The organism is Massilia sp. NBRC 108631, assembly GCF_059704565.1.
Genome location: NZ_BAAKJE010000272.1, coordinates 1 through 49,296 on the forward strand (window position 1 = coordinate 1; position 49,296 = coordinate 49,296).

A 49,296-nucleotide genomic window follows, 5' to 3' on the forward strand; every position below is an offset into this window, starting at 1 on the left:
TCGCGCAGCAGGTCGCCGTCCCACCAGGCCGCGAAATTGATGCGGCGCGGGCGTTCGCTGGATATCTGCACGCCTGCCGCGCTCATCAAACCGCCTACCGAGGCCCAGCATTCCTCTCCCAGGTGGGCAGGGTCGATGTCCATGCAGACGCCGCGTCCGACGTCAGCGCCTTTGCCGTCCAGGCTCCACAGGAGCTTGCCGCTGGCCGCGTCGTGCATCTCCACGCCGTGCTTGCCGTAGCAGCTCGGGGTTTCGTGCACCATGAAAACCTGCTGGCCGGGCAGGGCGGGGTTCAGCTTGCCCACATGGAGGGCATCGCCGTGGCACAGACCGGTGCTGTACAACATTTTTCCGCTGCTGGCGATGGTGGCCGCGCCGTAGATGATGTCATCCTGGCCGTCGTTGTCCACGTCGGCCACGGATAGCCAGTGCGCGCCCTGGTGGTTCACCTCGCCGCCCGCCACGTCGCTGTCGAACACCCAGCGGCTGCTCAGCTTCCCGCCGCGCCAGTCCCAGGCCGCGACCACGGCGCGCGTGTAGTAGCCGCGCGAGAAGATGGCGCTGGGGCGGGCGCCGTCCAGGTAGGCCACGCCGCCGAGGAAGCGGTCTACCCGGTTGCCATAGGCGTCGCCCCATGCCGCCACATCGCCGCGGCCGGGCAGGTAGGGCGCGCTGGCCATGGCCGCGCCGGTTTCGCCGTTGAACACGGTGATGAATTCGGGGCCGGACAGGATGTAGCCCCTGTCGTTGCGGTGGTCGGCTTTCGGATCGCCGATGACCGCGCCCTTGCCGTCGACAGTGCCATCGGCGGTTTTGACCATCAGTTCGGCCTTGCCGTCGCCGTCGAAGTCGTACACCAGGAACGTGGTGTAGTGCGCGCCGGCGCGGATGTTGCGTCCAAGGTCAACACGCCACAGGCGGGTGCCGTCCATCTTGTAGGCGTCGATATAGGTATGGCCGGTGTCGCCCGCTTGCGAATTGTCGCGCGCATTGGCCGGCTGCCACTTCACGATCAGCTCATAGCTGCCGTCGCCGTCCAGGTCGGCCGCCGAGCCGTCATTGATCTCGTAGCCGTAGCGCTTGCCATCCGGCGTGGCGCCGTCGGCGGGCTTCTGGACCGGGATGGTCTTGTACTGCCGCGGCCATGTGGCGCCCGCGCTGGCCGGCGCTTGCTCGGCGCCGCCAGGCAGCACCGGCCGCACCGTGTAGGCGGCTGCAGCGCTGCCTGCGGCGTCCAGGTGGTTGGTGGCATTCAGCGGCGCGGCGTTTACGCGCCGGCTGTCGCGGTAGAGATTGAAGGTCATGCCGGCCGGGTCGGTGGCCAGGGCGCGCCAGCTGACAAATACCGCGCCATTGGCGGCAATGGCGCTTACCCCGCGGTCCAGGTTTTCCAGCTGCTTGCCGGCGATTTGAACAGGACCGGCCGCCGTGGCGGCGCCGGCGTCCAGCGCCACGGCCAGCGCCGTTGCGATGCCGGCGATGCGATAGGTGTGCATAAAGGTCTTGGCTGAGCGGTCGCCCGCGAGGATTTCGAGTATCGAGAGTCGTTTCACCAGTGTCAACGGCTGACGCAATCTAATCATGTTTATGAGTGATACAAAGCGATACGTGCGCGAAACGTGAGAGCGCGCTACGCTAGCAGGCAGCTAAAATAACTATCGGAGACCGCGATGTCACGCACGCGACTGATACTTTCACTGCTGATACCGGCACTGGCCGTGGCCGGCCCGCTGCCCAAGCCGGACCGGGGCGGCGTGCCAGAGTCGAGGCTGTACGACTACGGCGTCATGGGACCGCCGGCCACGCCTGCCATCGTGGCGGCGGCCGGCGCGGCGGTGGCCACGCCGCTGCCGGCCGGCCCGTTCGAGGCGGACTGGGAGTCCATCCGCAAGCATTACCGCACTCCGGCCTGGTTCGAGGACGCCAAGTTCGGCATCTTCATGCACTGGGGCGTGTACGCCGTGCCCGCGCACCGCAACGAATGGTATGAAAAGCACATGTACGGCGCCGGACTGGCCTGGCACACGGCCAATTTCGGCGCGCCCGACCAGTTCGGCTACAAGGATTTCATCCCCATGTTCCGGCAGGAGAAGTTCGACGCGGCCCAATGGGCCGGCCTGTTCCGCCGCTCCGGCGCGCGCTTCGTGATGCCGTCCGCCCAGCATCATGACAATTTTGCGCTGTGGGACAGCAAGGTCACCCCGTTCAACGCGCTCCGCATGGGGCCGAAGCGCGACCTGATCGGCGAGCTGGCTGCCGCCGTGCGCAAGGAAGGCATGAAGTTCGGCGTGTCCAACCACGGCGTGGAGAATTTCACTTTTATCAACCCGCCGCAGGCGCTGGACGACAGGCTCAAAGCGGCGCAGGCGGACCTGTACGACCCGAAGTGGGCCGCCTTCTACAACGTGGCCGACCGCAGCCCGGCTGCCATGACGCGCTTCCTGAGCGACTGGCTGGCGCGCAACCTGGAGCTGATCGACCAGTACCAGCCGGACTTGCTGTGGTTCGACAACGGCGTCAACCTGCGCGTGCTGGATCCGCTCAAGCTGCGCGTGGCGGCCCACTATTACAACCGCGCCCGAGCCTGGAACAAGGAAGTCTCGATCGGCAGCAAGTTCGTGGCCTACGCCCCCAGCAACGACGATACGCAGCAAGTCGGCGCCATCATCGACTTCGAGAAGATCGGCGCGCGCTCGCCGCCGGACATCCGGCCCGGCCCGTGGATGGTGGACGACGCCATCGGCAGCACCTGGGGCTATACCAGCGGCATGAAGGTGGCCGGCGGCGGCGCCATCGTCGGCCGCCTGGTCGATACGGTCAGCAAGGGCGGCTTCTACCTGCTCAACCTGTCGCCCAGGGCCGACGGCGTCATTCCCGAGGAGCAGCAGCGCACCTTGCAGCAAGTGGGCGCCTGGCTGGACAACAACGGCGAGGCGATCTACGGCACCCGGCCGTGGAAACAGTTCGGGGAGGACAGCTGGCGTTTCACCAGCAAGGGCGACGCGGTGTATGCCGTCGGCCTGCCGCGCGACGGTTCGGTGGTGCTGCGCGTGCTGGGGCCGGGCGCAGGCAGGGTGCAGCGCGTGGAACAGCTGGGCCGCGACGGCGTGCTGCCGTTCCGGCAGGCCCAGGAAGGCCTGACGGTGGAAGGCATTTCCATCGCGGCCGGCGGCTTGCCGGCGGCGCTCAAGGTCACTTTCTGATGCCGGGGTGCTGCGCCGGATTCATCGCTCAGTCCGCCGCGCAGGCCTCGGGCGGCACCGCGTACAGTTCGGTGTGGCCGAATTCCACGCTGTAGTCCAGCAGCGAGACCACTTGCGGCACGATGCGCAGCACCAGCACGCTGCCCCAGCCGGGCGGATTGCCTGCCGCCTGCATGTGCTTAATCTCAGGAAACTTGTGCACCATCAGCGCGGCTACCCGCTCCAGCGCGTCGGCGCCGTTGACGATGGTGGCGGTAGCGGCCGCCGAGATGCCGCGGATGCCGTTCCAGTTGGTATAGGGCAGGTTGATGGTCAGCGATACCTTGGGACAATAGGCGATGTTGCGCGCCTTCTGGCTGTCCAACCCGACGCCGGCGTATAGCACCAGCCCTTGGTTTACATAGCTGACCGTGGTCGCCTGCGGATAGCCGTCAGGGCGTAGCGTGGCCAGCGTCAAGTCGGCGCCGGCCGACAGGATGGCCAGGATCCGGTCGCGTGCGGCGGTATGCAAATTGTCCATATTGTCCTCCCTGAGCGCATAAGCGACTGTAGCGCCGTACGGCCGTCCGGTTCTTTGATCCAGATCAAACCCGCTTGTTTTTCGCTCGCGTAGGGGATCCCCTACAGCATCTGGCCGGGATACCCGATAGCGCGCCGGGCAGGCATGGTCGATACTGTGACTCAACTTAGCCATCCCCAATTCCAGGAGTCCACTGTGAACGCCACCATTCCCATCGCCTCCGCCCTCCGCGCACCGGCCCAGCCGCGTTGCGGCCTGTGCAGCTTCAACCGCTTCTGCCTGCCGCAGGGACTGGGCGAGGACACGATGCGCCGCCTGGACCAGATCATTTCGCGTCGCCGCCGCGTGCAGCGCGACGAGCAGCTGTTCAGCATGGGCCAGTCCTTCGGCAGCCTGTACGCGGTGCGGCTGGGCCACTTCAAGACGGCCCAGGTGAACCAGCGTGGCGAGCAGCAGATCACCGGTTTCCACATGGCCGGCGACCTGCTGGGCATGGAGGCGATCGGCGCCGCCCAGCACAGCTGCAGCGCGGTGGCCCTGGAAGACAGCGAAGTGTGCGAGATTCCGTTCGCCCGGCTGCAGGAGCTGGTGGCCCAGGTGCCCGAGCTGATGCGGCAGTTCCACCGCACCATGGCGCGCGAGATCCAGCGCGAGCAGGCGGTGGCTTTATTCCTTGGCAACATGCGCGCCGAGCAGCGCCTGGCGCTGCTGCTGACCCAGCTGGGCGCGCGCTACGCCGCGCGCGGCTTCTCGCCGTCCAGCTTCCAGCTGCGCATGTCGCGCGAAGATATCGGCGGCTACCTGGGATTGACCATCGAGAGCATCAGCCGCCTGCTGGCGCGTTTCCGCAAGGCCGGCTGGATCGACCTGAACAACCGCGACCTGCGCATTCTCGACCTGCCCGGTTTGCAGGACCTGGCCGCAGGCCGCATCGAAGCCGAGTGCGTGGCGGCCTGAGCCGCCACATCGCCGGGCCGGCCGCACCCGGCGCCTGCTAGTGCGCCATCAGCACCGGCAACGTCATGTCACGCAATATGGTGGCAGTCACGCCGCCCAGCAGCATCTCGCGCAGGCGCGCGTGGCCGTAGGCCCCCATGACCAGCAGGTCGGCCCCCGTGTCGGCCGCCAGCGACAGCAGCGCGTTGCCGGCGTCGAGCGCGGTCGGCTGCGCGCTCACTTCCACCTTCACACCGTGCCGGCTCAGATACAGCGCCAGGTCGGCGCCCGGCTGTTCGCCGTGCGTTCCCCAGCGGCTTTGCGGGTTGAACACCACCACCGTCACCCGGGCAGCCAGCTTTAACAGAGGCAAGGCGGCCGTGACGGCGCGCGTGGCCTCGTCGCTGCCGTCCCACGCCACCAGCGCGTGGCTGCCGGTGTGCTCCCAGTCGCCGGCGTACGGCACCAGCAGCACCGGCCGGACCGCGTTCAGCAGCACGTACTCGGGCAGGTCATTCCAGTCGCCCGGTACCGGGTTGTCCGGATCGGTCTGGCTCAGCACCACCAGGTCCGCATAGCGCGCCTGCAGGGCCATGCCGCCGTCGAACTCGTCGCGCACCAGGCGCCGCTCGAAGGAGGGCGCGCCGGTCTGGTCGGCCAGCGTGTCGAACTGGGCCAGCGCACGCTCGGCGCTCTCGCGCATCAGGTCAACCTGTTCCGCGATCATCGGCCCGCCCATGGCTATGCTGGCCGGCATCAGGAAACGCGATACGCCCGTCATGGCGCCGCCGACCAGGTGGGCGTCGAAGGTGCGCGCCAGGGTGGCGGCAAAGCGGATGCGCTGCGGCGCATGGCGCGACAGGTCCGCATGGACCAGGATAGTGCGGTAAGTCATGGCAAACTCCTTGGGTTGGGAAACGACACGTGTCAAACGGGCTGCACGCGATAGTGCCGCTCGCTGGCCTGCTGGCAGTCCAGGCACAGCACCGCAGTGGGCTGCGCCTCCAGGCGCGCCTTGGCAACCGGCTGGCCGCATTGCTGGCACAGGCCGTAACTGCCGTCCGCCATCCGGCTCAGCGCCAGCTCAACCGCCTCCAGCTGGCGGCAGTCCTGGTGCAGCAACGCCAATTCATCCTCGCCCAGCGCGTCGGCCTGGGCCGGATCGGCCAGGGCGTTGCAGGTGGCCAGGGTGCTGGCATCTTCGCTGCCGTCCGAGTACAGCCGCGCGCGCACCGCGCCGGCCAGGGCGCCGCGCCGCTCCAGCAGCGCGCGCTGCAGGCTTGCTATCAAGTTGCTATCGATTTGTTGCATTGCATTCTCCACTCTTCCACTGGCACCACTGTAGGGGAAGCGGGCAGGGCGCGTCAGTAGCCGGTTTGATCCAGGTCAAATCGCCCCGCAATTTCGCCGCTGGCGGGGCGGGCTTTACCGGGCAGGGGTATCGATCGTATGATGGTGGCCTCTTCGACAACCGCAGGGACCTTGCGTGCAGAATCCCCCCATTGCCGACCAGAGCCTGGCCTGGCTGCTGGCGTCGGCCACCGACCCGGTCATCATCGTCGACCGCGCCGGCCTGATCGCGCTGGCCAATCCTGCGCTGGAGGCGCTTTTCGGCTATGCGCAGCAGCAGCTGCAGGGTTTGCCGGTGGAAACGCTGATCCCGGAGCGCTTTCGGCGCGGCCACGAGGCGCTGCGCGAGGGCTACAGCGCACAGCCGCATCCACGCGTGATGGGCGCCGGCGCCGCACTGTTCGGCCGCCACCGCGAAGGACGCGAATTTCCGGTCGAAGTAAGCCTGTCGCCGCTGCGCAGCCCGGACGGCCAGGACATGGTGATGGCCACGGTGCACGACGTGAGCGCGCGCAAGGCCGCCGAACGCGCGCTCGAGGAGAGCGAAGCGCGCATGCGCGCGGTGTTCGAAACGGCCGTGGACGCCATCATCACCATCGACGAGCACGGCGCGCTGGAGCGCCTGAACCCGGCCGCCGAGCGCATGTTCGGCTACCGCGAGGACGAGGTCGCCGGCCGCAACATTTCCATGCTGATGCCCGAACCGCACCGCAGCGCGCACGACGGCTACCTGGCGCACTACCTGGCCACGGGCGAGAAGCGCATCATCGGCAAGGGGCGCGAAGTGCAGGGCATGCGGCGCGACGGCAGCGTGTTCCCCATGGACTTGTCGGTGGCGGAAATGACGCTGGGCGGCAAGCGCATGTTTACCGGCCTGGTGCGCGACATCACCGAGCGCAAGCAGTCCGAGCAGAAAACCCAGCAGCTGCTGCAGGAGCTGAGCAGCGCCAACGAGGAACTGACCAATTTCGCCTACGTCGTGTCGCACGACCTGAAGGCGCCGCTGCGCGGCATCGGCTCGCTGGCCGACTGGCTGGCCACCGACTACGCCGAGCAGTTCAACGACGAAGGCAAGGAGCACATGCGCCTGCTGATCAACCGCGTGCACCGCATGGGCGCGCTGATCGACGGCATCCTGCAGTATTCGCGGGTGGGCCGGGTGCGCGAGGCGGTGTGCCCGGTGGACCTGAACCGGGTGCTGGCCGAGGTGGTCGACCTGCTGGCGCCGCCGCCCGGCATCGTCGTCGATATTGCCCCCGGCCTGCCCACCGTGGCCGGCGAGCCGACCCGGCTGCAGCAAGTGTTTCACAACCTGATTTCCAACGCCATTAAATACATGGACCGCCCGGATGGGCGCGTCAGCGTCGGCTGTGCCGACGAGGGCAGCCACTGGCGCTTCGCCGTGGCCGACAACGGCCCCGGCATCGAGCCGCGCCATTTCGACCGTATTTTCCAGCTGTTCCAGACGCTGGCCCCGCGCGACCGCGTCGAGAGCACCGGCGTCGGCCTGGCACTGGTGAAGAAAATCGTCGAGATGTACCGCGGCCGCGTCTGGGTCGAGTCCGCGCCGGGCGCGGGCGCCACTTTCTATTTCACATGGCCCAAGGATAGCCGATGAAAAATTCAAGCAAGCCCATACTGCTGATCGAGGACGACAGCGTGGACGTGATGACCGTCAAGCGCGCCCTGAAGGAGATCGGCGTGGGCAATACCGTGGTGGCGCTGGAGCACGGCGAGGCCGCGCTGGACTACCTGCGCACGCCGGGCAACGAGCGCCCCTGCATCATCCTGCTGGACCTGAACATGCCCATCATGAGCGGCATCGAGTTCCTGCGCGAGGCCAAGCGCGATCCCGCGCTGCGCCTGATCCCGGTGGTGGTGCTGACCACGTCGGCCGAACAGCAGGACAAGCTCAGCAGTTTCGAACTGGGCGTGGCCGGCTACATGGCCAAGCCGGTCGACTACCGCGCCTTCGTCGAAGTGATGCGCTCGATCGACCGCTACTGGACCGTCAGCGAGATGCCCTGACCATGGACAGCCCGTCACTGCCGGCCGCGCCGGTGCGCGTGCTGATCGTCGAGGACGACATGGTCGACCGCATGGCCTGCCGGCGCGCCTTCCGCGCCGCCGGCGCCTACCAGCTGCTGGAAGCCGAAACCGGCCAGCAGGGCCTGGCCATGGCGCTGTCCGGCGAGGCCGACTGCGTGCTGCTGGACTACAATCTGCCGGACCTGACCGGCCTGGAATTTTTGGCCGGGCTGGCGGCCAGCCGTCCCGGCGGCGACGCGCCGCCGGTGATGATGCTGACCGGCGCCGACAGCGCCACCGTGGCTGCCGAAGCCATGCGGCGCGGCGCGCGCGACTACCTGGTCAAGGACGCCGAAGGGCGCTACCTGGAACTGCTGCCGGCCGGCATAGAACGCATGCTGCGCGAGCAGCGCCTGCGCGCCGACAAGCAGCAGGCCGAGGCGCGCTTCCGCACGCTGGTCGAGCAGATCCACGCGGTCAGCTATGTGGCTGGCACCGGCCCGCGCGCGGTGCTGGAGTATGTCAGCCCGCAGATCCGCCTGCTGGGCTACACGCCCGAGGAATGGCTGGCCGACCCCGGCCTGGCGCGCGCGCGCATGCACCCGGAGGACCGCGAGCGGGCCTGGGCGCAGGTGTGCACCAGCCGGGCCGAGGCCAGCCCGCTGCGGGTGGAGTACCGGCTGCTGCCGCGCGGCGGCGGCGAACTGTGGGTGCGCGACCAGGCCGACCCGGTGCCCGGCAGCGGCGGCCCCGGACCGGGCGCGGCGGTGCTGCAGGGCCTGCTGATCGATATCAGCGCCAGCAAGGCGGCCGAACAGGCGCTGCGCCAGTCGCAGGAAGAACTGCGGCGCCTGGGCGCGCACCAGGAACGCATCAAGGAAGAGGAGCGCAAGCGCATTGCGCAGGAAATTCACGACGAGCTGGGCGGCCTGCTGACCGGCATCCGCGCCTACATCCTGGTGGCGCAGGAGCGCGCCGTGGCGGCCGGACGCGAACCGGAACCGCTGCTGGCCGACACGGCAGACCTGGTGCAGACCGCCATCGAAACGGTGCGGCGCGTGATCACCGACCTGCGGCCCAGCGTGCTGGACCAGCTGGGCGTGTGGGCCGCGCTGGAATGGTACGCCGGCCAGGTGGCGCTGCGCGCCGGCTTGCGCTGCGAGTGCAGCATCGACGCCCGGGTGGCCGAGCTGGAACTGGACGCCGAACGCAGCACCATGCTGTTCCGCGTGGTGCAGGAAGCGCTGACCAATGTGGTGCGGCACGCCGGCGCCAGCGAAGCGCGGGTCGCGGTGGCGCGCGAGCCGGCCGGCTTGCGGCTGACGGTCACGGACAACGGCAAGGGCATTGCCGCCGAGGGACTGTTGCGGCGCGAATCGTGGGGCATACTCGGCATGCACGAGCGCAGCCGCAGCTTCGGCGGTGAACTGGCCATCACCGGCGGCGAGGGCGGTACGGTGCTGACCTTGCGCCTGCCATTGCCACAGGAGGAACATCATGACTGACGCGATCCGGGTCTTGCTGGTGGACGACCACGCCATCGCCCGCAACGGCGTGCGCCTGATGCTGGGCACGGCCAGCGGCATCGCAGTGACGGGCGAAGCCGGCAATGCCGGCGAGGCCATGCAGCGCGTGGCGGAGCAGGAATTCGACGTGGCGCTGGTGGACATCACCATGCCAGGCAAAAATGGCCTGGAACTGCTGAAGGCGCTGCGCGCCGAGCGTCCCCGCATGGCGGTGCTGATGCTGAGCACCTACTCGGAAGAGATTTACGCCGTGCGCGCGCTGAAACTGGGCGCGGCGGGCTATCTGACCAAGGACGCGCCCACCGCCACGCTGGTGGAGGCGGTGCGCAAGGCGGCCGCCGGCGGCAAGCACGTCAGCCCGGCGCTGGTGGAAAAACTGGCCATGCTGGTGGGCGGCGGCGGCGCCGGCGACCACGAGGCGCTGTCGGACCGCGAGCTGGAAGTATTCAAGCTGATCGCCGCCGGGGAGGCGCTGGTGCGCATCGGCGAGCTGCTGCACCTGAGCCCGAACACCGTCACCACCTACCGCACCCGCATCCTGGACAAGATGGGCATGGCCAGCAACGCCGAGCTGACCCGCTACGCGCTCGAGCACGGCATGATCTGACCCGCCGTGCGCCCGCACACGGCTCAAACGGCGTGCATGGCCAGCCCTTCCTGCGCCGGGGCCGCCGCAATCGCGCGCAGGCCGGCCGTGTCGAGCAGTTCGATGGCGCGGTTGCTCACCGCCAGCAGGCCGTTCTGCTTGAACATCGACAGCAGGCGGCTTACGCTCTCCACCGTCAGCGCCAGGTAGGCAGCCAAGTCCTCGCGCGACATGCACAGCTGGAAGTTGGTTGCCGAGCCGCCGCGCTCGCCGTAACGCCCGCCCAGGTCGAGCAGCAAGCGCGCCAGCCGCTGCGGGGCACGCGCATTGCCGAGAAAGAGCATCTGGTCCTGGCGCTGCGCCAGGTTGGCACTGAGCAATTGCGACAGGCGCCGCGCCAGCGCCGGTTGCTGCGCCATCAGGCTTTCCAGCCCGGCATAGGGGAGGGAGCAGATCACGCTGTCCGACAGGGCCACCGCGTCGTTCGCGTAGCGGCCGTTGCCGATGGCGTCCAGTCCCATCAGGTCGCCGGGCATGGCAAAGCCCAGTACCTGTACGCCGCCATCCGGGGCCGCGCGCTGCAGCTTGAACTGGCCGCTCAGCACCGCATGCAGCTGGCCGAAGGGCGTACCGCCGACTTCCACGCGTTCGTGCCGCGCCACCGGCCGCCGCTGCGCCACGGTACGTTCGAATTCATCCAGCGCGCCGCCTGCCAGGCCAGAGGGCAGGCAGAGCGCGCGCCAGCGGCAGTTGGCACAGTTGGCGGAGGAAAGCGGGGACGGCTGATTCATTGTGGCAAGAAACCTTTCATACTTGAAGTTGCAGAGTATCAAGTATGCAAAGCTGCGCCTTTGATCCATATCAAAAAATCCTGCACTACCTTTCTTTGCTGCGCTGCAAAAATACAGCGCTTTTTTGATCTAGATCAGTCTTTTTGTTGCCCAACGTCAGTATTCTTGCGCTGATTTCCCTGAAGTAATGAGCGAGGAGCCATGAACAACACCCAATCCGCAGCCCACGGCCTGGCGGTGCATGCACTGCTGGACGCGTTACCCGACGAGATAGCCGTGCTCGGCCCGGATGGCACCATCCTGGCGGTCAACCGCGCCTGGCGCAGATTCGCTGCGCGCCACGACGCAGGCGGCGCCGAGGCAGTCGGCGCAGTCGGCAGCAACTACCTGGCCGCATGCCACCAGGGGCGCACGGCGGGGCAGGCCCACGCCGGCATCTCGGCGGTACTGGCCGGGGCCTCGGAGCGCTTCCAGATGGAGTACGCGCTGCCGACTGCGGAAGGGGAGCGCTGGTTCGGCATGTCCGTTACGCCGCTGGAGGCGGGCTGGCGGGGGGCGCTGGTGGCACACACCGACACTACCGAGCGGCGCCGGGCCGAAGCGGGCCAGCGCATCGCCGCCATCGCCTTCGATTCCCCGGAAGGCATGATGGTGACCGACGCCGACGGCATCATCCTGCAGGTCAACGCATCGTTCAGCCGCATCACCGGCTACAGCAGCGCCGAGGCGGTGGGGCGGACACCGGGCATGCTCAGCTCGGGCCGCCACGACGCCGCCTTCTATCAGGGCATGTGGGCCGCCATCGGTGCCAACGGCCGCTGGCAGGGCGAAGTCTGGAACCGCCGCAAGAATGGCGAAGTGTATCCGGAACTGCTCAACATTGCCGCGGTGCGCGACGGCAGCGGCGCCGTCACGCACTACGTGGCCTCGCTCAACGACATCACGCTGAGCAAGGCGGCCAGCGACCAGATCAAGAACCTGGCCTTCTACGACCCGCTCACGCACCTGCCCAACCGGCGCATGCTGCTGGAGCGGCTGGCGCAGGCGCTGCCCGCCGCCCACAGCAGCGGCCACCACGGCGCGCTGATGATCATTGACCTGGACGACTTCAAGACCCTCAACGAAACGCTGGGCCACAGCACCGGCGACCTGCTGCTGCAAAAGGTCGCGGCCCGGCTGCACGCTTGCCTGCGCCAGGGGGACACGGTGGCGCGCCTGGGGGGCGACGAGTTCGTGGTGCTGGTGGAAGGCTTGAGCGCGCAGCAGAGGGAGGCCGGTACGCAGTGCGAGGCGCTGGCCGGCAAGGTGCTGGCGGCGTTGAGCCGTCCTTACGGGCTGGGCCCGCACCAGTGCCACAGCACGCCCAGCATCGGCATCACGCTGTTCAGCGGCGGCGTCGAGCAGCATGCCGACGAAGTGCTGGCGCAGGCCGACATTGCCATGTACCAGGCCAAGCAGGCCGGCCGCAACGGCATCCGCTTCTTCGACCAGAGCATGCAGGACAGCATCAGCGACCGGGTGCGGCTGGAAAACGAGCTGCGCCACGCCATCGACACCCAGCAGTTTGAACTCTATTACCAGTTGCAGGTGAACCGCCTGCATCAGCCCGTGGGGGCGGAGGCGCTGATACGCTGGCGCCAGCCGGACGGCAGTACGGTCTCGCCGGCGCGCTTCATTCCGCTGGCCGAGGAAACCGGCATGATCTTGCAGCTGGGCCAGTGGGTGCTGGAAAGCGCCTGCGCCCAGCTGCGCGCGTGGCGCAGCGAGCCTGCCATGGCGGCACTGACGCTGGCTGTCAATGTCAGCGCGCGCCAGTTCCACCAGTCGGACTTCTGCGAGCAGGTCTGCTCGGCCGTGCAGCGCTACGGCATCGACCCGGGCTTGCTGAAACTGGAGCTGACCGAGGGCGTGCTGCTCGACAACACGGACGACACTATCGCCAGCATGCAGGCGCTGCGCCGCCTCGGCGTGCGCTTTTCGCTGGACGATTTCGGCACCGGCTACTCCTCGCTGCAATACCTGAAGCGGCTGCCGCTGGACCAGTTGAAGATCGACCAGTCCTTCGTGCGCGATCTGGTGAACGACGGCAATGACCAGGCCATCGTGCTCACCATTATCGCCATGGCGCGCAGCCTGAACCTGGACGTGATCGCCGAAGGCGTGGAGACGGACGGGCAGTGCGCTTTGCTTGGCCAGCTGGGCTGCCAGTCCTACCAGGGCTATCTGTTCAGCAAGCCGGTGCCGGCAGCGGCGCTGGCGCGGCTGGTGCAGGAGGGAATTCCCGGGGCGATTTGATCCACATCAAGGCTTTTGTAGCTATATGGACACTATAGTGTATCAACTTATAATAAAACCTGACAGGGATCCATGAATCAAACCATGTCCGAACAGCTGGGCGTGCTGGTCGAAGAAATGATGCCGGACGCGGAGGCGGTGCGCCGGCGCCTGGCCTTCCTCGAGTTTGGCCACACCGATGCAGTCTTGCTGCGCCAGGCCCACGATGGCCTGGAACGGCAGGCCGGCCCGGTGATCGACGCGTTCTACCGGCACCTCGGCAGCGTGCCCGAACTGGCCGGCATGCTGGCCGACAAGGTCCGTTTCGAGCGCCTGCAGCGTGCCCAGTCCAACTACTTCAGCAGCCTGTCCGGCGCCCCGGTCGATGGCGACTACGTGCGCGACCGCGTGACCGTGGGCCTGGTGCACCAGCACATCGGGCTCGAACCGCAGTGGTATATCGGCGCCTACCGCAAGTATCTGGCCTCCATCGGTGGCGTGCTGCGCGAGCAGCTTGCAGACCAGCCTGACCTGGCGTGGGAAACCTACGGCGCGCTGCTCAAGCTGGTCTTTTTCGACCTCGGCCTGGCGCTGGACACCTACATCCGTTCCGGCGAACAGGACCTGCTGCGGCTCAAGACGTATTCCGAGCAGGTGATCGACAGCATGCCGGCCGGCGTGATGGCGGTGTGCGCCAACGGTACGGTGCGCACCATGAACCAGGCCTGGTGCGCGCTGCTGGCGGTGGAGGGCCGGGACGCGGCCGGGCAGCCTTACGCGGCCTTCGTTCCGCAGCCGCAGCTCAGGGCCGGCATTGCGGCCGGCCTGGCCGACCCAGATTACCGCCAGGAGCTGGTGATCAGTGCCGGCGCCGACCACCAGCCGGCGCGCCAGCTGCGCTGCAAGCTGACGCGCGTGCCGCTGGACGGGCAGCGCATGCTGCTGCTGGTGATCGAGGATGTGACCGCGTCGATGGAGGCGCGCGCGCAGCTGCGCGCCAGCGAGGCGCGCTTCCGGGCCGCCTTCGGCCAGGCCGCCGTGGGCCTGGCGCAGCTGTCGCTGGACGGGCGCTGGCTGCGCGCCAACCTCAAGGTGCAGGGGCTGCTGGGCTATACCGAGGCCGAGCTGGCCGGCATGACGCTGTGCGACGTGCTGCCGCAGGAAGAGCGCGCGGCCGACACCGCGGCGCTGCACGGCCTGCTGGCCGGCGATAGCGACGGCTACTGCCGCGAGCTGCGCTACCGCCACAAGGCCGGCCACCTGGTGTGGGTGCAGGCGAGCTACTCGCGCATGTACACCGAACAGGACGGCATCACCCTGATCGGCGTGATCGAGGACGTGGCGCAGCGCAAGCGCTACGAGCAGGAGTTGACGCAAATGGCCAACCACGACGCGCTGACCGGCCTGGCCAACCGGGCGCTGCTGCTGGACCGGCTGACCCAGGCCGTGACCTATGCGCGCCGCGCCAGCCGCTGGGTGGCGGTGCTGTTCCTCGACCTGGACCGCTTCAAGAACATCAACGACAGCCTGGGCCACGACGCCGGCGACCAGGTGCTGGTGGAAGTGGCGGCCCGGCTCTCGGCCTGCGTGCGCAACGGCGACACCGTGGCGCGCCTGGGCGGCGACGAGTTCGTGGTGCTGCTGGCCGACGTGGCGCGCGGCGAGGAGGTGGCGGTGGTGGCGCAGAAGCTGGCCGACGCGCTGGCGCTGCCGATGTCGGTGTTCGGGCATGAGATTACGCCGGTGGCCAGCTTCGGCATCAGCCTGTATCCCAAGGACGGCGGCGACAGCCAGGCGCTCCTGAAAAACGCGGACGCGGCCATGTACAGCGCCAAGAAGCTGGGCGGCGCCCAGTTCCAGTTCTATGCGCTGGACATGAATCTGCGCACGCTGGACCGGCTCAAGCTGGAGGCGGCGCTGCGCCACGCCGTCGAGCGCGACGAGTTCGAGCTGCACTACCAGCCGCAGCTGGACCTGGCCAGCGGCGCCATCGAAGGCGTGGAGGCGCTGGTGCGCTGGCGCCGGCCCGGCCACGGCCTGGTGCCGCCGGCCGAGTTCATCCCGGTGGCGGAGGAGACCGGCCTCATCATCCCGCTGGGCGACTGGGTGCTGCGCGCCGCCTGCGCCCAGCAGGTGGCCTGGCGCGAGGCCGGCCTGGGCGACCTGCGCATGGCGGTCAACCTGTCGGCACGCCAGTTCAAGCAGCACGACCTGATGCACAGCGTGGTGCAGGCGCTGCACCAGACCGGCTGCGCGCCGGAGCGGCTGGAACTGGAAATTACGGAAAGCGTGCTGATGGAACATCCCGACGCGGCCACGCTGATCATGCAGCAGCTCAGCGACATGGGCGTGCAGCTGTCGATCGACGACTTCGGCAGCGGCTATTCCAGCCTGGCGTACCTGAAGCGCTTTCCCATCCATTCACTGAAGATAGACCGCGCCTTCGTGCACGACATCACCACCGACGACGACGACGCGGCCATCGCCAGCGCCATCATCGCGCTGGCCCACAGCATGAAGCTGACGGTGATCGCGGAAGGGGTGGAGACCGAGCAGCAGCTGGCCTTCCTGCGGCGCGCGCAGTGCGACCAGGTGCAGGGCTATTACTTCAGCCGGCCCTTGCCCGCCGCCGCCCTGGCTGGGTGGCTGGCTATGGCGCCGGCGCCGCCCGCTGCGGCAGCGCCGACAGCAGGTGGGTGATGTCGCGGCCGACGCCGCGGTAGCCGCTGAAGCGCCCGCCGCCGTCGAACATCGGCTCGCCGCTGACTTCAACGTACTGCATGGCGCCGCGCGCCGTGGTGCGGCTGCAGATCAGGTCGAGGAAGGGCTTGCGCTCGGCGATGTTGGCTTCCAGCGCGGCGCGCTCGGCGGCGTTCCAGTCGCCCACCGGCTGGCCCGGGGCCTGTTCCAGGCCCAGCATGCCGGCCGCGCCGCCCGAACTGCACGCCAGCGCGCCCTCGGCGTCCTGCTCCCAGTACCAGTCCGACGACAGCTCGGTGAAGCGCTGGAAGCGCGCCTCGCTGGCGCGCAGCTCGGCGGTGCGCTCGAGCACGGTGAACTCGAGCTGCTGGTTGTAGCGGTTCAGGCGCTGGTGCAGCAGGCGCAGTTCCAGCATGTTGCGGATGCGCGTCTGCAGCTCCACCAGTTCATAGGGCTTGCTGACGAAGTCGCGCGCGCCCGCTTGCAGCGCCCGCAGCTTGTGGTCGGGCTGGGCGGTGACGACCAGCACCGGCACATAGCTGTCCGGCTCGATGTCCTGCAGCCCGGCCATGACGCCGAAACCGTCCAGGCCCGGCATCTGCAGGTCGAGCAGGATCAGGTCATAGGAGTGTTCGAGGTGCAGCGCGCGCACCGCGAACGGATCGGTGCAGGACGTCACGCGCTGGTAGCCGGCGTTGTCCAGCATTTGCTCCAGCAGCATGACGTTGGCCTCCTGGTCGTCGACGATCAGGATGCTGGCGTTGAGTATGGCGGATGCTTCAATCATGGTGTTCTACCTTGGTGTTCAACTTGGTGTCCAACTTGGTGTCCAACTGAGTGTCCAATTTCTGGTCCTGGCTGTACTGCAGCGCGATGTCCAGCGTGTCCATGAACTCGGCCACATTGATCGGCTTGGTGAGATAGCGGAAGAACCCGGCCTGCAGGCCGCGCTCGATGTCGCGCGGGACCGCGTTGGCCGACAGCGCCACGACGGGAATGCGCGCGGTGGCCGCTTCCGTCTGCAGGATTTTCAGGCAGCCGAAGCCGCTGATGCCGGGCAGGTTGATGTCCATCAGGATCACGTCGGGCAGGCAGGTGCGGGCCAGCTGCAGGCCCAGGCTGCCGTCGATGGCAGTCAGCAGCGCCAGGTCGGTGCGGCGCGCCACCAGCTGCTCGACCAGGCTGAGGTTGGCCGGATTGTCCTCCACGTACAGCAGCGTGCGCAGCGCCGAGGACAGCGCGGGGAGTTCGGCCGGCGGCGGCACATAGGTGGCCACGTCCAGCATGGGCTCGCTGCTGGCCTGCATCTCGATCCAGAACGAGGTGCCCACGCCCGGCTCGCTGTCGACGCCGATGCGGCCGTTCATCAGTTCGATCAGCTGGCGCGTCACCACCAGGCCGATGCCGGTGCCTTCCTCGCCGCTTTCGTCCTGGCCCAGCCGGTTGAACGGCTGGAACAATTGCCCCAGCTGGGCCGGCGTCAGGCCGTGGCCGGTGTCGTCCACGCTCACGCGCACCACGCCGTCCATGCTGGCGCAGCGCACCGTGACGCTGCCGCCGTGGCGGTTGTACTTGATGGCGTTCGACAGCAGGTTGATCATCACCTGCTTGACCCGGGTACGGTCGGCGTGCACGAACAGCGCCTGGTCCGGTTCGGGGAAGTACATGGTGATGCCGCGCTTCTCGGCCAGCGGCGCTACCATGGCATGGCAGTCGTGCAGCACGTCAAGCAAGCCCATCGATTCGCGCGACATGGTGACGCGGCCCGATTCGATCATGGCCAGGTCGAGGATCTCGTTGATCAGGCGCAGCAGATACCAGCCAGCTTTCATGATCTGGTCAAGCGAGCGCTGCTGGCGCAGCGGCGGCGGCGGCTTTTCGGACGCCATCAGCTGCGCGAAACCCAGCACCGCGTTGAGCGGCGTGCGCAGTTCATGGCTCATGCTCGACAGGAATTCGGACTTGGCGCGGTTGGCCTTGTCGGCCGTGGCGCGGGCCTGCTCCAGTTCCACGTTGCTCTCCTGCAGTGCCTGCTGCTGCTCGCGCAGGCGCTGGTCGAGCAGGGACTGGACCGCCTCGGCCTGCTTGCGCGCCGTGTTGTCGGTGCCCATCAGCAGATAGCCGATGACCTGCTCGCGCCCGTCGCGCAGCGGACTCACCGAAACGAGGGCCGGCAGGCGGCTGCCGTCCTTGCGGATGTAGGTCAGCTCGTAGATGTCCTCGATGCCGCGCGTAGCCTTGAACACCAGCGCCTCGAAGCCGGGTGCGATCGCCGTGCCCAGCTCTTCGCTCAGGGAGGCGGCGCGCGCCACCAGTTCGTCGGCGTCCGAAATGCCGGCCGGTGTGATGCGGTTCACCACGTCGGCCGCCTCGTAGCCCAGCATGCGTTCGGCGCCGACGTTGAACAGCTGGATCACCCCCTGCGTGTCGGTGGCGATGCTGGAAAAATTGGCGCTGTTGAAAATGGCGTGCTGCAGCGCGTCCGCCTTGAGCAATTGCTGGCGGCCGTGCAGCACCGCGCTGCGGTTGCGCATCATCCACATGATGCGCAGGTAGACCCCGCCCAGGAACAGGGCGCCGGCCAGGGCCATGTTGCCGGCCAGGCCCAGGCTGGTGGCCGGGTCGAGGCGGCCATTGCGCGCCATGGCGAACGTGCCCAGCAGCAGCACCAGCGTGACGCCGAAGCCGCCCAGCAGCAAGCGTTCGGTCGGGGTCTTCTGTTTGGAAACCATGCTCACTCCCGGTTGTCGCGCACGTCGGACAGCAGGCGCGCGAACTCGCTCTTGACCACCTGGTAGCACTCGCACACGTCCGCCTCCAGCCCGGCACGGTCGAGCACGGTGATATGGCCGCGCCGGTAGCTGATGTAGCCGAAGTCCTGCAGGCGGCCGGCCGCCTCCGTCACGCCTTCGCGGCGCACTCCCAGCATGCCGGCGATCAGCTCCTGGGTCATGGTCAGTTCCTTGTCGCCCAGGCGGTCCAGCGTCAGCAGCAGCCAGCGGCACAGCTGCTGGTACAGCGTGTGGTGCCGGTTGCAGACCGCCGTTTGCGACATCTGCGTCAGCAGCGCCTGGGTGTAGCGCAGCAGCAGGCGCATCGCGGGGCCGGCCCGGTTGAACTCTTCCTGCAGTATGGCAGCCCGCAACCGGTAGCCGTGGCCGCCGGTCTGCACCACGGCGCGGCTGGGCGTGGAATCGCCGCCCATGAACAGTGCGATGCCCAGCACGCCCTCGTTGCCCACGCCGGCAATTTCCGACGAGCCGCCGTTCTCGAGCAGGTAGTGCAGCGAGACGATGGCGGTGGTGGGAAAATAGACGTGGGCGAGCTTGGCCCCGGATTCGTACAGCACGTCGCCCAGCCGCATGGCGACCAGTTCGAGGTGCGGCGCCAGGCGCGCCAATTCGGGGGCGGGCAGGGCGGACAGCAGATGGTTTTGTGTGGGGTCGTTAAGACCGGACATGTCAGGATTCCTGATTCCAGTCGTTAACTAGGTGGGTAGCAGAGGCGGCCGAACGATTGCCGTGTCGACACAGTAACACAGCGCATGTGTTTCCGTTGGTTTCTCTGCACGGTCCCTATTTATTCGCCACGCCCGGGATGTCCTTGGTCGCGGGGCCGAATTTGCCCTTCAGCTCGTCCACGCCCGATTGCGGCCGGGCCAGCTGCCGCAAAGCGGCCCGCTTGCCGCGCTTTTTCTCGGTGCTCATCTTCATGCGCTGGTCGCGCGCGGCCACCAGGCCGGGCAGGGCTTCGCCGTCGCGGTTGAAGGACCAGGCCAGCATCGGCTCGCCCAGCGGCAGCGTGTCATTGGGGTGGCCCTGGTGGCCGGTATTCCACACATGCCAGGTCTTGCCGTAGCTGTTGAGCTTGTCCTTCATCAGCGCCGTTTCCGCGGCTTCCGGTATCCCCGGCGCCACCAGTTGCCCGCTCAGGATTTCGCCGTTGTGCGGATGCCAGTACTTGCGCTCGGCTTCCGGCAGCGTTTCAAACAGCTTCTCCGAAATGATGTACTCGATGCCATGCAGGTTTGCCGCCTTGGTATTGCCGTCGAACAGCACGCACTGCGCGAAATCCTGGTTGCGCTGGTGGCAATAGTGATGCGCCTCGATCTGCTGTTCCGGATGCTCCTTCATGGGGTGGAAACCGACCAGGTAGATGTCGAACCTGGCCGCCGGCGTGTTATCTTGCAACACTTTCGCGCCGCCTTCCAGCACCCGGGTCCGCGCCGTCTTTTCCGCGCCCGGCGGCGCGGCAGCCGGCGCCACCGGTTGCTGCGCGGCGGCGCCGGCTGCCGCCAAGGCCGCTGCCAGAGCGGCTCTCTGAAATCCCGTGCCCATGCGCGCCTCCATGCCACATGCAAACAGGGCACCAGCGTAACGTCTCCGTGGGCCTGCCCGCCACACCTTTCCGCAGGCAAACCGTTGCTCCGGGGCGGTTACCAGCGGGTGAATATTGATGTACTATCCTTGCAACAATCCTTTAATTTTCACAACGACCGGATGGCGCAATCACCTTGCACCAAAACGGCACAGGAGACATTTGTACATGCAAGGATTACTCCGCCTCTCGCACTGGCTCGACAAGATCGGCTACCGCTGCGGGCAACTGGCCAACCTGATGATACTGGCTTCATGCGTCGTCAGTGCCAGCAACGCCATGATCCGTTACGGCTTCGACTGGAGCAACAACTGGCTGCTGGAACTGCAGTGGTACCTGTTCGGCGCCGCCGTCATGCTGGGCGCCAGCTACACCTTCCAGCGCAACGAGCATGTGCGCGTGGACCTGGTTTACGGCCACGTATCCGAGCGCAAGCAGCTCTGGATCGACGTGTTCGGCATCATCTTCTTCCTGTTCCCGGCCTGCGTGCTGTTCGCCTGGCTGTCCTGGTATTCGCTGTTCATGCCCTCGTGGGAAGTGCTGGAGCAGTCCAGCAACTCCGGCGGCCTGCCGCGCTACCCGATCAAGATCATCGTGCCCCTTGGCTTCGCGCTGCTCACGCTGCAAGGCATAGCCGAACTGATTAAACGCATTGCCGCACTGGCCGGCAAAGCCCACCTGGACAGCAAGTACGAAAGGCCAGTGCAATGATTCCGCTCGAAATAATGCCGCCGCTGATGTTTGGCGGCCTGGTCGTGTTCATGCTGGTCGGCTTCCCGGTGGCGTTCTCGCTGCTGGCGGTCGGCCTGTTCTTTGGCCTGATCGCCATGTGGCAGGGTTTCTTCGGCGTGTCCTTCATGCAGGCCGTGCCGCAGCGCATCTTCGGCAGCGTGCTGGCCAATGATCTGCTGCTGGCGATTCCGTTCTTTACCTTCATGGGGGCGGTGCTGGAAAAGTGCCGCCTGGCCGAGGACATGCTGGACTCCATGGGCCAGCTGTTCGGCAAGATGCGCGGCGGCCTGGGCTACTCGGTCATCATCGTCGGCTTCATCCTGGGCGCCATCACCGGCACCGTGGCGGCGCAGGTGATCGCCATGGCCATGATTTCGCTGCCGGTCATGATGCGCTACGGTTACCACATGCGCTACGCCACCGGCGTGCTGGCCGCTTCGGGCACCATCACGCAACTGGTGCCGCCGTCGCTGGTGCTGGTGGTGCTGGCCGACCAACTGAAAACCCAGACCGCCAGCGCCGATGTGGGCAGCATGTACCTGGGCGCCTGGGGCCCGTCGCTGGTGCAGATCGGCCTGTTCGCGCTGTACACCTTTGTGCTCTCGCGCGTGCGTCCGGACTGGCTGCCGGCCGCCCCGCGCGACGAGAAAACGCTGGAAGGCTGGGCCTTGTGGCGCCAGTGCCTGCGCGGCATCATCCCGGCCGCCGTGCTGATCTTCATGGTGCTGGGCACCATGATGCTGGGCATCGCCACGCCGACCGAATCGGGCGCCATGGGGGCGCTGGGCGCGGTGATGCTGGCGGTGCTCCGGCATCCGGAGTTCACCCTGCGCGACAAGGTCGTGTTCCGGGTGGGCATGGCGGCCATGGTGCTGGCCGGCCTGATCGGCGCTTTCTACTATGAAAAGCTGACCGGCCTGGCGCAGCCCGCCAAGCCCTTCGTGCAAGCGGCGCTGGCGGTGCTGTACATCGCCGTGATCTGGATGGTGGTGCGCGCCAGCCGCATCAAGCCGCTGCGTGAACTGATCAAGCTGAGCTACCAGTCCACCATGCGCCTGACCGCGATGGTGGTGTTCATCCTGATCGGCTCGACCTGCTTCTCGGTGGTGTTCCAGGGCGTGGACGGCGGCGTGTGGGTCGAGCACCTGTTCACCGGCATACCCGGCGGCTGGATCGGCTTCCTGCTGGTGGTCAACCTGTTCGTGTTCTTCCTGGCCTTCTTCCTCGATTTCTTCGAGATCGCCTTCATCGTGGTGCCCATGCTGGCGCCGGTGGCGCAAAAGATCCTGGCGCCCGAGCTGGAGCCGATGATGGGCAGCCCGGAAGCGGCCGCCTCGGCTGCGCTGGTGTGGTTTGGCGTGATGCTGTGCGTGAACATGCAGACCTCCTTCATGCACCCGCCATTCGGCTTCGCGCTGTTCTACCTGCGCGGCGTGGCGCCCAAGGAAGTCAAGAGCTCCGATATCTACTGGGGCGCCTTGCCGTGGGTGGGCCTGCAAATGGTGATGGTGCTGCTGGTGGCGGCGTTCCCGCAAACGGTGACCATGTTCCTGGACAAAGGCACACCGGGCACAACGGGCTCGGGCGACCTGATCATCGAACGGCCGGCCGGGGATACCGGGCAGGGCGCGGAACCGGACTTCCAGATTCCGCAGTTCGACGACAGCACGCCGGCCGAACCGCCCGCAAGCAAACCGGAGCCGGCGCCGGCACCCAAGCCGGAACCGGACAAGAAGTAGGGAGCCCGCCATGACCGCCTCGCCGTTCGACCAGCCGCCGCTTCCGACCCCGGAACTGGAGCGGCGCCGCCACCAGATTTTCCCGGTGCTGAGCGAGGCGGATATCCGCCACGTGAGCCGCTTCGGCGAGGAGCGCGTCTACCGCGGCGGCGAGGTGCTGTTCGAGGCCGGCAAGCCGACGCCCGGCATCATGTTCGTGCTGGAAGGCGGCATTACGGTCCACCGCCACAACGGCTTCGACACCTGCGCCCGGATCGCCACCCTGCGGCCGGGCCAGTTCACCGGCGAGGTCGGCGAGCTGTCCTGCCGGCCGGCCATGGCCAACGGCATCGCCAGCGGCGAGCTGCGGGTGCGGCTGCTGCCGGCCGAGGCGCTGCGCGCGCTGCTGGTCGCCAGCACCGACCTGAGCGAGCGCATCATCCGGGCGCTGATACTGCGCACCGTGACCCTGCTTGAGCAAAACTCCGGCGGCCCCGTCATCATCGCCCCGCGCGGGCATGGCCGGGTGCACGCGCTGGAGAGTTTTTTGACCGCCAACGCGCACCCCTACACGGTGCTGGACCCGGTCACCGATCCGCGCGCCGTCGCGCTGGTGGAGCAGCACCGGCCGGCGGCGGAGGAGTGGCCGCTGGTGGTCTGCCCCGGCGTGGGGCTGAAGAAAAATCCGTCGATCGTGGAGCTGGGCCGCTGCATCGGCATGCTGCGTCCGCTGAGCGAGGACAAGCTGTGGGACGTGATCGTGGTCGGCGCCGGCCCGGCCGGACTGGCGACGGCGGTGTATGCCGCGTCCGAGGGCCTGTCGGTGCTGGCGCTCGAAACGCGCGCCTACGGCGGCCAGGCCGGGGCCAGCGCGCGCATTGAAAACTACCTCGGTTTCCCGACCGGGATATCGGGCGGCGCGCTGACCGGTCGCGCTTACGTGCAGGCCGAAAAGTTCGGCGTCGAGATCGCCATTCCGGCGCCGGCGGGCCGGCTGGACTGCGCCGGCTATCCCTTGCGGGTGGAAATGTGCGGCAGCCTGACGCTGCTCAAGGCGCGCGCCGTGGTGCTGTCGTGCGGCGCCCGCTACCGCCGGCCGTCGCTGGCCAACCTGAAGCAGTTTGAAGGCAAGGGCGTCTATTACTGGGCCTCGCCGGTGGAGGCGCAGCTGTGCAAGGCGGAAGAGGTGGTGCTGGTAGGCGGCGGCAATTCGGCCGGCCAGGCCGCCGTGTTCCTGGCCGGCCACGCCGCCAAGGTGCACATCCTGATCCGCAAGGGCAGCCTGGCCTCGACCATGTCCAGCTACCTGATCGAACGGATACAGGCCACGCCCAACATCGAGTTGCACACCCACTCGGAAATCATCGCGCTGGAAGGCGACGACGACGGCTTAAAGCAGGTCCGGATACGCAGTTCGCGCAGCGGCGAGGAAATCGATTGCGATACCTGCCGCGTGTTCCTCTTTATCGGTGCGGACCCCAACACGGGGTGGCTGGGCGACTGCGGCGTGGAAGTCGACGAACACGGCTTCATCCGTACCGGTTTCAACGCCATGCTGCCCTTGCAGACCAGTGTTCCCGGCGTGTTTGCCATCGGCGACGTGCGCGCCGGCTCGACCAAGCGGGTGGCCGCAGCGGTCGGCGAGGGTGCGGCGGTGGTGGCGCAGATCCACCAGTTCCTGGCAGCTGCGGAGCTGCAGGCGGTACAGACCTCACAGGTTTAAGCCGCGTCCAGGCCGCCGTCCACCGTAATCACCTGGGCGGTGAGCCAGGCCGCACCGGGCGCGGCCAGCGCGACGATCCAGGGCGCCACATCTTCCGGCACGCCGCGCCGCCCCAGCGGAATGCGGGCGGCTTCCTCGGCCTTCACTTGGACCACCTGTTCCGGCGACAGCTTCATGCGTTCGGAGAGGAACTCGGTTTCGGTCGGCCCGGCCGCCACCGCGTTGACGCGCACGCCGTCGGGCGCCAGCTCCAGCGCCCAACAGCGCGTCATGTGTTCCAGCGCGGCCTTGCTGGCAGCGTAGTGGGACAAGCCCGGCGCCGCCTTGTGGCCGAAAGTGCTCGAAACGTTCACGATGGCGCCGCGCGCAGCCTTCAGATGCGGCAGCGCGGCAGTGGCCAGCAGCGACGGGCCGATCACGTTGACCGCGAAAATCTCCCTGACGCGTTCCACGCCGGCTTCGGCCAGCGGCAGGATGGCGCCTGCGCCCGCGTTGTTCACCAGGATATCCAGCCTGCCCCAGCGTTCGATGACGGTTCGCACCGTCTGCGCCGCGTCTTGCGTACTGCCGGCGTCGGCCACCACGTAGCCGATGCGCGGATTCTCGCCGGCCAGCTCCTGTAAAACCGCCTCGCGGCGGCCGGTGACCACGACGCGCGCGCCTTGCGCCGCGAACTGCCGCGCAGCCGCGCGGCCTATGCCGGCGCCGCCGCCGGTGATCAGTACAACTTTGTCGGTAAATTGATGCATTTCCTTGTCCTTTTTGGTTAAAAAGCAGAGGGGAGGAACAGCTGCGCCATGCGTTCCGCCAGGCGCGCCCGCCGTTCGCCGAGTACCGCGAGCAGCGCATCCAGTTCCTGCAGCTTTGCGCGGTGCTGCAGCAGGCCGGCCTCGCATTGTCCGGCCTCCGCCTGCTCTTGCGCGTAGCAGTGCATAAAGCCCTGGATCTGCCGCGTGCTGAAGCCGCAGTCAAGCAGTTCGCGCACCCAGCGCACCTTGCCTACCGTGTCCGGCGCATAGTCCCGGTAGCCGTTCGGCAGCCGCCGTGACTGAATCAGCCCTTGTGCTTCGTAGTGCCGCAGCAGGCGCCCGGTGATGCCGGCGGCGCGCGCAAGTTCGCCTATCCGCATTGCTCATCCCCCTTTAGCCATTCTCGGCGATTGACATTAGTGGCATTGTCAAGCGGCCTGGCGTTCGGCCAAGTCTTCCGACAAGGCCGCGCGGCCGGCCGCCATCTGGCGCGCCGCCAGCGCAACCCGGGAGCCCAGATGGGCGGAGGTTTTCAGGTCGGCCGGCGTGGCGCCTTCGTCAGCGCCCGCGTCGGCGTCCGACTGTGCCGCCGCGCCGATATAGAAGCCGTGGCGGTTCAGCGTGTCCTCGCTGCTTTGGGAGCTGTTGTGGCCACCCTGCAGGCCCAGGTTGATCCAGTTCATGCCGTGCTGCGCGGCGAAGATGGCGAGCTGCTGCAGCGTGGCCAGCTTGTCGCCGGAGCGGTTGGCGGCGTTGGTGAAGCCTGCGGCCAGCTTGTCCTTCCATTTGGCATCGATGAAGGCGCGGCGCGAACTGGCGTCCATGAACATTTTGAACTGGCCGGAGGCGCTGCCCATGTAGGTGGGGCAGCCGAAGATGATGGCGTCCACCTGTTCCAGCGTGTCCCAGTACCGGTCGATCTCCCCGACGCCGATCAGCAGGGCCTCCGCGCCTGCCGAGGTGGCGCCGGTTGCGACGGCCTCGGCATGCCTGGCGGTGTGGCCGTAGCCGCTGTGATAGACGACGGCGACGCGAACGTTGATTGCTTTTGACATGATGTGTCTTTCGGTAGGTCGCGGCGGCACGGGTGTGCCACCTCATACACTATTAGACGCAGGCGCAGGCCGGTTTGTGACAGGCTGCCCATCAACACGCGCCGATGAGGCTACGGGCAGGGGGCTTGGGGCGGCGGATAGAATTGGAGAGAATTGGCAGCGTTGAAAGGTGAAAGAATAGACATCACACTTCACCTTGCGCACCTCCCATGAACGTCTGCCTCTCGGACCACCCGGACCGGCTTGAACTCAGCATCTTCCGCGCGCGCGGCGCGTCCGGCAGCGTGGCGCACGGCAGCGCGCAGGAGGTATACCGCTACATCAAGGCGCGTACCAGCCGGATCGGCGCTGCCGCCGAACTGCGCGAGCTGATGGAGAAGCAGGGCGCGCACAATCTGCGCTCCGACGACGACGTGTGGCGCGAGGCCGCCTCGCAAGTGATGCTGGGGCGCCTGTTCCTGCTGCTGGGCGAGCAGCGTCCGGCCGTCAGCCCCGGTGCTGGCGACCCCGAGGCGCCGCCAGCGCTGGCAGAGCGCCCCAGGCGTCCCGCCGTCTCGCCGCCGCCGCCGTTGCCGCCGCCGCGCAAGGCAGCAGCAACTGAAGCGCCGCCGCCCGAACCCGAAGTAACGGCGGCGCTGGCGCAGGACGTGCAGGCGGCGGCGCTGGAAGAGGCGGCCAAGGACGGCACGCCGTTCTGCGAAGTCTGCGAGAAGGCCAAGGCGGCGCGCGAAGCGGCGGCAGCGGACTCCCGGGCCGCAGCATGAGCGCCGCGCCGGATATCGTCGCGGCCCCTGTACCCGCCCCCGGTCGCTTGCCTGAGCTGGATGCCGCGGTTGCGGCACTTTGGCCGCACGGCGACAGCCTCAATGCGCCGCAAGTGCACATGCTGGCCGATGGCGCGCGCGACGTGGCCATCGCGCCGATGATACGGTTCGGGAAGCTCGACTATGACTGCCTGTTCGCGGAACCGCTGACGCCGCGCCTGCGCGCGGCCGCACCCTACCTGGTCCATCTGGCGGCGGCCTCCGCGCAGTCGCGCGAGATGCTGCGCCGCTGCGGCGACGGACATTGGGGCATCCTGGTTTCCGCTCCCTCGCACGTCACCACCCGCCAGTTGCGGCTGCATTTCAAGAAACTCCTCTGGGTGCACGACGAGCGGGGCCGCAAGCTGAACTTCCGCTTCTACGATCCGCGCGTGCTGAGTGTGTATCTGCCCACCTGCACCCAGGAGGAACGGGACATCTTCTTCGGCCCCGCCGAGTCACTGTTCTGCATGCAGGGCGCAAGCTTGCAGCGCTACGATCGCCGCACTTGATTCCTGGCCAAGTATGCTGTAATGTATTACGTAATTACATATTACGTAATACATTACAGGAGAATCTGGATGGCCAGGACCGGACTCGATAAAGCCGATGTGCAGCGCGCGCGCGACAGCCTGGTGGCGCAGTCGCTATACCCTTCGGTCGATGCCGTTCGCATCGCACTGGGCAATACCGGCTCGAAGTCCACGATACACAAGTATTTGAAGGAACTGGAACAGGAGCAGGGCGGGGCGCCCCGCCAGAATTCGGTCAGCGGCGCCTTGCAGGACCTGGTGGCGCGCCTGGCCGCCCGGCTGCACGAGGAGGCGGACGGCCGCATCGCTGCACTGGCGCAAGAGCACGAGGAAGAGCGCGCGCGCCTGGACAACGGATTGGCCCAAGCCCGTGCCGAAGCGGCAGACTTGCACGCACGGCTGAACGCGGAAATCGCCGGCCATGCGCAGGCCCGCGCGCAGCTGCAAACCGAAACGCTGGCGCGCCACAAGGCAGAACAGCAAGTGGAGCACCTGACGGAACGGCGCGAGCACGTGCAGGCCGAGCTGCGCAAGGCACAGCAGGCGCTGGTGCTGAAGCAGGAGGAACTGGCGCGCGCAAATCAGGAAGCAGCCAAGGCGGCCACGGAGCTGGCGCACGCGCGGGTCGCGGCATATGACGCCCAGCGCCTGGCGCGGGAACAGGAGGCCAGGCTGGGCCAGATGCGGGAGATGGAACTGGAGCTGGCCAGGTCACGCGCGGCGGCGGACGGGCAAGCGGGCCTGGTGGCCGAGTTGCGCGGCATGTTGCAAGGCCAGCGGGACGGACGGAAGGATGCGGCGCCCAAGGCCGGCCGCAAGCGCGGCTAGGCCAGCGGCGGCTCCCGTGCGGCACTTGGCCGGAATTTTCCCTTGATCTCATCCAGCTGTTCGTCGATGGAAAAGGGCAGCACCTTGGCCAGCAAGTCCAGCAGCAGGAAGGCGTTGATGGCGCCGTCCCCCGTGATGGCATGCTTCAGCCGTGCGGCCATGCCGGCGTTGACGGTCTGCAGCGCCAGGTAGCTGGCCTTCAGGCCGTCCAGTTCCCAGTCCGGGATGCCGCCTTCGCGTTCGATGAAGTACTGCGCCAGCAAGTAGGTGGAGGTCGCGCGGTAGATGGTTTCCTCCTCGGACGCAAACGGCAGGTGGAACTGCGCCATGGGACGCAGGAAGTCCACGCGCGGGCAGGCACTGCTGGCGGAGAGCAGGCCCATCAAGGCGCCTATGCCGCGCTGCACTGTTGTGTCCTTGCTCACCGTGCGCTCGGGCATGTCCACGCGCACTTCCACCTTGTCATAGGAGCGCAGCGCGCCAACCATGGCCACCAGCGGCACGAAGCTTACGGCCATCGGGCAATGCGGCGTGCTGCCGGGCTGCAGCGGGCAATTGGCGCATTGCTGGAATTCGAGGGCGGTCCAGGCGGGCAAATCGGCCGGGGCCGCGCCCGGACCCGCGTCGGCCGCGCAGGAAGCGGTGTGGCCGTCGGCAAAGCGGAAGTGGTAGAGCACATTGTGCATGGCGGTTCCTGGAGGCGCGGGCTAAGCTGCAGTGTATTCCCGGCGCGCGGCTTTCTCAACCGCGCACCGGGCCGCCAACGCTGCGCTACAACGACTTCAGGAATGCAAGCAGGGCTTCGCGGTCGGTTTTGCTCAAGCCTTCAAAGCGCTGGCGCGCGGCGTTGGCTTCGCCGCCGTGCCACATGACGGCTTCGGTCAATGTGCGGGCGCGGCCGTCGTGCAGGTAGCCGGCCTGGCCGCCGTTGCCCAGCACTTTGTCGGTGTAGCCTATGCCCCACAGCGGCGCGGTACGCCACATATGGCCCTTCGCCTGGCCTTCCACCACCTTGTCCGCCAGGCCTTCGCCCATGTCGTGCAGCAGCAGGTCGGTGTAGGGGCGGATGGTCTGGTTGCGCAGTTCTGCGAACAGGTGGCCGCTGCCGGTCTTCATCTCCACCGTGTGGCAGGCGGCGCAACGCATGGCCTGGAACAGCCGGGCTCCGGTGCTGACCTGCTGCGCGTCCACACGGTGTTCGTCCAGCGGCGCCACGCCTTTCGGGAAGCCGCTCGGCATGCTGCGCTGTGCGGGCACAGCCACCAGCGCCAGGTAGCGCGAAATGGACTGCAGGTCCGCTTCCGTCATGCCCTTCTGCGGGCTGGCCTTGGCGCAGCCTGCAGGATCGGTGGCGCAGGAGCGGTTGGGGTAGACCGGCGAGGTGACAGCCATGTCCTGCAGCAGCGCGGCGGCAGCCTGGTGGCGCAGCGAGGCCTTGGACGCCTTCCAGCCGAAGCGGCCCAGCCGCACGGCGCCGGTTTCCGGGTCGAACACCCAGTTCGGCACGCCCTTGACGCCGTCGGCGTCCGGCGTGCTGCCGGCGCGCGACAGGATGTCCGCCTCGGGCACCGCTTCCAGCAGGCCCGCGCCTATCATGGGCTGGGCCGCGCGCAGCGAGTGCATTTCCGGCACCGCCCCTTCGAAGCCCAGCACCGGCTTGCGCAGTTCCACGGCGCTGCCATCCGCCAGCCTGGCGGTGCGCGTTTCAAAGCCCGCCACGCGCACCCCGGTGCCCCAGTTTTGCGGCGCGCCGCTGGCCGAGATGGCGTGCATCTGCACCGCCGCGCCGTACAGCGGATGCGGCACCTGCTGGCCGGCAGCGTTGGTGGCGGCAACCCGCACCGACATGGTGTCGAGCAGCTGGTTGGCGGCAAACGGCGCCGGGCTGCGGCCGTTGTTGACGTGGCAGCCGATGCAGGCGGACTGGTTGAAGCGCTGGCCTTGCAGGCCAACGGCTGCCGTGTAGCGGTCGTTGCCGGGCTCGTTGTGATCGCCGGTGGTGAAGCTGGTATGCACCAGGCGGCGGCCTTCGACGAAACGTTGCACGTTCTGCATGCCGATGTTGTTGTGCGGCTGCTGGAACATGAACAGGCCGTTGTCCGAGTAGTTATAGGACACCGAGCCGTCGCCGCCGGACAGCGTTTCGGCCGGCAGCGGCACCGAGTTCAGGCGCGGCTGCACGCCGTACCATGGCCGCAAACCGGTGCCCACCACGTAGATCCACTCGGCGGAGTAGTAGCGCACGCCGCCGCTGTCGCCCTTGGCCTGCATGGACTCGGCGGTGCTGAACATGGAGGGCGACACTTCGATCACATCGCCCACCACCAGCGGCCGGGCAGGGATGTTCTGGCCGTTCGGGAAGCCGTTGGCGTCCAGCGCGTTCATGCCCGGGTAGTTCTTCACCTGGATGGTGCAGCCGCCGTTGATGCCGTCTGCATTGCTCAGCCGGTTGTTTGCCGGGTAGGCGACCGGCTTGCAGATGTCGATATTGTCGTTGATCAGCTGCCCGGGCGCCATCCAGCCGTAGCCGGTGACGCCGGGCCGGTCGATGGCGCGGAAGAAGGCCACGCCACCCTTGAGGAAGTCCACCGTGGTGTACTGGTTCACGGTCAAGGTAGGCTTGGTCACGCCGGCCACGCGGCTGTTGTCGATCACCTCCACGCCCCAGGTGCGGTTCTTGAAGTACTGCGGCACGAAGGTCAGGTAGTTGCCCGGGCCTTTGTCGCGCGGCATACCGGTGACCGGATCCACGGTCTCGTTCGGGCCGTAGCCGATCTCGTTCCATTCCTCGCCGCGTTCGCGGCCGTGGCGGGCCAGCCCGCGTGCGCCGAAACGGGTGACCAGGGTGCCGTCCGGCAGCGTGAACTGCAGCGTTTCCAGCGGTTCGGCGGCGGACGGCAGGGGCGCCCAGCCGGACCCGCTGGCCGGGAATTTCAGGGCCGAGGTGACGGACGTGGGCAGCGTGTTGTCGCTGCCTGGCGACTTGAACTCCACTTCGAACAGCGAATAGCCGTAGCTGGTGGCGCGCGCGATGCCTTGCAGGCGAACGTAGCGGGCGTGGATGCCGAGGTTGAAGAACTCTTCGGTGCCGCCCTGGCCGTTGCCGACGTAGCGCGCCTGCGACCAGTTCTGGCCGTCGTCCGACGCTTGCAGCGCGTACTGCTTGCCGTAGGCGTTCTCCCATTGCAGCTTCATGTAGCCGACGCGGGTTTTGGCGCCAAAGTCGAACTGGATCCAGGCGCCGTTCTCGGCCTTGCTGGCCCAGCGCGTGGCCAACTTGCCGTCGATCGCCTGGCCGGCAGCCAGGCCACCGTTTTCCGGCTGGGACGAGGCCGCCGCAACCGGTTTGAGCAGGACGCCGGGACGGGATGTGTCGATCGGGCCGGGATCGCTTCCAGGATCGGGCTGCGGGGCCGGCTCAGGCTGCACCACCGTGCCGCCCGAATAGGCCTGGATCTCGAAAATCGAATAGCCGTAGCCGGTGGAACGCTTCACGCCCTGCATGCGCAGGTAGCGGCCTTGCCCGGTGAGGGCGGTCCAGTCTTCGGAACCGCCGCTACTGCCTTCGACCGCCTTGATGGTGGTCCAGTTCGCGCCGTCTTCCGAGGTTTGCAGCAGGTACTGCGTGGCGTGCGCATTTTCCCAGTCGATGCGGACCCGGTTGATGGGCACGGAGGCGCCGAAATCCAGCGTCAGCGATTGCTCGTCCGAAAAGGCGCTGCCCCAGCGCGTGCTGACGCTGCCGTCGATGGCGGCGGCGGCAGCCAGGTCGCCGCGTTCGGCCGAGGTGGCGCTGGCGCCCACCGGCGTCAATGCCGTTTCCTGCGCAGCGCCGGCTGCGGCCATGCCCCTGGCCGAACTGCCGCCCTGGATGCTGGAGCTGAGCAAGGTTGGGCCGCCGCTGACTTTGCTTTCGCTGCCGCCGCCACCGCCGCAAGCGGCCAGCAGCAAGGAAAGGGCGAGAGGTAGCCCTTGGATGGATGGATTTCTTCGATATGGCATGTGGTGCATGCTACCTCCCATGAAACAGTTTCAAGTTAAAAATGACAACCGTCATATTGACTTGCCAATTAAAAGCCGCCTGTGTGAGGCGGCTTGCGATGTGCTCGGGACAGTTACCATGGACTTCCCGTAGAGCAACTTTTGGTAACATATCTTGTGTCATGAATCATGTCAAGCGCCACACTTTGCCTGAATCGCCATTGACCCGGCTGGCGCAGCGTGCTAATTTAACCTAATGGTTAAATACGAAAGCCAATTGGATGCGGTGTTTACCGCGCTGGCCCACCCGGCCCGGCGCGCCATGCTGGCTCGCTTGAGCCGGGGCACCGCCACCGTGGGTGAACTTGCCGAACCGTTCGAGATGTCGCTGCCTGCGGTAACCAAGCATCTCAAGGTGCTGGAGCGGGCCGAACTGATCAGCCGCAGCAAGAGCGCCCAGTGGCGTTTGTGCCGGCTGGAAGCGGCGCCCCTGAACAGCGCTTCCGGCTGGATAGACGAACAGCGCAAGGTGTGGCAGTCGCGCCTGGACCGCCTGGAAGACTACCTGCATGTCCTGCAAAACGAGAAAGGAAGAGACGATGGCAACGAGTGAACGCGAACTGGTGCTGCAACGGGAACTGCCGTTTCCACGCGAATTGATATGGAAGGCCATGACCGTGCCCGAGCACGTGAACAGATGGTGGGGGCCGGATGGTTTCCGCAATGAGAACGTGGCCATGGACTTCCAGGTCGGCGGCGCCTGGACGTTTGACATGGTGGGCCCGGATGGCGCCCGCTATCCCAATCGTTCCGTGTTCAAGGAGATTACGCCGCCGTCACGCCTGGTGTACGAGCACGGCGACGGCGCCCGGGTCTGGTTCGAGGCCAGCATCGTGCTTGAAGAGACTGCCGGCGGCACCCTGATCACTTTGCGCCAGCTGTATGACAGCCAGGCGGCGCGCGACGAGGTGGTGGAAAAATACGGCGCCATCGAGGGCGGCAAACAGCACCTGGCCAAGCTGGACAATTATCTGCGCGAGCACGGCGGCCTGGCTGCCGGGACCGGCACGCAGCTTGCGCTGTACGGCCATCCGTTTTCCTCGTACACGCAGAAAGTGCTGATCGCGCTGTACGAAAACGGCACGCCGTTCGAATTCCGCTGTCTGGGCCCGGATACGCCGCAGCACGCTGCCGAGTGGCAGCGCCGCTGGCCGCTGAACAAGTTCCCCTTGCTGGTGAACGGCGAGCGCGACCTGGCCGAGAGCAGCATCATCATCGAGTACCTGCAGATAGTCCATCCCGGACCGGTGCGGCTGCTGCCTGCGGACGCCACGGCGGCGCTCGACGTGCGCTTTATGGACCGCTTTTTCGACCTGCACGTGATGACACCGATGCAGCATGCGGTAGGCGGTGCGTTGACAGGTGTAACGGCCAAACGGGAGGAAGCGCTGGCCTACGCCGCCGGCAAACTGGAAATGGCCTACGCCTGGCTGGAGCGCCATCTCGCAGGCAAGGGCTGGGCCGCCGGCGCCGAGTTCTCGCTGGCCGACTGCGCTGCGGCGCCGTCGCTGTTCTACGCCGACTGGACGCATCCCATTTCGGCCAGCTATCCGGTGCTGAGGGCTTACCGCGCCCGCCTGCTGGCCCGCCCGTCCTTCGCCAGGGCGGTGGAAGAGGCGCGGCAGTTCCGGCACCTGTTCCCGCTGGGAGCGCCGCAGCGCGACTAAGGCAGCAGCACCCGCAGCAGGTCCAGGCAGGCGCGCGCTGCCTGGCCGCCGCTGTCCTGCTCTCCATGCCAGGACGAGACCGATACGCCAACCAGCGGAAAGCCGCGCAGGCGCTCGAACAGGGCCGCCATCTGCTCCAGGCCAGGGCCGTTGGGCACATGGTATTTCAGCGCGGGCATGCGCTGCGACTCGTCCAGCACATCGGTGTCGAAATGCAGGTACAGGGTTTCGCCGGACGACAAGTGCGTGAGTACATCGTCCCATTCGCTGTGCACGATGGCGGAAGCGCGCAAGGCTTCGTCTTCGCCGGGATCCAGGTCGCGCGCGTCGGACAACACGATGCGCTCCTCGGGATAGGGGCGCGCGCCCACCTGCGCGCGCATGGCGGCGATGCTGTCGCGCTGTTCCTTGCGCCGGTCGGGCCGGCCCACCAGCATGGCCAGCGGCATGCCGCCCAGATATTGCGTCTGGGTGGTGGCCCAGGTGTGGAAGTCGCCGTGCGCGTCCAGCCACAGGATGCGTTGCGGCTCGCATCCTGCCTGCTGCAAGCCCGCCAGCATGCCTATGGATGAGACGCAGTCGCCGCAGATGCTGAGCGGCAGCTCGCCGGTGCGCACGGCCAGCCGGACTTGCTCGGCCAGCAGGGCGTAGATGGTACCCATGCTGCGCAGCTGCTCGTTCTTGTCCGCAATGGTGACAGGCGGTTGCTCGGGCGGGGCGATGATGGTCCAGGGATGCTCGTCCAGCTTGGCGACCTGGCGCAGGCCGTCGCGCCGCTGCCCCATCAGATAAGGCGCCAGCAGCCGCCGTACCGCCGCGCCGCTCATTGCCACGCCTCCGGCTCGGCGCCGTAGCCCAGTTCGCGCATGGTGCGCGCGACGTCGGGCAGGCGGGCCAGCGGTTCCAGCAGCAAGCGGCGCTTGCGCCAGCGGCCGGGCGCCGGTGTTTCGGTGGCCATGGTCACCGGCAGCTGGCGCCCGCACAGGTCCGGCGGCGGCGGCAGGTCCAGCCAGCCGTACACGCGCGCCAGCGTGCCGGCGGGATCGGCCAGGAAGTCTTCGAACGCGACGCGGTGCGCGGCCACGCCGCTGTCCAGGATATGGCGGTGGCAGGACAGCCACTGGTTCAGGCACACCAGCTCCAGGCTGCTGCGCGCGTAGGCGCGCCAGTTCGGCGGCAGGTCGAATTTCCACCAGCGGCGCCCGAAGGCGCGGAAATTGGAGTAACCCTCGATGGCCAGTTCGGCGCCGGCGCGCGCCATGTCGTGCGAAAAGAAGCCGGTGGGCGACAGCCAGCCGTCCATCAGGCCGTTGACGCACTGCGCGTAGCCGCGCGTCAGGTGGATGTGGCGCACGTCCGCGTTGGGAAACAGCTGCTGATAGAGGCCCGGGCGGTAGGCATCGGACGGCGTCTTGAACAGTAGCACCTTGCTGGCCGCATCGTCCTCGGTGCAGCGCCGGCGCCGCAGGTCGGGCAGCACGAAAGGCGGCTCCTCGATCTTGGCCGCCTCCGCGAAAGGACGGCATTCGCCGGGGCCGATCTTGCCGTCATAATAGTCCAGGCGCCAGTGTTCGCCCCCGAATATGCCGGCCAGCACGGCCCTGGCCACGTCCTGCTGTGCGATGGCGCGGCCCTGGCCGGGGGCTTGCTCGCAGGCGGCGCCGAACGATGCGGCCAGCGCCTGCTGCAGACGCGCGTAGGCGTCCCGCGTGCCGAACAGGGCAGGAAATTGCAGCAGCAAACGCCTGCTCCAGCGCTGCTGCAGCTCGCCCAGCGGGGCGATGTGCGCGGTGGCGATGCTCAGGCCATCGAAGATGTTGTCGGCCAGTCTGTCCGGCTGTGCCAGGCGGTCGATAGCGTCGCTGGCGCAGGCCGCGTCCTGGCCGAAGCCATTGCCGCTCAGCGCCAGGAAGGGCTCGGCTTCACCGTCCAGCGCTGCCACGCCGGGGTGGCTGGCCATGGCCGCCTTGAACAGCGTGGAGCCCGAGCGCGAACTGGTGAGAATGACCGCCACGCGGCGCACGCTGGCGCGCCAGGGCGCGTGGGGCACGGCGCGCAGGGAGTTGACGCTGGCAAGCAGGCTGTCCATCGCCGCTAGGCGGACGTGGCGCGCTGGAACAGGAAGGCGTAGAACTGGCGCTCTTCGGCTTCGCCGGGCACGCTGCTGGCCAGCAGCGCGATGCTAAAACCGGCTTCCGCCGCCAGCCGCTTGACCTCGTCCACGGCGCCGAAATTGGAATGCGAGAAGTAGATCCGGCCGCCAGGCTTCAAATACTTGCCGGCTTCACGGAAGAAGCGGGTATTGGTTTGAAACTCGGTGTCCCACTGCGAACGGGCCACCACGTCGTGCGCGGGCTTGTTGCGGAAGGGCAGGTTGGCGGTAATGACGTCGAACTGCTCGCCGCCCACCTCGTCGAACAGGTCGGAGCGGCGCACTTCCATGACGCCGTCGAAGCCATGTTCGTGCGCGTTGTGGGTGGCGCTGCGCACCGCCGCCGGGTTGATGTCCAGCGCCAGGACGCGCCCGGCCTGCGCGTAACAGCTGAAAATGGCGATGACGCCGGAGCCGGTGCCCACATCGAGCACGCTCTCACCGGGTTCGATGCGGAAATTGCGCACCAGCGGCTGGCTGTCGAGGAAGGGCCAGAAGGTGTCCGGATAGACGTGGAACTTCTTGCCGAGATAGGTGATGGTGCGGCCTTCGTCCGGCACTTCCTTGAAAGCCTTCTGCCGGCTGCGCTGCCACCGGTCGACCTTGAGTTCATTGACGGGCAATGCGGATTCCATGGCGAACTCCAGCAGTTTGACGTGCACCATACTACGCACGCCGCCAGGCCGAATCAAGCGTGTGCGGCGGCCTGTGCAGGAACCCCACAACTTGCAGCTTGCGAGCCGCGCGGCTTCACCGCCCGGTTATTTTTGATCTGGATCAACGAAGTTTCAATAGGGGCGCCCCATAATGGCGCCTGCTCAAGGCGGACCTAACCATGGAAAATCATCTGACACCGATTCCCGCCGATGCATGGCACGCCTGGACGGCGGCCGAGGTCCTGGCGCGCCTGCAGACCGGCGCGCAAGGCCTGGCCGGCGAGGAGTGCACGCGGCGAGCCGCGCTGTCCGGGCCGAACCGCATGCCGGCGCCGCCCAGGCCCAGTCTGGTGATGGCCTTCCTGCGCCAATTCAATAACGCGCTGATTTACGTCCTGCTGGCATGCGTGGCCGTGACGGGCGCGCTGCAGCACTGGGTCGACAGCGCCGTGATCCTGGCGGTGGTACTGGTCAACGCCGTCATCGGCCTGGCCCAGGAAGGCAAGACCGAGCGGGCAATGGACGCGATCCGCGACATGCTGGCGCCGGCTGCCACCGTGCTGCGGGAGGGCCGGCGCGCCACCGTGGGGGCCGAATCGCTGGTGCCGGGCGACATCGTGCTGGTGGAGGCCGGCGACAAGGTGCCGGCCGACTTGCGGCTGCTGTCTGCTCATGCGGTCTCGGTCCAGGAGGCGATCCTGACGGGCGAATCAGCCACGGCAGCGAAGCACTGCGCACCGGTGGCCGCCGGTGCCGCGCTCGGCGACCGTGCCAACATGCTGTTCTCGGGCACCATCGTTGCCACCGGACAGGCGCACGGCGTGGTGGTGGCCACCGGAGCCTGCACGCAGATTGGCCGTATCAGCGGCATGCTGACCGAGGTGGGCGTACCCGATACGCCGCTGGTCCGGCAGATGGCGGTGCTGTCGCGCTGGCTGACCGCGCTGATCCTGCTGCTGGCGGGCTTGATGCTGGCGTATGGCTATTTCGTTGGGCGTTACCCGTTCGGCGAGATCTTCATGGCGGTGGTTGGGCTGTCGGTGGCAGCGATCCCGGAAGGGCTGCCGGCCGTGATGACGGTGACCCTGGCGGCCGGCGTGCAGGCCATGGCGCGGCGCAAGGCGATCGTCCGCCGCTTGCCGGCCATCGAGTCGATCGGCGCGGTGTCGGTGATCTGCACCGATAAAACCGGCACGCTGACCCGCAACGAGATGATGGTGGGCGCGGTCGTCACCGCCGGGCACGTCTTCACGCTGCAGGGCGATGGCTATGCGCCGACCGGCGCGCTGCACCTGGATGAAACCGAAGTGGACGCCGGCGAGTTTGCCGTGCTGGAGGAACTGGCGAGGGCGGCGGTATTGTGCAACGACGCCGAGCTGCACGACCGCACCGGCACCTGGTCGGTCGAGGGCGACCCGATGGAAGGAGCGCTGCTGGCGTTCAGCGGCAAGATGGGCATAGACGCATCCGGCGAGCGGCGCTTCTGGCGCCGTACCGACGCCATCGCCTTCGACGCCCGCCACCGCTACATGGCGACGCTGCACCACGACCATCTCCACCATGCGGTGGTGTATGTGAAGGGAGCGCCCGAGCGGGTACTGGCCATGTGCCGCAGCCAGCGCGCCGAAGGCGGCGCCACCGCGGCGCTGGACCGTGGCTATTGGGAGCGGCAGGCCGAGTCGCTGGCGGGCCGTGGCCAGCGGCTGCTTGCCTTCGCCGCGCTGCCCGCTCCCGGTGCCACTGCAGTGCTGGAACACAGCACGGTTGAAGGGCCGCTGACGCTGCTCGGAATGGTGGGCATGGTCGATCCGCCGCGCCTCGAAGCGGTGAACGCGATAGCACAGTGCCATGCGGCCGGCATCGCCGTCAAGATGATTACCGGCGACCACGCCAGCACCGCTGCGGCCATCGGCCGGCAAGTCGGGCTGGCCGGTGCCGGCCAGGTGCTGACCGGCGCCGACCTGGACGGCATGGACGACATGGCCCTGCGCGGCGCGGCCGCATCGTGCAATGTATTTGCGCGCACCAGCCCGGAGCACAAACTGCGCCTGGTGATGGCGCTGCAGGCGCAAGGCATGACGGTGGCCATGACGGGCGACGGCGTCAACGACGCTCCCGCACTCAAGCGTGCCGACGCCGGTATCGCGATGGGGCGCAAGGGTAGCGAGGCGGCCAAGGAGGCGGCGCTGCTGGTGCTGGCCGACGACAATTTCGCCACCATCGTGGCGGCGGTCCGCGAGGGCAGGACGGTCTATGACAACCTCAAGAAGGTTATTAGCTGGACCTTGCCGACCAACGCAGGCGAGGCCGCCACCATCGTGGCTGCCCTGCTGTTCGGCACGGTGCTGCCGGTCACGCCGGTGCAGATCCTGTGGGTCAACCTGGTGACGGCGTCCACGCTGGGGGTCGCGCTGGCGTTCGAGCCGACCGAGGACAACACCATGGTACGTCCTCCGCGCGCCCGCAGCGAGGCGCTGATCGGACCGGCGCTGGCCTGGCACATCGTCCTGGTGTCGCTGCTGTTCGTGGGTGGAGTGTCGGGCATACTCAACTACGCGCTGGCCAAGGGCTATCCGATCGAACTGGCGCGCACCATGGCGCTCAATACGCTGGTGGTGATGGAGGTCTTCCACCTGTTCTTCATCCGCAACATCTACGGCACTTCGCTGACGTGGAAGGGCCTGCGCGGCACCAGGGCGGTGTGGGCGACCATCGCCATGGTGACGGCTGCCCAGTTCGCCGTGACCTATTTGCCGCCCATGCAGGCGTGGTTCGCGACCCGCCCGGTGCCCTGGCTGGACGGCTTGCTGGTGGCCGGCACCGGCGTGGTGCTGTTCGCGCTGCTCGAGATCGAAAAGCAGATCCGGCTGCGCCTGTGAAGACGGACGGCCGAATAGGCGGAAAAGTGCTTGACCTTCCCGCAATGGGAAGGTGTAGCGTATGCTTCCCTTACTCGACTTGCCATGGTTTGGCCGGCTGCTGTACCATTTGCACACTCATGCGTATACTTTTCCGTTTCCTGTTGTGGATGTTGATAGCAGCAATGCCGCTGCAGGGGAACGCGTTCGCCGGTATCCCATGCGCCGGCACGGCTGGCACAGGCATGGAAAGCCATGGTAGGCAAGCGCCGCCCGCCGCGCACCACGCCATGGCCGCCAGCCAGCACTGTGCGGACATGGCCGGCGTGGCCGCCGCCGTTCCGGCAAACGGCGGCCATGACTGCGCCGGCCACGATGGCGGCGATGCTGCGGAAAGCCATGGCAAGTGTAGCCAGTGCGCAAGTTGCTGCACGGGCGCGTCCGCGCCGCCGGCCATGCCTTCCCCGGTTTTCCCCGCTGCCTTCTCCACGGTCGCGCCATCCGCAGCCGAGCCTGCGATGATTGCCCACGTTCCGGCAACGCCCAAGCGTCCGCCGCGCCACAACGCCTAAGCATCGATATAGGCGCGGGCTGCGGCCCGCCTTGCCCGGCGCTGCGGCGGCGGGCCTTCATTCCCCTTTAGAAAGAACATCATGAATCGCTTCAGCTTGCTGCTACTGGCAGCCGTTGGCGCGCCGTTGCTGGTGCACGCACAGGTCGCCCGCCCGCCGGCGGCTGTGACGGACGCCAACGCCGCCGTGCCTGCTCTGCAATACCGGTCCATCTTTACCAGCCAGCCAACCCCTGACCCTGCCGCCACGCCCGACAAGGTGTGGATCCAGGCCAACCGCGACGTCACCGGCGGCTCGGGCCACGGCGGTCATGGCGGTCATGCAGGCCACGGCACGGAGCCGGCCCGGCAACCGGCTGCCGATCCGCACCAGGGCCACCAGGACCCGCACCAGGGACATAAGGAACAGAAGGACCATGACGGCCATCAGCACCAAAGGAAGAACAAGGTCCACGAGGGCCACGACATGCACAAGAAAGGCCACTAACATGCAGAACTTACCCACGCCCGCGCTGGGCCGCATGGCGGCGGCGATGTCGGCCGTATTGCTGGCAGGCTGCGCCAGCCTGTCGCCGGATGGCGGACTCAATGACGTCTCGCGCCTGACCCGGGAGCGCATCGGCCAGCCTGCTGCCTTTACCAAGCAAACCGCGCAGGAAGATGGCGCCGGCAATGCACAGGTGCAGTCGCTGCTGTCCCAGCCGCTCAGTGCGGACACGGCGGTGCAGATTGCCTTGTTGAACAGCCCTGCGCTGAAAGCCTCATTGGCCGAACTGGGCCTGTCTGAAGCCGAGTTCGTGCAGGCCGGCCGCCTGCGCAACCCCAGCTTCGGCTTTAGCCGGGTGCGGGGCGGCAACGACAAGGAGATCGAACGCAGCATAAGCTTCGACCTGGCCGGGCTGCTGACCTTGCCGGCGCGGCACCGTATTGAACAAGGCCGATTCGAGCAGGCCAAGCTGCAAGCGGCATTGCAGGCGGTGCGGCTGGCGGCTGACACCCGCCGCGCCTACTACATGGCGGTGGCAGCCGCGCAGTCGGCAGCGTTTGCCGAGCAAGTGCGCGGCGCCGCCGAGGCGTCCGCCATGCTGGCGGCGAATATGGCCAAGGTTGGCAACTGGAGCAAGCTGGACCAGGCCCGCGAGCGCGCCTTCCATCAGGACGCGATGACGCAGCTGGCGCGCACCCGCCACGCAGCGGCGGCCAGCCGAGAGAAGCTGATCCGGCTGCTGGGCCTGTGGGGTGAGCAGCAGAACTTCAGTCTGCCCGACCGCTTGCCGGACTTGCCGGCGCAGCCGCAGGAACCCGGCAATGCCGAGGCGCGCGCGCTGTCGCAGCGGCTCGACGTGCTGGCGGCGCGGCGCGACGTGGATGCCACTGCTTCCGCGCTCGGGCTGACCAAGGCCAGCCGCTTTTTCAATGTCTTCGACGCAGGCTATACAAACAAGAGCAGCACCGGCGCGCCGCGCGAGAACGGCTACGAGATCTCGCTGGAATTGCCGCTGTTCGACTGGGGCGGGGCCAACGTGGCACGCGCCGAAGCGCTGTACATGCAGGCGGTACACCGCACGGCGGACACCGCGGTGCGGGCGCGCTCCGAAGTGCGCGAGGCCTACTCGGCCTATCGCACCACCTACGACATCGCGCGCCACTACCGCGACGACGTGGTACCGCTGCGCAAGCAGATTTCCGATGAAGTCATGCTGCGCTACAACGGCATGCTGGCCAGCGTATTCGAACTGCTGGCCGACTCGCGCGAGCAACTGGCCAGCGTCAACGCCGCCATCGACAGCCAGCGCGACTTCTGGATCGCCGAGAGCGAGCTCCACTCCGCCATCAACGGTGGCGGCAATAACGAACCGAGGAATTAAGCATGTTTTCACGCCGAGACTTTTTCAAGGGCGCCGGCGCGGTCGCCGTCAGCGCTGCCGCCGTCAGCAAAGCCGGGGCCGCGACCCTGCCCGAAGCCATGCTGATGGACAGCCCCAGAACGGTGGTGCCGCCGCCACCGCCCAACGGCCGCCCCTTCAATCCGGTAGTCACGTTGAACGGATGGTCGCTGCCATGGCGCATGAACAACGGCGTCAAGGAATTCCACCTGGTGGCCGAACCGGTGGTGCGCGAGCTGGCGCCTGGCATGAAGGCAAACCTGTGGGGCTATAACGGCCAGTCGCCCGGCCCGACCATCGAAGTGGTGGAGGGCGACCGTGTACGCATTTTTGTCACCAACAAGCTGCCCGAGCAGACCAGCGTGCACTGGCACGGCCAGCGCCTGCCGAACGGCATGGACGGCGTGACCGGCCTGACACAGCCCGGCATCGCGCCCGGCAAGACCTTCGTCTACGAGTTCGTGGCCAAGCGTCCCGGCACTTTCATGTACCACCCGCATGCAGACGAAATGACGCAAATGGCCATGGGCATGATGGGTTTCTGGGTAACCCACCCGAAAGATCCCTCCTTGCACGCGGTGGACCGAGACTTCGTATTCCTGCTGAGCGCCTACGACGTCGAGCCGGGCAGCTACACGCCGAAGACCAACACCATGCTCGATTTCAACCTGTGGACCTTCAATAGCCGGGTGTTCCCGGGCATCGATTCTCTGCACGTGCGGCAGAACGACAAGGTGCGCATCCGGGTCGGCAACCTGACCATGACCAACCATCCGATCCACATGCACGGTCACGAATTTGTCGTCACCGGCACCGACGGCGGCTGGACCCCGCCGGCGTCGCGCTGGCCGGAGGTCACGACCGACATCGCCGTGGGCCAGATGCGCGCCATCGAGTTCGTTGCCACCGACCTGGGTGACTGGGCGCTGCACTGCCACAAGTCGCACCACACCATGAACGCCATGGGGCACGGCGTGCCCAACCTGATCGGTGTCGACCATCGCGGCGTGGCAGAGAAGATCAACAAGATCGTGCCGGGCTACATGGTCATGGGTGAGAAGGGCGGCTCCATGGGCGGCATGGAAATGCCGCTGCCGGAAAATACGCTGCCGATGATGACGGGCGAAGGCCCGTTCGGCGGCGTGGAGATGGGCGGCATGTTCACCGTGCTGAAGGTACGCAAGGACCAGAAGCGCGGCGACTATTCCGATCCGGGCTGGTACAAGCACCCGGCCGGCACGGTAGCCTACGAATGGACCGGCGAGCTGCCCGCGCCGCAGCGCAGCGCCAGCGCCGGCGGGCAGTCCATGCCGCTGGTGAAAAAGCCGGACGTCGAAGTTACAGTGCGCAAACCGTCGGGCGGCAATGGCCATCACGGGCACTAAGGCGCCACGGCCCTGCGGCTAGAACCACTTCTTCTGCAGGGCCGCGAAGGTACCGTTGGCCTTGACGGTTTCCAGCCCCCTGCGGAAGCGCTCCACCAGCAGGTCATCGGTCTTCGTGCCGAACGCCATGTAGCTGCCGCCGCTTCCCAGGTCGGCGAGGTGCAGCACGCGCGCCAGCACCTGCGACGGATCGCCGCCGTCACGCCGCACAATGTCGGTCGCGACCATCTCGCTCATGGCCCACAAGTCGACGCGCCCCAGCTTCAGCTTTTCGTAGGTTGTCCTCGGCAAGGCATTGCCGTGCAAATGACGGCCCTTGACGAAGCCCCTGGATTCCAGATACTGCTCGCGCGCGTCGCTGTTGATGGTGCCGATCTTGTAGTTGCGCGCGTCGCCGAGATTGTCCAGCTTAAGCTTGCGTTCGCGCAGGGCGAACAGATAGGAGCTGTCGGGCGGCGAGACCACGCCGACCCACTTGAACAGATGCTCCCGCTCGGCGGTTCGCATGATGGAGAAGATCAGCACGTTCTCGCTGTGCAGCGCGGTCGCGTAGGCGCGCGCCCACGGCATGATCTGGATGCTGGCCTGCACATCGATTTCCTTGAGGACCGCCTCGACGACCTCGGTGCTGAAGCCGGTGACCCTGCCGTTTTCCAGAAAATTGACGGGCCGGTTTTCCTCCGTGACGCAGGTCACCGTGATGCCCGCGTTCACGGCGGTGGCCCAGCATAGCAAACCCACCCAGAGCAACAGGCGAAGCATCTTGACCCCCCAGTATTCACTCAAGATACATTGTACGCGCGTTGCAATCGGATTTTCCAAGGCCATCGAGCAAAAAATATAACGCACCTTGGCGGTTTTAGTGATGGTGGTGGGCTGTTCCACGGAGCGAAATAACGCCAAACTTCACACTACCGACACCACCCATCCTATACCCGTATGAATGAACACTTCCGCACCCGCCTGGCCGGCCTGGCCGTCATCCTGATTGCCTCGTCGCCCTGGCCGGCGGCGCGGGCGCAGGCAGCGGCGCCCGCCTTCGCAGCCGTTTTCAGCGATCACGCCGTACTGCAGCGGGGCGAGCCCTTGACCGTATGGGGCACTGCGGCGCCCGGGCGGCGCGTCATGGTGAACCTGGGCGGCACGGCTGCCGAGGCCAACGCCGGGACGGATGGCCGGTGGCGCGTGGCCTTGCCTGCGATGACGGCCGGCGGCCCCCATGCGCTGGCAGTAAGCGACGGCAGCGGCGCAACGACGCTCAAGGACATCATGATCGGCGACGTCTATCTGTGCGGCGGACAGTCGAACATGGCGTTCCCGGTACGGCTCTCCACCGGCGCATGGTCTGATTTTCCCGCCAATTCCGAATTGCGCTTCCTGAACATTCACATGGCCAGCGAGCCCGCCCGCCAAGATGACCTGAAACGGCCGGCGGAATGGAAGGTGGTCACGTCGAAGAGTGTGGGCGAAGCCTCTGCGGTGTGCTACTACATGGCACGCAGCCTGCAACAGAGCCAGAAGGTGCCGGTCGGCTTCATCGGGGCAACCTGGGGCGGCACCACCATACAGGGCTGGATTGGGCCGTCGTCGCTGAAGACATTGCCGGCCTATGCCAGGCAGCTGGCTGCGCTGGCCGATATGGCCAGCAATCCCGTCAAGGCGATGGCCGACGAAGCGCGCCGGCACGAGCAGTGGTGGGAAGCGCACGACCCGCAAGCGAAGGCGCAGCGCACCTGGAGCTCGCCCGGCTTCGACGATTCGGCATGGCCCAGCCTGACGCCGAGGGGATCGTGGAAGGATGCCGGCGTTCCCGCGCTGGCAGGCTTCGACGGCGCCGCGTGGTTCCGCACCACCGTCACGCTTGACGAGGCACAGGCGAAAGCTGCCAACGCGATTCAGCTCGGCCCCATCGATACTTATGACAGCACCTGGGTTAACGGCGTGCGCGTTGGCGGCGGCAGCACGGCGTGGGTGTGGCGCGACTACGCCGTGCCGGCAGGGGTGTTCAAAGCGGGCCGCAATGTGATCGCGGTCCGGGTTCTGGGCGGCGCCAGCGGAGGCGGGCTGACAGGTGGACCGGAGAACCGCGCCATCAGGACGGGTGACGGGAACTTGATTGCCTTGCCAGCGGCATGGAAGTACCAGCTTGGCATGCGCGCGAAGGGCTTGTCGATCCCGCCTTCGCCGTGGGACATCCCGACCAGTTTGTCAACCCTGCACAACGCGATGATCGCGCCGCTGGCCGGCTACAAGTTCAAGCTGGCCGCGTGGTACCAGGGCGAGTCCAACGCAGGGCAGCCCAGCGAGTACGAGACTTTGTTGCCGTTGCTGATTGCCGACTGGCGCAAGACCTTTGCCCAGCCGGAGCTACCATTTCTCGTGGTGCAGTTGTCGTCGTTCGGCGGCGTGGCGGCACAGCCGGGGGAGTCGAACTGGGCACGCTTGCGCGAGGCCCAGGCCATGACCGTCCGCAACGACCGGCGTGCCGGCTTGGCGGTCTCCATCGACGTGGGCGACCGCACCGACATTCATCCACCGCAGAAAGCCGTGGTCGGCGAGCGGCTGGCGCTGGCGGCCCGCGCACTGGCCTACGGTGAAGCGATTGCGCCCGGTGGGCCGGAAGCAACCGGCGTTACGCGGTCCGGCGACGACCTGTTGGTCAAGTTCAGGAACACCGGCGGCGGCTTGCGCACCTACAGCGCCGGGCATGCGATCGGCTTCGAAACCTGTACCGGCAAAGCTTGCCGGTACGCGCTGGCGGTGGCGCAAGGCGACACTGTCGTACTGAAAGGGGCCAACCAGCCAGGCACGACCCATGTGCGCTATGCCTGGGCCGATGCGCCCTATGTGAACCTATACAGCACGGACGACCTGCCGGCGGCGCCGTTCAAGATGGAGCTGACCAGGACCGTCGACTAATTCTGCACGGCCTTGAGGCCGCCACCGGTGCTGCGGCCGGCCCAGGTGGCGCGGTGCCACAGCGCTTCCAGCGGCCCTTGTTTATGCCTGCGCAGCCACCAGACGCTGAACCAGCCTTGCAGCAGTGCCAGGCCAAGCCCGATCAGCAGCGACTGGCTTGCGCCGGTGACCTTGTACAGGCCCAGGCCATAGCCGTAGTAGATGAACGATCCCGCCACTGACTGCGTGAAGTAACTGGTAAGGCTCATGCGGCCCAGCGGCGCGAAGATGCTCACGAGGCGCTCCCGGGTGCCGCCCTGAAACAGCAGCACGAAGCCCGACACCAGTACGAGCATGAAAGCGAGGTTCGACCAGGTGGCAAGCATGACCGATAGCGGCTCGCGCACTGCCTCGCCGGAGACCAGGCCGCGCAGTTCGGACTTCAGGAAGAACAAGGGAAGGAACAGCAGCGATGCCGCCAGCAGGGTCCTGGTCCAGAAACGCCTGCTTTCGGGCGAGGGCACAAACAGCGACAAGCGTCCGGCCAGCATGCCCAACATGAACAGCGCCGGCATCTGGAACATGCGCCCGTTTTCCCAGCTCCACAGCAGCGCCGCCATCCTGCCGTTGGTGAAATTGCCGTACAAGGTGGCAAGGAGCGAGTCGCCGCGAAGGTAGGCGGCACCCCTGCTGAAATAGGCCCAGGAAGCCGGGTCTGCCAGCTTGAGTTCGGGATGCTGCAGCGCGTTGATCAACGCCAGCCACTCCATCGGCTGCAGCATCAGCACCAGCGCGATCAGGAAGACGGTCTTGTTGGCCAATCGCGCAACGGGAATCAGCAGCAGCCCGACGGTGGCGTAAAAGGCGAGAATATCGCCCTGGTAGAACAGTGAATTGAGCAGGCCAAACCCGAACAGCAGCATCAGGCGCCAGGCGAAGCGTGTCCGGAAGTCCTCGCCGCGCTGTTGCCGGGCATGCAGCTGGATGAAGAAGGTGACGCCGAACAGCAGCGAGAAAATGGCGTACGATTTGCCGCCAAAAAGGAAGAAGATGGAGTCCCAGACCGCCGAATCCAGTGACTTCAGCCATTCCGTCAGGCCTGGCGGCCGGTAGATCAGGTCGAAATGCTCGACGTTATGCACGAGCATGATAGAAACGATGGCGAAGCCCCGCAGGGCATCGATCACATCAAGGCGGGCAGGTATGGCGGGCGTAATTTTCATCGCGGACGATGCTAAACGAAATGCGCGCGGCCGCAAAGTGAAATCGGCTGATGCTCAAAAATTATAAGCGGACATGGCCGGTTTCAAGCTTGACGGCGCGGAGCAGGGCGGCCGGAGGACTCACTTGGGCACCGTATCGTCCTGCTTCTCGCAGTGGTCGGCAGGCTTGTTCTTCCCCGCCCGCCCATGACGCAGCATGGACAGGATCGCCAGCGCGAACAGGGCGCTCAGGACTGCGGTCGCCTCGCGGCCCATGCCGGCCGCCACACCGACGGCCGCCGTCAGCCACAGGCCGGCTGCGGTTGTCAGTCCCGTGATCTGGTTTTCGTTCTCTTGCTTGAGGATGGCGCCGGCGCCGATGAAGCCGATGCCGGCCGTCACCCCTTGCAGTACCCGCGACACGTCCGTTATTGCCATCCCGGCCTGCAGGGGAACCAGCACGAACAGCGCCGATCCGAGCGACACAAGCATATGGGTGCGCAGCCCGGCGGATGCGCCGACAGACTCGCGCTCGTAGCCCAGTATCGCGCCGAGCGCCACCGCCACCGTCAGGCGGATGCAGACGCGGGTGATGTCGGAGACGTCACCCAGGTCGGAGAACTCCTGTTCGACGGTTGTCCAGATCTTCGCCCACATGCCAGCCTCAATGAGTTGCTTCGATGGTGAATTGTAGAGCAGTGCGGCACGGAGCAACGCCACGGAGGCGGCGTACCGCAGCCAGGCTGGTCCGACGTAGCCGAAGCGTACCGGTCGAAGGCAGGGCGGGCGAACAGGCGGGCGTCGCCGGCCGTGTCCTGATCGAGCCCGAATCTCGCTGAGTTAAACTGGATCGGCCGGCATGCCCTGCGCATCGACGCGCAAGGCATGCCATGTATGTCGCTACCTCGCGGCTTCCTCCAACAGCCAGCCCCGGAATGTCACCAGCCGCGGCAAGCCAGCCGACTCGGGGCGGTACACGATGTAATAGGCCAGCGGCGACTCGAACGTGATATCGCCGCACAGTCGCACCAGCCGCCCCGAGGCGATGTCGTCGTGCGCCATCACGCTGCGCGCCATCGCCACGCCATGGCCTTCGACCGCCGCCTGCAGCACTGCGGCCGAGTTGTTGATCTGCATGCCGCGCGAGGTCGGGGCATCGTGCACGCCCGATGAGTGTCAGAAGGTGTTTCGGAATCGCTCGATGGGTTCCACGCCGCCGGCGCAATTAGAGCTATTTCCATTTGACCCGTTGTCTAAGTCGGAGCGACTTGAGATGTACCAGCTGATTCGGAACAGCTACTGGCATTTGCACAATCTGCGTGGCGGGCGTTTCGGGGAGGCTTGCCGTCGGAAGCAGTACCGGCTGGTGGCAGTCCAAAAAAAAACGCCTGCTGTTGGCAGGCGTCTGAAAGCGTGAAGTGTTGGACCTTTTAAAGTGCTGCAGGTGAACCGGACCGGGATATTGAGAGGCGCCTCGGTTTGAGTCATGCCGGGATGGCTTGACTCGATAGTTGACGATAGTAGTTCATTTCAGCTTCGGCCGGTGGA

42 protein-coding genes and 2 pseudogenes are annotated in these 49,296 nt (G+C 66.9%); 23 read left to right on the forward strand and 21 right to left on the reverse strand.

Going from position 1 to position 49,296, the window contains the following annotated elements:
* The coding region (locus tag AC6H42_RS30210; RefSeq protein ID WP_497549650.1) for a rhamnogalacturonan lyase at positions 1–1,496 on the reverse strand (1,496 nt) is incomplete at its 3' end.
* 174 nt (positions 1,497–1,670) lie between these two features.
* Here AC6H42_RS30210 and AC6H42_RS30215 point away from each other — a divergent pair.
* Positions 1,671–3,203, forward strand: a complete 1,533-nt coding sequence (locus AC6H42_RS30215; RefSeq protein ID WP_497549651.1) for an alpha-L-fucosidase — start codon at positions 1,671–1,673, stop codon at positions 3,201–3,203.
* 28 nt (positions 3,204–3,231) lie between these two features.
* Here the strand turns inward: AC6H42_RS30215 and AC6H42_RS30220 are convergent, their stop codons facing one another.
* Entirely contained in the window at positions 3,232–3,723 is a 492-nt protein-coding gene (locus AC6H42_RS30220; RefSeq protein WP_057156565.1) for a pyridoxamine 5'-phosphate oxidase family protein, read from the reverse strand.
* Positions 3,724–3,918: 195 nt separating this feature from the next.
* Here AC6H42_RS30220 and fnr point away from each other — a divergent pair, with 195 nt between their 5' ends.
* Positions 3,919–4,680, forward strand: coding sequence for a fumarate/nitrate reduction transcriptional regulator Fnr (fnr, locus tag AC6H42_RS30225; protein ID WP_497549652.1), 762 nt, complete (start codon positions 3,919–3,921; stop codon positions 4,678–4,680).
* 37 nt (positions 4,681–4,717) lie between these two features.
* Here the strand turns inward: fnr and AC6H42_RS30230 are convergent, their stop codons facing one another.
* Positions 4,718–5,554, reverse strand: coding sequence for a universal stress protein (locus AC6H42_RS30230; protein WP_057156566.1), 837 nt, complete (start codon positions 5,552–5,554; stop codon positions 4,718–4,720).
* Positions 5,555–5,586: 32 nt separating this feature from the next.
* A complete protein-coding gene (locus AC6H42_RS30235) occupies positions 5,587–5,970 on the reverse strand; it encodes a TraR/DksA family transcriptional regulator (protein ID WP_057156567.1) in 384 nt (127 codons plus the stop codon).
* Positions 5,971–6,145: 175 nt separating this feature from the next.
* Here AC6H42_RS30235 and AC6H42_RS30240 point away from each other — a divergent pair, with 175 nt between their 5' ends.
* The 4 genes from AC6H42_RS30240 to AC6H42_RS30255 are packed head-to-tail and all read left to right on the forward strand — an operon-like array spanning position 6,146 to position 10,170.
* Positions 6,146–7,627 carry a sensor histidine kinase gene (locus tag AC6H42_RS30240; RefSeq protein WP_057156568.1) on the forward strand — a complete coding sequence of 494 codons (1,482 nt, stop codon included), beginning with the start codon at positions 6,146–6,148 and terminating at the stop codon, positions 7,625–7,627.
* The gene (locus tag AC6H42_RS30245) at positions 7,624–8,037 is read left to right on the forward strand and encodes a response regulator (protein ID WP_057156569.1); all 414 of its coding nucleotides are present in this window, start codon (positions 7,624–7,626) and stop codon (positions 8,035–8,037) included. Before AC6H42_RS30240 ends, AC6H42_RS30245 begins: the two co-directional genes overlap by 4 nt.
* 2 nt (positions 8,038–8,039) lie before the next feature.
* Complete coding sequence (locus AC6H42_RS30250; RefSeq protein WP_497549653.1) at positions 8,040–9,542, forward strand: sensor histidine kinase; 1,503 nt, start codon at positions 8,040–8,042, stop codon at positions 9,540–9,542.
* A complete protein-coding gene (locus tag AC6H42_RS30255; protein WP_057156571.1) occupies positions 9,535–10,170 on the forward strand; it encodes a response regulator in 636 nt (211 codons plus the stop codon). The genes AC6H42_RS30250 and AC6H42_RS30255 overlap by 8 nt, the downstream gene beginning before the upstream one ends.
* 23 nt (positions 10,171–10,193) lie before the next feature.
* On the opposite strand, the gene AC6H42_RS30260 is transcribed toward AC6H42_RS30255, so the two are convergent.
* A complete protein-coding gene (locus tag AC6H42_RS30260) occupies positions 10,194–10,940 on the reverse strand; it encodes a helix-turn-helix domain-containing protein (protein WP_057156572.1) in 747 nt (248 codons plus the stop codon).
* Between the two features lie 201 nt (positions 10,941–11,141).
* Here AC6H42_RS30260 and AC6H42_RS30265 point away from each other — a divergent pair, with 201 nt between their 5' ends.
* Together AC6H42_RS30265 and AC6H42_RS30270 are read left to right on the forward strand one after the other, a co-directional pair.
* On the forward strand, positions 11,142–13,235 hold the full coding sequence (locus AC6H42_RS30265; RefSeq protein ID WP_497549654.1) for a putative bifunctional diguanylate cyclase/phosphodiesterase: 2,094 nt from the start codon (positions 11,142–11,144) through the stop codon (positions 13,233–13,235).
* Between the two features lie 72 nt (positions 13,236–13,307).
* Positions 13,308–15,914: an EAL domain-containing protein gene (locus AC6H42_RS30270; RefSeq protein ID WP_497549655.1), complete on the forward strand. Its 2,607-nt coding sequence runs from the start codon at positions 13,308–13,310 to the stop codon at positions 15,912–15,914.
* On the opposite strand, the gene AC6H42_RS30275 is transcribed toward AC6H42_RS30270, so the two are convergent.
* The 4 genes from AC6H42_RS30275 to AC6H42_RS30290 form a co-directional block, all read right to left on the reverse strand.
* Positions 15,865–16,701 (reverse strand): response regulator, encoded by an 837-nt coding sequence (locus AC6H42_RS30275; protein WP_057156574.1) that lies wholly within the window; start codon positions 16,699–16,701, stop codon positions 15,865–15,867. The two genes, AC6H42_RS30270 and AC6H42_RS30275, sit on opposite strands and share 50 nt — an antisense overlap.
* Complete coding sequence (locus tag AC6H42_RS30280; protein ID WP_497549665.1) at positions 16,694–18,457, reverse strand: hybrid sensor histidine kinase/response regulator; 1,764 nt, start codon at positions 18,455–18,457, stop codon at positions 16,694–16,696. Before AC6H42_RS30280 ends, AC6H42_RS30275 begins: the two co-directional genes overlap by 8 nt.
* A gap of 191 nt (positions 18,458–18,648) precedes the next feature.
* Positions 18,649–19,374 (reverse strand): Crp/Fnr family transcriptional regulator, encoded by a 726-nt coding sequence (locus AC6H42_RS30285; RefSeq protein WP_057156575.1) that lies wholly within the window; start codon positions 19,372–19,374, stop codon positions 18,649–18,651.
* Positions 19,375–19,489: 115 nt separating this feature from the next.
* The gene (locus AC6H42_RS30290) at positions 19,490–20,251 is read right to left on the reverse strand and encodes an OBAP family protein (RefSeq protein WP_497549656.1); all 762 of its coding nucleotides are present in this window, start codon (positions 20,249–20,251) and stop codon (positions 19,490–19,492) included.
* 208 nt (positions 20,252–20,459) lie between these two features.
* Between AC6H42_RS30290 and AC6H42_RS30295 the strand changes: the two genes are divergently transcribed.
* The 3 genes from AC6H42_RS30295 to AC6H42_RS30305 are packed head-to-tail and all read left to right on the forward strand — an operon-like array spanning position 20,460 to position 24,464.
* Complete coding sequence (locus tag AC6H42_RS30295; RefSeq protein WP_057156772.1) at positions 20,460–21,002, forward strand: TRAP transporter small permease subunit; 543 nt, start codon at positions 20,460–20,462, stop codon at positions 21,000–21,002.
* Entirely contained in the window at positions 20,999–22,762 is a 1,764-nt protein-coding gene (locus tag AC6H42_RS30300) for a TRAP transporter large permease (protein ID WP_057156577.1), read from the forward strand. The genes AC6H42_RS30295 and AC6H42_RS30300 overlap by 4 nt, the downstream gene beginning before the upstream one ends.
* A 10-nt stretch (positions 22,763–22,772) precedes the next feature.
* Positions 22,773–24,464, forward strand: coding sequence for an FAD-dependent oxidoreductase (locus tag AC6H42_RS30305; RefSeq protein WP_497549657.1), 1,692 nt, complete (start codon positions 22,773–22,775; stop codon positions 24,462–24,464).
* On the opposite strand, the gene AC6H42_RS30310 is transcribed toward AC6H42_RS30305, so the two are convergent.
* Genes AC6H42_RS30310 through AC6H42_RS30320 form a run of 3 tightly spaced genes read right to left on the reverse strand, consistent with a single transcriptional unit; the run spans position 24,461 to position 26,268 of the window.
* A complete protein-coding gene (locus AC6H42_RS30310; RefSeq protein ID WP_057156579.1) occupies positions 24,461–25,213 on the reverse strand; it encodes an SDR family NAD(P)-dependent oxidoreductase in 753 nt (250 codons plus the stop codon). The two genes, AC6H42_RS30305 and AC6H42_RS30310, sit on opposite strands and share 4 nt — an antisense overlap.
* Before the next feature lie 17 nt (positions 25,214–25,230).
* Positions 25,231–25,593, reverse strand: a complete 363-nt coding sequence (locus tag AC6H42_RS30315; RefSeq protein ID WP_057156580.1) for a MerR family transcriptional regulator — start codon at positions 25,591–25,593, stop codon at positions 25,231–25,233.
* Between the two features lie 48 nt (positions 25,594–25,641).
* Positions 25,642–26,268: a flavodoxin family protein gene (locus AC6H42_RS30320; protein ID WP_057156582.1), complete on the reverse strand. Its 627-nt coding sequence runs from the start codon at positions 26,266–26,268 to the stop codon at positions 25,642–25,644.
* A 209-nt stretch (positions 26,269–26,477) separates the two neighbouring features.
* On the opposite strand from AC6H42_RS30320, the gene AC6H42_RS30325 reads away from it, so the two are divergent.
* From AC6H42_RS30325 to AC6H42_RS30335, 3 genes are all read left to right on the forward strand, one after another.
* A complete protein-coding gene (locus AC6H42_RS30325; RefSeq protein WP_057156583.1) occupies positions 26,478–27,032 on the forward strand; it encodes a hypothetical protein in 555 nt (184 codons plus the stop codon).
* Entirely contained in the window at positions 27,029–27,583 is a 555-nt protein-coding gene (locus AC6H42_RS30330) for a DUF4123 domain-containing protein (RefSeq protein ID WP_082551949.1), read from the forward strand. Before AC6H42_RS30325 ends, AC6H42_RS30330 begins: the two co-directional genes overlap by 4 nt.
* Positions 27,584–27,652: 69 nt before the next feature.
* Positions 27,653–28,432 (forward strand): DNA-binding protein, encoded by a 780-nt coding sequence (locus AC6H42_RS30335; RefSeq protein ID WP_497549658.1) that lies wholly within the window; start codon positions 27,653–27,655, stop codon positions 28,430–28,432.
* On the opposite strand, the gene AC6H42_RS30340 is transcribed toward AC6H42_RS30335, so the two are convergent.
* Both AC6H42_RS30340 and AC6H42_RS30345 read right to left on the reverse strand, forming a co-directional pair.
* Entirely contained in the window at positions 28,429–29,118 is a 690-nt protein-coding gene (locus AC6H42_RS30340; protein ID WP_057156588.1) for a DUF6901 family protein, read from the reverse strand. The genes AC6H42_RS30335 and AC6H42_RS30340 overlap by 4 nt on opposite strands.
* 85 nt (positions 29,119–29,203) lie before the next feature.
* A complete protein-coding gene (locus AC6H42_RS30345; protein WP_373888189.1) occupies positions 29,204–32,443 on the reverse strand; it encodes a di-heme oxidoredictase family protein in 3,240 nt (1,079 codons plus the stop codon).
* A gap of 256 nt (positions 32,444–32,699) precedes the next feature.
* Here AC6H42_RS30345 and AC6H42_RS30350 point away from each other — a divergent pair, with 256 nt between their 5' ends.
* From AC6H42_RS30350 to AC6H42_RS30360, 3 genes and pseudogenes are all read left to right on the forward strand, one after another.
* A complete protein-coding gene (locus tag AC6H42_RS30350) occupies positions 32,700–33,026 on the forward strand; it encodes an ArsR/SmtB family transcription factor (RefSeq protein WP_307188289.1) in 327 nt (108 codons plus the stop codon).
* Positions 33,013–33,435, forward strand: a pseudogene (locus AC6H42_RS30355) (SRPBCC domain-containing protein); the annotation flags it as partial. The gene AC6H42_RS30350 and the pseudogene AC6H42_RS30355, both read left to right, overlap by 14 nt.
* Before the next feature lie 27 nt (positions 33,436–33,462).
* Complete coding sequence (locus AC6H42_RS30360) at positions 33,463–34,140, forward strand: glutathione S-transferase family protein (protein WP_497549666.1); 678 nt, start codon at positions 33,463–33,465, stop codon at positions 34,138–34,140.
* On the opposite strand, the gene AC6H42_RS30365 is transcribed toward AC6H42_RS30360, so the two are convergent.
* Genes AC6H42_RS30365 through AC6H42_RS30375 form a run of 3 tightly spaced genes read right to left on the reverse strand, consistent with a single transcriptional unit; the run spans position 34,137 to position 36,927 of the window.
* The gene (locus AC6H42_RS30365) at positions 34,137–34,967 is read right to left on the reverse strand and encodes an arginase family protein (RefSeq protein WP_057156591.1); all 831 of its coding nucleotides are present in this window, start codon (positions 34,965–34,967) and stop codon (positions 34,137–34,139) included. The genes AC6H42_RS30360 and AC6H42_RS30365 overlap by 4 nt on opposite strands.
* Entirely contained in the window at positions 34,964–36,229 is a 1,266-nt protein-coding gene (locus AC6H42_RS30370; protein WP_497549659.1) for a sulfotransferase family protein, read from the reverse strand. The genes AC6H42_RS30365 and AC6H42_RS30370 overlap by 4 nt, the downstream gene beginning before the upstream one ends.
* Positions 36,230–36,234: 5 nt before the next feature.
* Positions 36,235–36,927: a methyltransferase gene (locus tag AC6H42_RS30375; RefSeq protein WP_057156775.1), complete on the reverse strand. Its 693-nt coding sequence runs from the start codon at positions 36,925–36,927 to the stop codon at positions 36,235–36,237.
* Positions 36,928–37,127: 200 nt separating this feature from the next.
* On the opposite strand from AC6H42_RS30375, the gene AC6H42_RS30380 reads away from it, so the two are divergent.
* From AC6H42_RS30380 to AC6H42_RS30400, 5 genes are all read left to right on the forward strand, one after another.
* Positions 37,128–39,827, forward strand: a complete 2,700-nt coding sequence (locus AC6H42_RS30380; RefSeq protein WP_497549660.1) for an HAD-IC family P-type ATPase — start codon at positions 37,128–37,130, stop codon at positions 39,825–39,827.
* Positions 39,828–40,051: 224 nt separating this feature from the next.
* Positions 40,052–40,378, forward strand: a complete 327-nt coding sequence (locus AC6H42_RS30385) for a hypothetical protein (protein WP_157201017.1) — start codon at positions 40,052–40,054, stop codon at positions 40,376–40,378.
* 81 nt (positions 40,379–40,459) lie between these two features.
* Positions 40,460–40,864: a hypothetical protein gene (locus AC6H42_RS30390; protein ID WP_497549661.1), complete on the forward strand. Its 405-nt coding sequence runs from the start codon at positions 40,460–40,462 to the stop codon at positions 40,862–40,864.
* Between the two features lies 1 nt (position 40,865).
* On the forward strand, positions 40,866–42,245 hold the full coding sequence (locus AC6H42_RS30395; protein WP_497549662.1) for a TolC family protein: 1,380 nt from the start codon (positions 40,866–40,868) through the stop codon (positions 42,243–42,245).
* 2 nt (positions 42,246–42,247) lie between these two features.
* Positions 42,248–43,648 carry a multicopper oxidase family protein gene (locus AC6H42_RS30400; protein WP_057156599.1) on the forward strand — a complete coding sequence of 467 codons (1,401 nt, stop codon included), beginning with the start codon at positions 42,248–42,250 and terminating at the stop codon, positions 43,646–43,648.
* 18 nt (positions 43,649–43,666) lie between these two features.
* Here the strand turns inward: AC6H42_RS30400 and AC6H42_RS30405 are convergent, their stop codons facing one another.
* Positions 43,667–44,410, reverse strand: a complete 744-nt coding sequence (locus AC6H42_RS30405; protein ID WP_082551951.1) for a substrate-binding periplasmic protein — start codon at positions 44,408–44,410, stop codon at positions 43,667–43,669.
* A 177-nt stretch (positions 44,411–44,587) separates the two neighbouring features.
* Between AC6H42_RS30405 and AC6H42_RS30410 the strand changes: the two genes are divergently transcribed.
* A complete protein-coding gene (locus AC6H42_RS30410) occupies positions 44,588–46,567 on the forward strand; it encodes a sialate O-acetylesterase (protein WP_497549663.1) in 1,980 nt (659 codons plus the stop codon).
* On the opposite strand, the gene AC6H42_RS30415 is transcribed toward AC6H42_RS30410, so the two are convergent.
* From AC6H42_RS30415 to AC6H42_RS30425, 3 genes and pseudogenes are all read right to left on the reverse strand, one after another.
* The gene (locus AC6H42_RS30415) at positions 46,564–47,805 is read right to left on the reverse strand and encodes a DUF418 domain-containing protein (protein WP_497549664.1); all 1,242 of its coding nucleotides are present in this window, start codon (positions 47,803–47,805) and stop codon (positions 46,564–46,566) included. The two genes, AC6H42_RS30410 and AC6H42_RS30415, sit on opposite strands and share 4 nt — an antisense overlap.
* Positions 47,806–47,889: 84 nt before the next feature.
* The gene (locus AC6H42_RS30420) at positions 47,890–48,405 is read right to left on the reverse strand and encodes an MgtC/SapB family protein (protein WP_082551952.1); all 516 of its coding nucleotides are present in this window, start codon (positions 48,403–48,405) and stop codon (positions 47,890–47,892) included.
* A gap of 243 nt (positions 48,406–48,648) precedes the next feature.
* Positions 48,649–48,915, reverse strand: a pseudogene (locus tag AC6H42_RS30425) (LysR substrate-binding domain-containing protein); the annotation flags it as partial.
* Between the last annotated feature and the right edge of the window lie 381 nt (positions 48,916–49,296).

Bases quoted from the DNA above. Each gene is read 5' to 3' on its own strand.
- AC6H42_RS30215 (WP_497549651.1), top strand. From the start codon at position 1,671: ATGTCACGCACGCGACTGATACTTTCACTGCTGATACCGGCACTGGCC.
- AC6H42_RS30220 (WP_057156565.1), bottom strand. From the start codon at position 3,723: ATGGACAATTTGCATACCGCCGCACGCGACCGGATCCTGGCCATCCTG.
- AC6H42_RS30230 (WP_057156566.1), bottom strand. From the start codon at position 5,554: ATGACTTACCGCACTATCCTGGTCCATGCGGACCTGTCGCGCCATGCG.
- AC6H42_RS30235 (WP_057156567.1), bottom strand. From the start codon at position 5,970: ATGCAACAAATCGATAGCAACTTGATAGCAAGCCTGCAGCGCGCGCTG.
- AC6H42_RS30245 (WP_057156569.1), top strand. From the start codon at position 7,624: ATGAAAAATTCAAGCAAGCCCATACTGCTGATCGAGGACGACAGCGTG.
- AC6H42_RS30250 (WP_497549653.1), top strand. From the start codon at position 8,040: ATGGACAGCCCGTCACTGCCGGCCGCGCCGGTGCGCGTGCTGATCGTC.
- AC6H42_RS30255 (WP_057156571.1), top strand. From the start codon at position 9,535: ATGACTGACGCGATCCGGGTCTTGCTGGTGGACGACCACGCCATCGCC.
- AC6H42_RS30260 (WP_057156572.1), bottom strand. From the start codon at position 10,940: ATGAATCAGCCGTCCCCGCTTTCCTCCGCCAACTGTGCCAACTGCCGC.
- AC6H42_RS30265 (WP_497549654.1), top strand. From the start codon at position 11,142: ATGAACAACACCCAATCCGCAGCCCACGGCCTGGCGGTGCATGCACTG.
- AC6H42_RS30270 (WP_497549655.1), top strand. From the start codon at position 13,308: ATGAATCAAACCATGTCCGAACAGCTGGGCGTGCTGGTCGAAGAAATG.
- AC6H42_RS30275 (WP_057156574.1), bottom strand. From the start codon at position 16,701: ATGATTGAAGCATCCGCCATACTCAACGCCAGCATCCTGATCGTCGAC.
- AC6H42_RS30280 (WP_497549665.1), bottom strand. From the start codon at position 18,457: ATGTGGATGATGCGCAACCGCAGCGCGGTGCTGCACGGCCGCCAGCAA.
- AC6H42_RS30285 (WP_057156575.1), bottom strand. From the start codon at position 19,374: ATGTCCGGTCTTAACGACCCCACACAAAACCATCTGCTGTCCGCCCTG.
- AC6H42_RS30290 (WP_497549656.1), bottom strand. From the start codon at position 20,251: ATGGGCACGGGATTTCAGAGAGCCGCTCTGGCAGCGGCCTTGGCGGCA.
- AC6H42_RS30295 (WP_057156772.1), top strand. From the start codon at position 20,460: ATGCAAGGATTACTCCGCCTCTCGCACTGGCTCGACAAGATCGGCTAC.
- AC6H42_RS30300 (WP_057156577.1), top strand. From the start codon at position 20,999: ATGATTCCGCTCGAAATAATGCCGCCGCTGATGTTTGGCGGCCTGGTC.
- AC6H42_RS30305 (WP_497549657.1), top strand. From the start codon at position 22,773: ATGACCGCCTCGCCGTTCGACCAGCCGCCGCTTCCGACCCCGGAACTG.
- AC6H42_RS30310 (WP_057156579.1), bottom strand. From the start codon at position 25,213: ATGCATCAATTTACCGACAAAGTTGTACTGATCACCGGCGGCGGCGCC.
- AC6H42_RS30315 (WP_057156580.1), bottom strand. From the start codon at position 25,593: ATGCGGATAGGCGAACTTGCGCGCGCCGCCGGCATCACCGGGCGCCTG.
- AC6H42_RS30320 (WP_057156582.1), bottom strand. From the start codon at position 26,268: ATGTCAAAAGCAATCAACGTTCGCGTCGCCGTCGTCTATCACAGCGGC.
- AC6H42_RS30325 (WP_057156583.1), top strand. From the start codon at position 26,478: ATGAACGTCTGCCTCTCGGACCACCCGGACCGGCTTGAACTCAGCATC.
- AC6H42_RS30330 (WP_082551949.1), top strand. From the start codon at position 27,029: ATGAGCGCCGCGCCGGATATCGTCGCGGCCCCTGTACCCGCCCCCGGT.
- AC6H42_RS30335 (WP_497549658.1), top strand. From the start codon at position 27,653: ATGGCCAGGACCGGACTCGATAAAGCCGATGTGCAGCGCGCGCGCGAC.
- AC6H42_RS30340 (WP_057156588.1), bottom strand. From the start codon at position 29,118: ATGCACAATGTGCTCTACCACTTCCGCTTTGCCGACGGCCACACCGCT.
- AC6H42_RS30345 (WP_373888189.1), bottom strand. From the start codon at position 32,443: ATGCACCACATGCCATATCGAAGAAATCCATCCATCCAAGGGCTACCT.
- AC6H42_RS30365 (WP_057156591.1), bottom strand. From the start codon at position 34,967: ATGAGCGGCGCGGCGGTACGGCGGCTGCTGGCGCCTTATCTGATGGGG.
- AC6H42_RS30370 (WP_497549659.1), bottom strand. From the start codon at position 36,229: ATGGACAGCCTGCTTGCCAGCGTCAACTCCCTGCGCGCCGTGCCCCAC.
- AC6H42_RS30375 (WP_057156775.1), bottom strand. From the start codon at position 36,927: ATGGAATCCGCATTGCCCGTCAATGAACTCAAGGTCGACCGGTGGCAG.
- AC6H42_RS30380 (WP_497549660.1), top strand. From the start codon at position 37,128: ATGGAAAATCATCTGACACCGATTCCCGCCGATGCATGGCACGCCTGG.
- AC6H42_RS30385 (WP_157201017.1), top strand. From the start codon at position 40,052: ATGGAAAGCCATGGTAGGCAAGCGCCGCCCGCCGCGCACCACGCCATG.
- AC6H42_RS30390 (WP_497549661.1), top strand. From the start codon at position 40,460: ATGAATCGCTTCAGCTTGCTGCTACTGGCAGCCGTTGGCGCGCCGTTG.
- AC6H42_RS30395 (WP_497549662.1), top strand. From the start codon at position 40,866: ATGCAGAACTTACCCACGCCCGCGCTGGGCCGCATGGCGGCGGCGATG.
- AC6H42_RS30400 (WP_057156599.1), top strand. From the start codon at position 42,248: ATGTTTTCACGCCGAGACTTTTTCAAGGGCGCCGGCGCGGTCGCCGTC.
- AC6H42_RS30405 (WP_082551951.1), bottom strand. From the start codon at position 44,410: ATGCTTCGCCTGTTGCTCTGGGTGGGTTTGCTATGCTGGGCCACCGCC.
- AC6H42_RS30410 (WP_497549663.1), top strand. From the start codon at position 44,588: ATGAATGAACACTTCCGCACCCGCCTGGCCGGCCTGGCCGTCATCCTG.
- AC6H42_RS30420 (WP_082551952.1), bottom strand. From the start codon at position 48,405: ATGTGGGCGAAGATCTGGACAACCGTCGAACAGGAGTTCTCCGACCTG.